This window comes from Shewanella septentrionalis, assembly GCF_025370265.1.
GTDB lineage: Bacteria > Pseudomonadota > Gammaproteobacteria > Enterobacterales > Shewanellaceae > Shewanella > Shewanella hafniensis.
Genome location: NZ_JAMTCC010000004.1, coordinates 115,343 through 173,013, shown reverse-complemented (window position 1 = coordinate 173,013; position 57,671 = coordinate 115,343). Strand labels below are relative to the sequence as shown.

Below are 57,671 nucleotides of genomic sequence, written 5' to 3'. Positions count from 1 at the left end.
GTACACTAAGGTCAAGTAACCACCAAAGGCATTTTTCGATACGATCCCGAGTCGACGTCCCTTAAGATCACTTAAGGTGTGATAGGGTGAATCGGCGCGCACCACCAGCGCCGAGCCCACTTGCATTGCCGCGCCATTATTTAACGGACTGCGCAGGGTCGCCAACCAAGTGAGGGAATATTGCCGCGCCAGCAACACGGATTGCCCTGGGTTGGTGATCACAAAATCGAGCCCTTGGGTTTCAACGCCCTTAGCTAGCTCATCGAGGGTAAGAGGGTGTAACCTAAAGTAACTATTGGGAATTTGGGTTTCGAGCCACCCCATCAAAGGTTGCCAGCGGTTGATGGTTGCCTTATAACCGCGGATGGCTAACACGCCAACATCGACTACTTGATAACTGGGCTCTTCGATAGCAACTTGAGCAACAACCTCAGGGTCAGTTAAGCCCGAATGCACACTTTGATTCTGCGGCTCTACGGCAAACACGTTTGCCGAAGCGAACAAGCACGCTAATAACGTGATGAACACCTTAGTCCTAAGTGCCATCCTGAAAATTATTCGAGGTGTCATCTTAGGCTCGATTGAACCTTGAATTGATAACGGCCACTTGAGTGACATCCCTGAGCTAAACACTGTTTTTATCATCCTAAATAACGTGAAGTGCAATCCTTTATCCCCAATCACTCAAGCTTAAATCCAGTTAAAAGCAGATCCAATTCAAATTGAAAGCAGGCCAAACTTAAGTTTAAAAGCCGTAAAAATAAAACCCTATCATTTTGAAGGCTATTCTAACGGATATTTGTTGCGCTAGATCAAATCCACACCCGATATGTGGAAAACCACTATAGTTATGCCGCCTCGCCTTTTACAGAATGCCTGTAAACCTCGCCATAAACCTTAACGCTAGGTCTATGAGCCAGTTTATTCGCCATCTGCAAGAGTGAAGGAAATCTGTATGGACAAGAGTAAACGTCAGTTTCTCGGTAAAATGGCTAGCGTCAGTGTTGGCGCCGCACTCATCCCTGTGGTGCAAGTGTATGCACAGGATGATAAGCACAGCACTCAAATGCACATTGCCTGCGAAGGCCAAGTGGGTAAACGTTACGGTATGGTAATTGACTTGCGCCGCTGCGTGGGCTGCCAAGCCTGTACCGTCGCTTGCACTATCGAGAATCAACCGCCCCTAGGGCAATTTCGCACCACAGTGCAGCAGTATGAAGTTTCGCAGCAGGAAGATACCACGCCGCCTACGTTTTTAATGCTGCCAAGACTTTGTAATCACTGCGAAAACCCGCCCTGCATTCCCGTTTGTCCTACGGGCGCGACCTTCCAGCGCAAAGACGGCATAGTGGTCGTCAATAATGAATGGTGCGTTGGCTGTGGCTACTGCGTGCAAGCCTGTCCCTACGATGCCCGCTTTATCAACCACGATACTAATACCGCCGACAAATGTACCTTCTGTGCCCACAGGTTAGATGCAGGATTACTGCCCGCCTGTGTCGAAACCTGCGTGGGAGAAGCCCGTGTGATTGGCGATCTTAACGATCCCAACAGTCAGATAAGCCAACTGCTCGCCGCCAACAAAACCGATATCAAGGTGCTCAAACCCACGGCCAATACTTCACCACGCGTGTTCTACATCGGCATGAGCAGCGCTTTTGAGCACAAGATTAGCGGCCAAGCCCCGGTTAGAACCTTACTTACCGATACTGGCGAGGAGATCCACCATGGTCATTAAAGAAATCTTTACCCCAGATATCGCCATTACTTGGCTACCTTGGGCAGTGCAATACTTTTTTATGATGGGGCTCGCCTACGCCAGCGTATGGGTCGCGACGATACATTTGTTTAGTCAAACCCAACCCGATGACAGATTGCTGAAGCTATGCGCCTGTTTAATGTTAACCGCAGGCATAGTCGCGCCTATCGCCTTACTCGCCGATTTACACCAACCGCTGCGGGCTTGGCATTTTTATGCGCAAGTTCGCCCTGACTCTTGGATGTGGTATGGCGCCTTTTTACTGCCGATATTTTCGGGCAGCAGCGCGCTATTTGCTTGGCTGCTATTGCGCCAATATTTGCCTAAGCGCACCACGAACCCTGACTCAGATTGGGTGAGTAAAATAGGTCAATTACTGAGATTCGGTGATTGGAACAGTGACAAATTCATCAAGCCGATCGCGATTATCACGGCCCTGAGTGCCTGCAGTATTGCCCTCTACACTGGCATGGAAACCATGGCCATTAAAGCGCGGCCACTGTGGCATACCTATTGGCTACCACCTTTGATGGCGATGAGCGCCCTGCTCGCTGTCTGCGGCACTTTGGCTGTGTTGAATCGACTACTAAAAGGCTACCAACAGCGCACCCAAGACAGCCTATTACTCTGGGTAAGAGCTAGCTTTGGTCTGTTCGCCCTGTGCCTTATCGGCTGGGCATTATTCGATAAGGGCTCGGCCCCTGAAGCCGCGTTATTGCTTGAAACCAGCCCAAGTTGGCAACTGGCTGCGATTTGGGTGCTGGTCACACTCGCCGTGCTGGCACTGATGCTCGCCATTCGCCACTTACCCAATGTGGCAATGCTAATCGTCAGCCTCACGGCTATTCATCTCGCGTGGGGATTTCGCTGGATAGTGCTAATTCAAGCGCAAACCGATCCTAAATACGGCGCAGGGACTTACCTCTATCAACTGCCTTGGGGACCCGAAGGACTATTAGGCATAGCCGGTACCTTCGGCCTTTGGTTAGCATTAATGGCGCTGGTCTCCGAACTTATTCGCCACACGCCTGCGGCAAAACTTGCTCGCTGAGCACCCAATTAGTTTACAGAATTAAGGAGTCCATCATGGATAAGAGTAAACGTCGTTTTATCAAAGGGGCCGCTGTAACGGGTGGTGTGGGATTATTTGCCGCGGGTTATAGCCATACATTAGCGCAAATAGGTAAAGGTGTCGTCAATGGTACCTCAGGAAAACCAACCCAAGATCCACTGCATGGCAATTCTTTAGCGCCTGAATACAAAGTCGATTTACAGTCAGGTCAGCTGATCAGCAATGACGACCAACGCATCGCCAATACTATGTGCTTAGGTTGCTGGACCAAATGCGGCGTGCGCGCTCGTATCGATCAAAAAACCGATAAAATCATCCGTATCAGCGGTAATCCTTATCACCCACTGTCATCGCGGGAACATATCGATTTCGATACACCGATCAAAACCGCCTTTGTTGGGCTTAGCGCCTTTCAAGAACAGGGTCTACAGGGGCGTTCCACCGCCTGCGCTCGTGGTAATGCCATGTTAGAACAATTGGATAGCCCGCATCGTGTTACCCAATGCCTTAAGCGCGTGGGTAAGCGCGGCAGTGGCCAATGGCAGAGCATTAGCTTTGAGCAGTTGCTGAATGAAGTCGTCGAAGGCGGTGATTTATTTGGCGAAGGCCAAGTTGAAGGCTTAAGAGCGATTCGAGATATCGCCACGCCGCTCGATGCCAATAATCCGGAATACGGCCCTAAGGCCAACCAGTTACTGGTCTCGAACGCCTCCGATGAAGGCCGCGATGCCATTATCAAACGTTTTACCTTCAACAGCTTTGGCACGCGAAACTTTGCCAACCATGGTGCCTATTGCGGGTTTACCTACCGCGCTGGTGCAGGCGCTTTATTGGATGATTTGAAAAAATACGCCCACTTGAAGCCCGATTGGGACCATAGCGAATTTTTACTCTTTATCGGCACCTCGCCGCAGCAATCGGGCAATCCCTTTAAACGCCAAGCGAGACAACTGGCAAACGCGCGGGTGAATAACAGCAATTTCAGTTATGTGGTGGTGTCGCCCATGCTGCCCAATACCTCGAATCAACCTTGTGCGGGCAACAACACTTGGCTGCCGATCCGCCCCGCCACCGACTCGGCCCTCGCCATGGGCATGTTGCGCTGGATTATCGATAACCAGCGCTATGCCGCTGAGTTTTTGAGTGCGCCCAATGTCGATGCTGCAAAAGCATCAGGTTACCGTGGCTTTAGTAATGCAGGCTTCTTGATAATCAGCGAGCCCACCCATCCAAGATATGGCCAGTATCTTTTTGCCAGCGATCTTGGCTTACCTTTCGACGGCAAAGCCTACGGCGAGGAGGACTCGCAGTTGGTTGTCGATGCAACGAGTGGCGAGGTAGTTTTTGCTAGCCAAAGTCAAAAAGCCAAGCTCGACGTTAATCAAAGCGTCGACACACCTAAGGGGGCGATTGCGGTTAAATCCAGCTTCAAACTGTTAAGCGAAGCGGCGCACAGCTTCGAAATGGCACACTATGCCAAGGAGTGCGATATCAGCGAAGCGCAGATTATTGCCCTCGCAGATAAATTCACCAGCCATGGCACTAAGGCTGCGGTGATCTCCCACGGCGGCACAATGAGCGCCAATGGTTTCTATAGCGCGTGGGCGATCATGATGCTCAACGCCATGATAGGTAACATCAATTTGAAGGGCGGCGCATTAGCCTCCGGCGGTTCCTTCCCCGCCTTTGGTAAAGGCCCAAAGTATAATCTGCAGGAGTTTGACGGCATGGTCGAACCTAAGGGCGTTTTCCTATCGCGCTCTAAATTCCCCTACGAGAAAACCTCAGAGTATCGCCGTAAAGTCGAAGCGGGCGAATCGCCTTATCCTGCTAAGGAGCCTTGGTTTCCGATTTCATCGCCCTTATTGGGCGAACATTTAACCGCGGCGGTGCACGGTTATCCCTATCGACTCAAAGCATGGATTAACCACATGGGCAATCCGATTTATGGTCAAGCGGGTTTAGGGGAAGCTATTGGTGAACAACTGAAAGATCCTAAGGTGCTGCCGCTGTTTATCAGCATCGACAGCTTTATCAACGAAACCTCGGCGCTGTCGGATTACATTGTGCCCGACACGTTAACGTACGAGTCTTGGGGTTGGACCTCAGCATGGCAAGGCACACTAACCAAAGTTGCCACAGGTCGTTGGCCGATTGTCGAGCCAAGAGTCGCGAAAATGGCCAGTGGTGACGTGGTGTGCATGGAGTCTTTCTTGAGCCAAGTGGCGATGAAGTTGCAATTACCCGGCTTTGGCGAAAATGCCATTAAGGCCGCCGATGGCAGCTTACATCCGTTAACGCGCGCAGCGGATTACTCACTTTACGGCGCCGCCAACGTGGCCTATTTAGGTAAAGCCGTCGCCGATATCAACGCCGAGGACATGTATCTTAGCGGTGTAAGCCGCATTCAAAGTGAGCTCAACGCTAGACTCAAGCCAGATGAAGTCAAAAAAGTCAGTTACTTATTTGCTCGCGGCGGCCGTTTTGAAGAAATGCGCGGTGCACGCGATGACATGGGGAATCCGAGTAAAGTCTGGCCTAAACCTATGATGCTGTGGAATCCCGACGTCGGCAGTCGCCGCAACAGCCTAACAGGGGAATTTATGAGTGGTTGTCCGCGCTTATATCAACCCGCCTTGGCCGATGGCACGCCGCTCGATAAGGCGTTTGATAAATCACAGTGGCCTTTACTGATCAGCAGCTACAAGTCCCATACCATGAGCTCTATGAGTATTGGCTCGGATCGTTTACGCCAAGTACACCCTAATAATCCGGTGCGACTGAACGAGAAAACCGCCGCTCGCCTTGGGATCAGCACGGGCGACACAGTAAAAATCAGCACGCCCAACGGCAGCGTGATTGCCTTAGTGGAATGTGTTGCCGGAGTGCACCCAGACTGCATCGCTATCGAACACGGTTATGGCCATAAAGAACTCGGCGCGCGGGACACTGTGATTGACGAGATTAAAATCGTCGCCAATCCGCTGATCCGAGTCGGGATCAACATGAACGACTTAAATCTATTCGATCCCAGTCGTCATGGCCGCTATCCGCTGGTAGACTGGGCAAGTGGCGCCTCGGCAAGACAAGGTCTACCCGCTAAAATTGAAAAACTAAGCTAACCGCCGAACATAGATAACACTTAAGAAGCTGCCATTGGCAGCTTTTTTATGGCATTCATTCAACCTAACTAACCCGAATCGCATGCTAAAATTCGTTATCCGCTCTGCCGCTACGTCTGGTCGGGCTAAAACCAAAGCCTAGTCGAGCTAAAACCAAAGAAAAGTGATCTTCTTTTGCTCAATTTAGGTATATAGATCCCGATAACGTGTTTCATAGAAATAAACCACACATTAAAATCACAGCTATATTTATCTGTGTATCCAGCTCGTTATATCGAGCTTTCAATAAAGACCAGCGGTTTCTGAGTCAGTTAAGCTCATCAGGAGTATCCCAGTGTTCAATTCTTCATTACGTAAAAGCCTAGAAGTGAGCGAAAACAAGCGCCAAGAAGCGGAGTCGGTCATCGACGCCATTAAGCAAAGTATTGCCACGGTAGAATTTACGCCTGAAGGAAAAGTGCTCGATGCGAATGCCTTGTTTTTAAAAGTAGTCGGTTATTCACTTACTGAAGTTGTTGGTCAACACCATAAGCTGTTTTGCTCAGCGACCTATGCTAATTCTCCTGCATACCAACAATTTTGGAGTAATTTAAAAGCCGGTCATCCACAGGAGGGACATTTCGCGCGAGTGAATAAAAATGGCCAAGAAATCTGGCTAAGAGCGACTTACTTTCCTGTAAAACAGGCGGGCAAAGTCGTGAAGATAATGAAAACGGCTTCTGAAATTACCCAATATAAGCAACAGCTTGACGATCAACCTGCCATCTTTGATGCCCTAAATCGCTCCCAAGCTATTATTGAATTTACCCCAGATGGCACTATCCTGAAGGCAAATGCCAACTTTTTAAAAACAATGGGATACAGCAAAGAACAGATCTTGGGTAAGCATCATAGAATTTTCTGTTTTGATGAATTTTATCGACAAAATCCACACTTTTGGGACGAGCTTAAGCAAGGTCGCTATAGCAAAGGGCTATTTGAGCGCAAAAATGCCTATGGGGACTCAATTTGGCTGGAGGCGGCTTACAATCCCATTATGGATGAGCATGGAAAGGTCGTTAAAGTTGTTAAGTTCGCCAGTGATATCAGCAAGCGGATCGAGCAAAGCCACGCTGTGCGTGAAGCCGCAAATATTGCACTCACCACATCGCAACGCACCGTTGAGCAAGCGGAACAAGGTGTTAAGTTGCTTAATGCGACCGTCAATACCTCCAATGCCATTGCTGAACAAACCCATAAAACGACTCAGGCGATTACTCAACTGAATGAGCAATCCCAAAGTATTCAAGCCATAGTCGCGACCATTAGCTCGATTGCCGATCAAACCAATTTGCTGGCATTAAATGCCGCGATTGAGGCCGCGCGTGCGGGTGAACAAGGCCGAGGTTTTGCGGTTGTCGCCGATGAAGTGAGGCAGCTCGCTTCCAGAACCAGTAAATCAACCAGTGAAATTGCCGCCGTCGTCACTAAAAATACCCAGCTCACCACAAGTGCAACGAGTATGATGAACGAAGTTGAAGGTATCGCACAGGAAGGGAAACAACAATTAGCCGAGGTCACTTTGGTGATGGGAGAAATACGCAACGGAGCAGAAAACGTTTCAAAAACAGTCTCTCAACTATCGATTGATTAACTGTAATATGTAAGCTAGTTCATCGCGCTATCAAGGATCACATGGCGCTTTATCTACCGATAAAACGCCATGTGATTGTTACGTCAATTAATAATCGGTTTTACGACCTTCATAGTTGGCGCACATTTGCTGCGCCAGCGCCTCGTCGTAAGGACGTAAACCACTCATGACTAAAGTTTTAATACCTGTACCGACAAGAGTATCGCCACTGTGTAATTCAAAGTGCAATGTCACATCGCCACGTTTACCGTCGATTTTTAAATCTTGGCCAACGAGTGATAAGGTCACTTGCACAAAATCGAGGGTGGTTAAGTCAAACGACATGCTTTCGTAAATCACTAAAGGTCGGTCTGGGTTGATCATCACTTGATGTTGTTTCATCAAAGGGATAAGGATATCGATAAAATTATGTCCAGAGAAGGCAACATATTGACGAATAAAGGATTCGGTCTGCGCATCGCAACAACTTACATCGCCTTGGCGACTCACATTAAGATAGTTTTTTTCGCGGCTATCGCGAATCGAAAAACTCTCGCTCACTTGTTCTGGGAATTGCAGTTCGACGCTATCGCCCACCATACCCGCAAAGCTAAATTTCATGCTCTGACTCAGGCCATATTGAGTCAATACTAAGGCAAACAGTAAATCTCCCGGCACACAAAAGCGTTTTGCGCCCACATCGTGTATGGGATTAAAGTCCTGCGCAATTTTCTTCGCGAAGTCGCTGGCTTGTTGTGCGGATACGGAAATAGCTTGATTTTGCTCGGAAAAATAAGGCGCTAGAAACATATAAACTCTATTTGTAATAACTCAATACAGGGATGGATAACAAAATTATCACGAGTCTACCTTAAATTAGGTATTTAACTCACCCGATGACTTGATCCCACGGAAGACGTACAAAGTAACACCATGACCACATTTGTAAAGCCAAACACATTACAAGGGTATTAACTTAGGTTAACAGGCTAACGTCTTCCATTGGATAAGGAACAAATAGTTAGACTTGTTTAAATTCTCGCTTCAATTGAAAACTATCGTCAGTAACAAGTTGTTCTAGCACTTCGACGCGTTGACGCAGTGTGGCTAACTCGGCCCGCATGGCTTGATTTTCAGCCTCTTGCGCTCGGCTGGACACCCCTTGCTTGTCGCGAATTTTCATAATCGCCACCACATATCCGCCAACAATGGCGAGGATCGGGATAAGTAAAGCGAGGGCTCCGGTATTCATAGTCATTTCCTTTATCGATTGGCGCTATTGTTATCAGGCTAAAAAATCAGGCTTATTTCGACTCTAGATATAGCTCAAAGTCAGAATATGGCAATGAGTATGCGCAAAATAACGCTTATCCACCAGTGACAAAAGTCATGAGGTTTAGCTAAGGCGCATCATTCCTTATCGAAGCTATCCACAACAATAGCGCCCATGGAGGCAGGCATAGTGATGACGATGATCCGTTTGATCGAGGTTAGTGGATCTTCAAAAAATGGCACTTTATCGAGACACAGCAAGACGAGGAAAACCACCAGCGCGGTGAGCAAATACGCCACCATGATGCGGAAAATAAACACAGGGACTCGGGCACGAATATTCTGTTGGAACACGCTGTGGTAAGTAAAAACCCCTAGAAATAACAAAGATAAACTAAAGAGCATGGCGATATTGAGCACAGGCAAGGTTTCGCCGAGGTGCCAGGCTTCCTCTGAAAACGCCACGGGCACCGCCAGCGCAAATGCTCCCACGCAAACTTGGCTCGCATCTTCGGTATTAAAACTAAAGGTCATGCCCATCGCTCCTTAATATTCCAATCCATTTAATTAGCCGAAAATGACGTGCGGCTATAAGACGCTACATTGCGACTTATTGCTGCGGTATTAAGTGCGATACAGCACTTTAACCACATGCCAGCCAAACTTAGTTTTAACTATGTGCGGCACTAATAACTCGCCCGAGAAAGCGACTTTATCAAACTGTGGCACCATTTGGCCTTTTTTAAACTCGCCCAAATCACCGCCTTTTTTGGCCGAAGGGCAAGAGGAAAAACGCTTGGCGAGTACCGCAAAATTAGCGCCATTATTCAGCTGCTTAACAATATCCTCAGCCTGCTCTTTGTGTTTCACTAAAATATGCACGGCGGCAGCGGTTTTAAACATGTTATTTCTCACTTTGGGTTAACGACCTAGGCTAAGGGAAGATGGCGTCACGCCTGTACTCTCGATAACGCCATTTCCATTCGCATAGGTTCTACTACTTAAGATTTTATATTCAACGCACAAATGCGTGAGTGATTGGTCGATTATCGAGCCTATTGGCCGAGTATTTTCTGCCACCATTGCAAAGGCTCACCGCAGTTATTCACCGGACGATAAGTCGCGGTTAATGCCGGAAGCGCATCAACATTACTGCAATCAGACTCCTTCGCCACGCCGGTATCTCGGTCAAAAAAGCCCTTCACGACGCCATTCACTTGGATAGAACGCAAACTAATAGGTGGACGTTCCTTTAAGAAGGCAAGATACACGGCCATGGCGCCACTGCTGCCATACAAGCTGGTTTTGCCGTTATCATCACGCCCCACCCAAATAGCAGCAACATTACGCTCATCAAAGCCCGCAAACCAAGAGTCGCGGCTGTCGTTACTTGTGCCTGTTTTACCCGCCAGTCCAACGCCAGGGAAGGCATTGCCTAAGCGCGTCGCTGTGCCTGTATTCACCACTTGCTGCATAGCGTACTGGATCAAAAAATCAGTATCGGGTGAAATAGCCTGCTCTTTAGGTAATCGTGTTACAGGTAATGGATTTTTATCTGCATCTAACACAGCCGTCACTGTGGTTAATTTACGATAAACCCCACTATCGGCTAAGGTTTGGTACACCTGCGCCACCATTAATGGCGAACCATTGACGGCACCGAGTAACATAGAAGGATACTCGTTTAACGGCTCCTGCCAACCCGACTTAGCTAAGGTTGTCGCAACCGCATCCACGCCCACCGCAATCCCAAGATTCACAGTCGGGACGTTCATCGACTTTTTCAGCGCCGTTAATAAAGGCACTTGGCCGCTGAACTTCTTATCGAAATTTTGCGGTGACCATGTCTTACCTTGTTCATTTTTTAAGGTAATAGGCTGATCTTTAAGGGGGGTAGCTAAGGTAAATTGGCTATTAGGTGCCAATGCAGTGGCGTACACAAAAGGCTTAATTAACGAGCCAATCGGGCGACGAATTTCAACTGCGCGGTTAAAGCCGTCAAATCCTGGGGTTTTATCACCGACCATAGCCGCGATACCACCCGTGTATTTGTCGGTCACTACCATGCCCACCTGTAATGACTTATTACTCTTATCTAAACTCTTAAGGGTTTGAGTGACCGCTTTTTCTGCCGCTTCTTGGGCCATAGGATCGAGCGTGGTATAAATTTTTACCCCAGATTGCTTCAGTAACGCATCACCATAACGATCGTTCACCTCCTGTTTTACTAGGGCGAAGAAAGAAGGCAGTTTTTGATGTGCGGGTTTATTCAGATTACGGATCGCCAGAGGTGACTCTACCGCCGCCTTATACTCGGCCGTGGTTAAATCGCCCGCATCCATGAGTAAACGCAATACCAGATCGCGACGCTCTTGAATGCGCTCCGGATATCGCCATGGATTGTAGTAAGACGGTCCCTTAATCGTCGCCACTAAAAATGCCTGCTGAGCGATAGTCAACTCACTGATAGGACGGCCGAAATAGAAACGTGAAGCCAAACCCATACCATGAACGGCGCGGGATTTATCCTGCCCCATATACACTTCGTTAAGATAGGCTTCGAGGATTTCATCCTTGCTGTAACGAAAATCGATAATCACTGCCATCAAGGCTTCGCGCACTTTACGGAGTAATGAACGCTCACTCGATAGGAAAAAGTTTTTCGCTAACTGCTGGGTTAACGTCGAGCCGCCTTGCACTGTGCGACCGGCGCTGATGTTTACAAAAGCCGCGCGCGCAATCGCGAAAGGATTCACTCCATGGTGTTCGTAAAAGCTACGGTCTTCCACCAGAAGTAACGCCTGCACAATCGACTTAGGCATTTCTTCGGTCGGCACAAACAACCTGTCTTCGCCGTCGCCAGTAATAATGCGATCGAGTAACACAGGCTCAAGATGGAACACAGCAAGCTGGCGTTTGTCCGACACTCGGGTGACTGAGCTAACGCCATTGCTGTCGAAGCTTATCATGACTCTTTGTTCGACTTGATCGCCTTCAGGATGCAAGAACGGTCGACGCCACAATTCGATACGAGTGCTTGATGCCGAAAACTCTCCCACTTGGCGTGGATTCGCGACTTTGCGATAGCCGAGCAACTTAAGCTCAGCCATCATTTGCGGATGGCTGACCGCCGCACCTGGATACAGCGCCATAGAACGGCTGAACACCTGCGCGGGCAAGTGCCATTTTTGACCTTCAAATTTTTGCGCAATAATTTGATCGAGATAAATACTGTAGAAAGTCACTACCGCTAATCCGGCTAAGGCTAATTTCCAAGTGATTGACCAAACTCGTCGAAAGAAACCGCGGCCATTGTTGGCCCTACGGGAAGCGGGTGTTTTTTTTGTCGTCTTAGTCGTCATATCTACTTCATCATTCATGCATTTAAAGACATCAGCCACGATAGCAAGCGTGGTGCAAATCAAGGCGTGTTTTCACGCGATTAAAAAACCAGTGTCACAGCTATGGCTGAGCTAAACCCAAGGTTTTCTTCTTGGTAAATTTTGTTGGTAGTGTATTCACAGGATCGTCCGGCCACAGATGTTTTGGATATCGGCCGCGCATTTCCTTTTTCACTTCCACATAAGGTCCCTGCCAGAAACTGGCTAAATCCGCCGTCAAAGCCAATGGACGTTGAGCGGGAGAAAGTAATTCCATCGTCACCTTTAGCTTGCCCTGCGCCAGCATAGGGCTTTGTGCCATGCCAAAGGTTTCTTGCAGACGCACTCGTAGCAGCGCACGCCCAGACTCATCGTATACGATTGGCGCAGAGGTGCCGGTGACTAACGGCCAAGAGGTTGGCAATAATTCGTCCAGTCGCTGTTTCTGCTGCCAGCTCAAACAGTTTGCCACAAAACCAAAGCAATCGAGCTTAACTAATTGCGGCAGATTATTCACATTTTCGAGGTAAGGCGCCAGCCAAGTTTCTAGGCTCGCTAATAACGCCCCATCATCGACCTTAGGCCAATCACTGCCCGCGTCAAACTCAGTCGCGAGTTTGAGTCTGTATTGAAACTGCTCTAAGTTAGCGTTCCAATTGAGAATTTGTAATCCTTGCTGGCGAATATAACCCAGTAAGGCCGCGACAATTTGCTTGCGTTCAGGCTTAGTAATCGTCTCGGTTTTCACTAAAATTTGTCCGACCTTGTATTGGCGCTCGGCAATGACTCGGCCTTTGCCCTCATCCCAACCACAAATCTCGTGGATTTCCAGCAAGTCTTTTAGCTCGCTATCGAACAAGCTCGGCTGAAACTGACTCGCCAAGTAAATCCGTCCGGCGTTTCGGCCTTCGGTTTCTTGGAAATCCGCCACCACCATCCAAGGCGTTTGCGACAAGGCATCTTCGGCTGCTAACACCACGCCAGTCCCATTGGCTAATTGATAACCCTCAACGCCTCGGGCTTTGGCGATGCGATCTGGATACGCCAGTGCCAACAATAATCCCACATCACTGTGGTGAGCATGGGTCGCGACTTTCACTAAGTCAGCAGTTAAACCGAGCTTTTTCTGCCACTGTTTTGCCTGCTGTCCCGCTTGCCCCTGACAGGCAAAGTGCAAGTAATTCATGATATCGGCGCCCTTTTTAGGCAAACCGCGCGCTTCTAAAATCCCCGACAGCAAACAGGCCAAACTGCCCAATTGCGCAGTTTGCTCATAATCAGCGCCTAAGCTTTTCGCGCCCAATAACATATGGGCAAGCCTTGGGTGACACCCCAGCTCATAGGCCGCTTTACCGTGGGAAGTGAGTTTATTGTCACCATCGACCATGCCTAAGCGCTGCAGTAATTGCCACGCCAGCGCCTCATTCACACTCGGTGGCGGCGTTAACAACATCAAGTCGCTGAAGGATTTTGCGCCCCAGTAAGCACAATCGTGGGCCATAGCCACCAGATCCGCTTGGCTGATCTCGGGTTCATCGGCCCTGAGCATGCGGCCATGTTCTTCTTGGCTCCACAAACGCACACACACACCCGCTGATAAACGTCCGGCGCGGCCACTGCGCTGAGTTGCCGAGGCTTGGCTAATACGTTTCAAACCTAAGCGGGTGACGCCAGTTTTAGGGTTAAAACTGGCCTGACGTTTATAGCCACTGTCGATGACAAACCCTATGCCTTCAATGGTTAAGCTCGACTCCGCCACGTTAGTCGCTAGCACGATTTTACGCCTGCCATCTGTAGTTGCCGCAATCGCGCTATCTTGGTCAGCACCTGAAAGCTCACCATAAAGGGGGCAAATCAGAAAGGCATCTTGGGCTAAGCGCTCACGCAGAAACTGCTGCAGTCGTGAGATTTCGCCTTTTCCAGGTAAGAAAACGAGCACGGCATTATTGCTAGCCGTTTTATCAACGTTGGCACTACTGGCCGAGACCAGATCGAGTACGCAGCGGCCAAGATGATCGATCCAATGCTGCTGCGTCGGCACAGGGTGATATTCAACTTCAACGGGAAAACTGCGGCCTTCACTGTGCAAGGTCACGGCCTCTGGCATCAATTCGCCCAAGGCAAGGCCAGATAAGGTGGCAGACATGGCCAATATTTTTAAATCGTCCCGCAGTGAAGCTTGCACTTCGAGCGCTAAGGCGAGGCCTAAATCGGTAGTGAGGTGGCGTTCATGAATTTCATCGAAGATGATCATCTCAATCCCAGTCAACTCGGGATCTTGCTGGATCATCCGCGTGAGTATGCCTTCGGTGACAATCTCTAAGCGGGTATTGGCGCTGATTTTAGCTTCACCGCGCACGCGATAGCCCACTTCTTGCCCCACCTTTTGCTGGCGGCAATGGGCAATATAGTGCGCCACACTGCGCGCCGCGACACGCCGCGGTTCGAGCATTAAAATGCGTCCGCTGATTTCTGGCCAATCCAACATAGCCAAAGGTAACGCGGTAGATTTACCCGCACCAGTCGGTGCCTCGAGGATCACTTGAGCGTGACGAGAAAAAGCCGCACGCAGCGGTGCTAATAAGCTATGAATAGGTAGAGAGTTCAAGAAAAAGACATCAGCGGCCAACACAGGCCGTCAGTGTACTAACAATCGACGGTGAGTACCATTTCACTGCAACATAATCCAGCTCAGTAGATAAGTGTACCAAATACTAGAGTTGGGGATAGGCCGCAAAGGTCTCACGTTTTTCGAGCCAAGGCTGACTGAGTCCAGACTGTAATTCAGCTAACCGTATCGGTTTATTGATGGCGTAACCTTGGGCATAGTCGACGCCAAGGGTTTGCAGTTTCCGGCCAATATCTTGGGATTCGACAAATTCGGCAACCACATCAAAGCCCATATCTTGGCCGAGTTGGCAAATCGATTTAACGATCGCTTGATCCGCACTGTCTTCGCAGATGTTCACCACAAACTGGCCATCCACCTTCACAAAGTCCACATTGAGGCGCTTAAGGTAGGCGAAGCTAGAAAAGCCCGCCCCAAAGTCATCGAGGGCTAACTTGCAATTGAGCGGGCGCAGTATATCGAGTAACTTTGTCGCTTGATCGAGCTGACTCACGGCCGCGGTTTCAGTGATCTCGATGCAAAGCTTGTCCACCAGCTCAGGTTCGGCCATCAAACGCATTTCTAGCCAGTTCATAAACTCAAAGTCGCCCAAAGAGGTCGCCGACAAATTCACCGACACGAGATCCAATTGCTGCCAGATATCTAAATGGCAACCGCCCCACTTGAGCAAGTTATCGATCACCCACAAGTCGACCTTAGAAGCTAAGTTATATCGCTCGGCGGCGGGCAAGAAGATGGCTGGAGACACAATCGTGCCGTTGGCCTGCACCATGCGCAGTAAGATCTCTAAATGCAGACCAGACTCCTCGCGGTTTAATGGCACTATGCTTTGAAAATAAAGCTCAAATTGGTTTAACGCGAGTGCGCCGACTATGTCCACCGACGCCATCATCTCGGTATAAAGACGGTTCATTTTAGGATCGCTCGCACTGTATAAATGCCAGCCATTACGGCCTTGATCCTTCGCCAAGCGACAAGCAGCATCGGCCTGACTCATCACGGTATAAATGTCGGCGGCTTTTTTATCGAGTTTAGCAATCCCCATGCTGACACTGACATTGTGGCTGCGACCTTCCCAAATAAATTCATGATTCGCCAATTGGGTACAGATACGTTTTGCGATTTGTTTTGCCGAGTCCACATTGCAGTAATGCATCAAGATACCAAACTCATCCCCCCCTAAACGGGCGACGATATCGCCCTTACGCACGAGCTGTTTTAAGCGTAAGGCCACTTGGCAAAGCAGCTTATCGCCCGCCTGATGGCCACTGATATTGTTGATGACTTGGAATTGGTCTAAATCGAGAAACGCCACGCAAATGGGCATATCGTCGTGGGCGTGCAGCAGGTTTTCTAATAGGGCTTCGAAATGCAACCGATTGGGCAATCCTGTGAGCGCATCATAATTGGCATGGAACGACAGCTCATCGGCTAGGCGATACTTTTCACTGACATCTTCGGCAATCATGACTAAGGTATCTTTATCGCCACTGATCTGGCTAAAACTGAGTTTCAACCAAGCCAATTGATGGATAGATTTCAACGGTAACTCACACCAAGCCTGACCAAGCACACCTTCACGTACCACATGCAAGGTATCAGTTAACATGGCATGTTCTTCCTCACGCACCATGTCGAATAAATCATAACCATGTTGGATTGGCAGCGTTTGCAGGGCGACTTTATTGAGCATAGTCAATTGATTATATTTATCTAATAAGGCGCAGGCTAAGGGTAACTGATTGAAGACTTCACAGTATTTATGCTCACTGGCGAGCATGCTCAGGGCGATACGTGTCAGTTCCATCGCCGAGCCAATCATCACAGCGGCGTGGTTAAACTCACTTATAAACTCTTCGCTCCATTCGCAACACTCGGAGCAATTGACTGCGCCCAGCGCAATACGCGTTTCGCCAAATACCACAGGTGGCAATACCAATAGACTCTTCACGTCCCAGTCCCTTAATAGGGCTCGCTCGGCCTGCGCATCGGCGGGCAAGGTATTCACATCGGGCAGATTTAATAGTCGCGGGGTGCGGACAAGGGAGCGAAAGAATGGCATGCGTGCCAAGGGCCAGACTCGGGTTTGTTGGCCTTTGGCAAATTGGGGTTTTAGATACAAATTACGCGTGCGTAAACGATCCAGAGACTGGCTGCCAGTTAATACAAATACCCCGTCACAATGCAGCTGCAATGTGATGGTCTCAAGTGCTCGGTCAACATTTTGCTCTAAGGTTTCTAGCGGAGACTCACTAAAAATACTTACCAAAGCCTGTTGGAGTGGATTTGCTAAACCTACTAACATGAAAAGTGACTTCCTTACCTAAAAATCCATTTAAGGTATTATCGACGTATATTGAGTATAGGCTCACAGTAAATTAAACGTCTGCTTGAGTCGCAAATTAGCCGATAAATTCAACAACTAGATTAACGCTCAAAGACGCTAAACGTCAAAGTGTTCCCAGAGATAATCCGTGTTGAACGCCACAAAGGACGATAATCAGATGCAACAAAGGCTATTTCTCGGCTTCGCGCCTACCGCAGCACAAATGACAAGGCTGAGTGATTTACAACAGCGACTGATTTGCCACCTTAATCCTGAGGCGAAAGCGGTTAGCGTCCGTAATATGCATTTAACGCTCTGCTTTTTAGGGCAAGTGGACGACGAGCAACGCATCGCCCTCCTTGATGCAATTGACCGCTTAGCTAAGCCTAGATTCAGCGTTCAGCTTAACCAGCTCTACTTATGGCCCAATGCCCAAGTCTGTTGCTTGAAAGGCGATGACGTTGAGCCGCCGTTAGCGCAATTAGCTAAGCAGACGCAAGCAATCGCAGGCCGCCTGCAATTACATAGCAGTGAACACCACTTTTGCCCGCACATCAGTTTATTCAGGAAGGCAAAACAATGGATGCTAGATGAGTCGGCGTTATTGCAACTCAAGGACATGAATACGCTAACGTTAACGCCCGAACATTTGCATTTATATCATTCGAACAGCACAAGCACGGGTGTGGAATATCACATCCTACATTCTTGGACGCTCGGTTAGCGTGAGTTAAAAACAAAAAAGCCCGAGTATTAACTCAGGCTTTCCAATTTATCATTATATGCATCAACTAAAGCGCGAATAAACCAATAGGGCTTACTTTAAGGGCTCCAATAACCAATGCCTTATTCGAGTAAGCGTAAGGTTTCGCGATACGCACGCTTTTGTTCGTAGGTTTGTAAGCGCTGCATAAACTCATCTGTCTTGGTCATTTCGGCACTCATCTTTAACGCTTCTATCGCTTTTTGCTGCGTCGAAATTGCCGCACCAAAATCGCCGACTTCGGCATAAGCCGCCGCCAGATTATCTAAATTTGTCGGATCGTTTTCATTCACTTTGAGTAACTTTAAGGATAACTCGACCGCTTTATTACCATCGCGATACTCAGCTTCTGGGCAAGTCGCTAAAATCCACGCCACATTACCTAAGGCAACATCATCACCCACTTGGGAAAATTGCTCGACCGCTTTACCACAGTTACGTTGCACGCCATCGCCGCCAGAAGCATAAATAAAGCCTAAACGGAATTGTGCCCAACGGCTGCCCTGCTCACTCAAGGCTCGATACCAATGCTCGGCAACGGATAAGTCACGCTTGATCAATTGGCCTTCAAAAGACAGGTCAGCTAAGGTTTGCTGGGCTTTTTCATGTTGCTGCTCGGCGGCAAGTGAAATCCAGTGCAAACCAGAGGGCACTTCTTGCGCCACAAAACGCCCAGAAAGATACATTAATCCCAGCAAAAATTGGGCATCGGCGTCACCTTGCTCTGCCGTCACCTGTATATGCACAAACTTACTGGCTGCGAGTTCGGCAGCAGGCTGCGGGATAGAAAATGCGTGCGCCGCAGAGCTCAGCCCAATGGTTAAGCTTAAACCTGCACCTAAAACCCATAATCTGTATTTCACTTGCTTACCTCTCTTGAAAGCGACTGCCCACAAAGTTAGCCAGAATTAACCCCATAAGTCGAGCCTAAATACACACAAACCTCAGGATAATGGGGGAAGTTGAAGCAAATGAGCAGCTAATTTCAACTGTGAAACATCTTATACTGTAATTTAGGGGCCTGTTTTATCCATAATCTATAATAAAACGGCTTAATTAGACTGGTAAGATGTGATTAACTCGACAGAGTTAAGTGAATCCAGCGAGTTTCACGCCGATTTAGTTGACTTAAATCACTAAAGTAGCAAAATAAGCTCTAATTTTAGATGGTTAATTGCATTTATTCACTTATTCTAAAGTAAGACTTCCATCAAGTTTTTGTTAGTTTAATTGACGTAAAATGCTTATTTAGAATACTCTTACTTTCGTTTTAATCAATCGAGGAACACCAACATGGCTCTGATTGGTAAGCCAAAACCTGATCCAACTTTGGAATGGTTTTTATCACACTGTCACATTCATAAGTACCCTGCAAAGAGCACTCTTATTCATGCTGGTGAAGATTCAGATACTCTTTATTACATAGTAAAAGGTTCTGTAGCGGTATTGATTAAAGATGAAGAAGGTAAGGAGATGATCCTTTCTTATCTGAATCAAGGTGACTTTATCGGTGAACTAGGTTTGTTTGAAGAACAAGCCGAACGTACTGCATGGGTTCGTGCTAAACAAGCTTGTGAAATCGCTGAGATTTCATATAAAAAGTTCAGACAGTTAATTCAAGTTAACCCTGAAATTCTGATGAAGCTGTCTGCACAAATGGCCTATCGCCTGCAAAGCACCAGCCAGAAAGTGGGTAACCTCGCATTCTTAGACGTGGCAGGCCGCATTGCCCAAACGCTGTTACATCTGGCGAAACAACCTGATGCGATGACGCATCCTGATGGCATGCAGATTAAGATCACTCGTCAAGAGATCGGCCAAATCGTTGGCTGTTCACGGGAAACTGTGGGTCGTATCTTGAAGATGTTAGAAGAACAGAATTTAATCCAAGCTCATGGTAAGACAATCGTGGTATACGGTACCCGTTAAGTTAGTCTTCAGCTTGATTTAAGCCTGCCTTATTAAAGTGGCCTAGAATAAATTCTAGGCCATTTTTTATTGGAGAGCTCAAATGAAACGGCTGTTTTTAATCTGTTTTTTCAGCCTGTTCACGCTGGCGCATCCAATGAAATTGAATGCCGAACCTATTGAATTAGAACACTATCAAGCCAAGGCACTCGTCAACTCTGGGCAAATACTATCCTTAAACGGTACACTCTCCATAGTTAATCAGTTTTGCCAAGGTGAACTAATTGATGCTCATCTCTATCAAGAAGATCATAAATGGCGCTATGATTTGCAAATCAAAGTTCAGCGTGGCCAAATCGTCAATCTCAGTATTGATGCAACTAATGGTCAAGCCGATCACTCAATAGCATTACCGAGCGAATGTCGAAAACATGAAACTGTTACTCGTTGAAGATAACCCTATGCTAGTCACCGAGCTGGAGAAACAACTCAAACTCGCTGGCTATGTGACCGATATTACTGACAAAGCGCTTGAAGCCGATTATCTGATCAAAGAAACCCAATACGATTGCGTGATCTTAGATATCGGCTTGCCCGACGGCAACGGCCTCGAACTACTCGAAGGCTGGCGTAATCAAGGGATCAGCACTCCTGTCATCATGCTGACCGCACGCAGCCAATGGCATGAAAAAGTCGAAGGCTTTAATGCTGGCGCCGACGATTACTTAGGCAAACCTTTCCACGCACAGGAATTATTGGCGCGTATTCAAGCCCTTATCCACCGTGCCCATGGCCGTTTAAATACTTCTAGCAAGCAATTGAGCTATGGCGGCGTGATCTTAGATGAAGCCGAGCAAACGGTAAAAGTAGCAGACCAATTGTTTGAGCTAACGGCGATGGAATTCAGACTGTTAAAAATCTTCCTGATGTCGCCTAAGAAGCTGTTATCTAAGACACAACTTACCGATAAGCTGTATCAGTTTGACGATGAAAAAGAGAGTAATGTGGTCGAGGTTTATGTAACCCACTTACGCAAGAAATTAGGCAAAACCGCTATCGAAACCCGCCGCGGCCAAGGTTATATCTTCCACGGCATTATTGAATGATCTCAATCCGCACTAAGCTCAGTTTATGGTTAACGGGCTTACTGGTAATAGGCACAGTCATTGGGCTCATCTTGTTTGAGTCCATGCTGCGTCAGGCGTTTCATGATTCTATTATCAATCGCTTAGAAGAAGATCTCGAACATATTATGTTGGCGACCCATATCCACGATGGGGACATCAGCATAGATCAAAGCCAACTTTCCAGTTTCTACAAGCCCGCCTATTCAGGCCGCTATTTCCAGCTTAACCTGCCCAATGAAGTCATTCGCTCCCGCTCCCTGTGGGATATGCAGTTAGATATCGAGCCACTCGCGCCAAATCAAACCCGTGTCTGGCAAGCTAAAGGCCCCAAAAATAACGATATGCAACTGTTATCACTGGGGCTAAATTCCAGTAGCGCCAATGTCAGCGCCACCTTAACTGTTGCCCAAGACTTGAGTATCGGCAGACGCGTGTTTAGCGAAGTCTATGGCACTAAGCTTGGGATTAATCTGGCGATGTTAGTTGCTATGATCGCGGGGATCTTCCTCATCCTTCGCCAATCCTTTAAGCCAGTTAAGCATATTCAGCATGCGCTTTCGCGGCTAAGAGAAGGCGAGATTAACGCGCTGGAGCTGAATAATATTCCCCCCGAAGTGCAGCCACTAGCGAAGACTTACAACGAGTTACTCGAGTACACCGCCAAGCAAATTGAGCGTAGCCGCAATAACTTAGGTAACTTAAGCCATGGGCTTAAAACCCCGCTGGCCGTGATGCAGCAACAGGTCGAAGCCCTTGGTCTTAAAGATCCTGAAACCGCCATTGCCTTGCAGCAACAGCTGGATTCTATCCACAAGATGGTCGAGCGCAAACTGGCGGCGGCAAGGATCACAGGCGATATGCTTCCTGCGGCGCAGTTAGTGATCCCAAGGGATTTACACAGCCTAGCCAACACCTTAAATAAGGTTCACCGCAATAAAACCATCGAATGTGCTTTCGAACTCGACCCTAATATTCTCAGGCTGCCGATCCACAGGGAAGATGGCATGGAGCTCCTAGGCAATCTACTGGACAACGCCTTTAAATGGGCCCAGAGCCGAGTCAGCATTCAGTTATCACGCCAACAGGAGCGTCTCTGCCTTTGTATCGATGATGATGGTCCAGGGGTTGCCGATGATGAACTCGATAAACTCACTCAAAGGGGCACTCGATTAGATGAGTCTGTCATGGGTCACGGCTTAGGCTTGTCGATAGTGAAGGAAATTGCCGAACAGTATGAGATTGAGCTTAAGTTTAGCCACAGCACTCGCTTAGGTGGACTGAGAATCGAACTGACCTTCAGTTAGTCTCGCTTAACATGCTCAGCGTTAAATGCTCTCTTTAAAATACTCATAAAAAAACGCCATCGAATTGATGGCGTTTTTTATGCTTAATGTCTGATGACGTTAGGCTTTATTCACGTTAAGCCTTATTCACGTTCGTACTTTCAAAAATCTTGTCGGCAGACGCAGCCACAAAGCCAGTATACAGCTCACCATTAGCCATAGGATAACGCAGCGCAAACTCATAGAAACAACTTGGGATTTCCACTGTTGCATCGGTGAATTCAAGGCCAATCTTATCTGCCATAGTCGACGATTGCTCTAATAACACTTCTGGCGAACCTTTGATCTCGCCACCTGAACCATTAAGCACAAAGCCCGCTTGCTTCAGGGCATCATTCACTGACTCTAAAGTTTCAAAACCGTCGAGGTGATTGATAGACACAGTGAAATGGTTAGCGCGATAGCCAAAAGCCGCTACCCAAGCCGCATATTCGCTCTCAGTTAATAAATCCTGATAGGTTTTAGAATCTAAAGACCAATGGCGACCCGAGTAAATAAAGTTGTCCGCCGTTGTCGCCGCAACATCTACTTGGGCGATTAAGCCTTGAATGGTCTCTTGTAGCGCTGGGCTAAATTCTTCAACTAATAGCTCAGAGATAAACACTTTAGGCTGAGTCGAATCTGGGTGTTCAAAATGCTTAGCGATCAGTTTTTTCTGTTCAAACTTATAATCACCGCAAGCGACATAACCTAACGAAGTGAAATGCTTAGCAAGCACATCCAAATTCACCTTAGCGATGTTGAAAGTACGCAGGGCGATATGATCGTTGATGATTGGCTTACCATGGCCCAGCAGCGCGTGCACTTTTGCCGCCGAAGGGGTCATTTGAATATAGTCTTGCCACAGGGCGGCAAATAACGCGTTGATGTCGGTATGCATAAAAACTCCTTTTATTGTGCTGCGGTTATTGCTGTTATTTTGCCGCGAACACTAAATGTAACGACCTAGATGCCACTGTTGCAGCGTCACACATACCCACAGTAGAAGCTCAAGTTACGTTACTGCTTGTTATTAAAAAGGAAGAACATTCGTCCTTCCTCCTCTTTACCACGTACTCTTTACCACATAAAAGACAAATCTTTACCCGCTTATAAGCTCAAACCTGGGCTTAATGTCGCAGGCAAGCTCACTGCATCGGCCTCGACCGAAGCGACGGGATAAGCACAGTAATCGGCGGCATAGAAAGCGCTCGCCCTGTGGTTACCCGATGCGCCTACGCCACCAAAAGGTGCCGCGCCCGATGCGCCAGTGATTTGTTTGTTCCAGTTAACAATCCCTGCACGAATGCGCGCGAGGAAATAGTCATAATCTTCACGGCTATCGGCCAGTAAACCCGCAGACAAACCGTAACGCGTTTGGTTAGCCAGTTTGATAGCTTGATCGAAATCGCTATAACGCACTAGCTGTAGCAGAGGTCCGAAGTATTCTTCATCCGGCAAGACTTCGATAGCCGTCACATCGATAAGGCCAGGAGAGACTAAGCCCGTACCCGCTTCTAAATGGGTTAACTCGACTAACGATACGCCGCCCAAGTTCTGCAGATTCGTCTGCGCCGCAACCATACCTTTGGCGGCAGCTTCAGAAATCATTGAGCCCATAAAAGGTTGTGGCTGTGCGTTCCAAGGACCAACTTTAATCTGCTTGACCGCATCAGCTAACATGGCAATCAAGGCATCGCCCTGCTCACCTTGCTCTACATATAGACGGCGCGCACAAGTACAACGTTGGCCAGATGAGATATAAGCCGACTGTAAAATATCGTGCACGGCAGCTTTAATATCCTGTACACCTTTAATGATCAGTGGGTTATTGCCCCCCATCTCAAGTGCTAAAATCTTGCCTGGATGACCGGCATATTGTTGATGTAAAAAATGACCCGTGCGTGAACTGCCGGTAAAGAACAGACCATCGAGCTGCGGGTGAGAAGCCAGTGCTTTACCCGTATCCACCTCACCTTGGACTAAGTTGAGCACGCCAGCAGGCAGACCCGCTTTATCCCATAGGCTAACCATCAGCTCGGCAACTTTAGGCGTCAATTCAGAAGGTTTAAAAATCACCGTATTCCCAGCCAGCAGCGCAGGCACTATGTGGCCGTTCGGCAAATGACCGGGGAAATTGTAAGGACCGAAAACCGCCACAACACCGTGGGGCTTATGGCGGATAACCGCGCGTCCCGCTGGCGTATCGTTGGCTTCTGTGCCCGTACGTTTATTGTAAGCCGCGGCTGATAGCGCAATCTTGCCTATCATGGCGCCGACTTCGGTCGCCGTTTCCCACTGAGGTTTACCCGTTTCTTGGGCAATCGTTTCAGCCAATTCCGCTTTGTTGGCTTCAAGTTGGCTGCGATACGCTTCGACTATGGCTAAGCGTGCATCGAAACCTAACATAAACCAATCAAACTGCGCGGCGCGCGCGGCATCAACGGCGGCGTTAACTTGTTCTGCGGTGGCCGTTTTACCTGTCCAAATAGTTTGAGCATTGGCTGGGTTAATTGAGGCCACGTCATGACCTTTGCCAGCATGCCACTGACCTTGAATATAATGTGTCATTTGTTATTCCTACATTGCCAAAATACGGATTTGATCGCCTTTTGCGAGCAACAAACCCGCTGCCAGCTCAGGGCTGATAATGATGTGTTCGGATTTGTCGTCCACAGCCAGTGCGGCAGACGTCGCTCGATAATTGGCTAATTGAGTATTTGAGATAATAAATTGAGTGTCGGCTTCGACCATGTCACCAATATCGACGGTTAATAAACGGCTTTCACGCACGCCGCGAATGTCCGATAAACGACACTCAACCGTTGGACCACCATCAAAAATATCCACGTAACCACGGCATCGAAAGCCTTCGGCCTGCAGCAGACTTAATGCGGGACGGGTATTGGTATGCACTTCGCCAATCACTTTCTGCGCTTCTTCCGGCAATAGACAAACATATACAGGGTTTCGTGGCATCATTTCGGCCATAAATGCCTTTTTACCCAAACCAGAAAGATAATCCGCCTGAATAAAATCAATGCCTAAAAAGTGTTTTTGCAGCCAGCCATAGAAAGGTGAATGACCATCGGCATCGCTCACACCGCGCATTTCGGCAATCACAGTTTCACCAAAACGCTTTGCATGTTGCGCTAAAAACAGAAAGCGACTGCGGGATAACATGCGGCCATTGTTGCCCTTGCGATACGCTTCACGCAAAAACAGGGTGCACATCTCGGCGGCGCCAGTGTAATCATGGCAAAGGGTGAGGGTTTCGACCTCGTTACGCACGTCAATTTGTTCGGAATGATAGACTTCAGTACCGAGTCGATAATGGTAGAAAGCATCTTCCATTCCCACGGCCGCTTCGATAGCGCACGTCCCCACCACTTCACGGGTGTCGGTATCTTCCAGCACCATCAGATAACCTTCATCGAAGGGCGCATCGACGGTTTTGACGAATGAGGCTTCTGCTCGCGCAATTTTATGTCTGAGCAAATCGGCATTCACGGGTAATGACGTAAAACCATGACCAGACTCTTCGGCAATTTGATATAAGGCTTCAAAATCGCCAGCCTGAATAGGACGTATGATTAACATCTTAGTGTCTCCTCACTTTGGCTTGCCGTGCATCAAGGCGCCTCTCTTCAAAAAGACAGGTAATGATGCACGTAAGTATTCCCTGACAAAAAAGGAGTGCGAATAAATTCAGCACTCCTTTGGTCATTTAGGCGGCAGCAATGCTCGCCACAGCACGTTCAAAACGAGCTAGACCTTCAGCAATATCTGCCTCAGGGATCACCAGAGAAGGAGCAAAACGTACCACGTTAGCACCCGCCATCAGGCTCATTAAGCCTTCAGCGACAGAGGCTACCAAGAAGTCGCGTGAACGGCCTTGGTATTGTTCATTAAGAACGGCCCCTAACAGCAAACCTTTACCGCGTACTTCTGAAAATACATGATATTTTTCATTAATTTTGTTCAAACCATCGCGCAATAACTGCTCGCGATGTTTTACGCCGTCTAACACTTCAGGGGTGTTCACTACGTCTAACACAGCATTACCGATAGCGCAGGCTAATGGGTTACCGCCATAGGTAGAACCGTGAGTGCCCACTTTTAGATGTTCAGCAATCTCAGCCGTTGTCAGCATAGCTGCGATAGGGAAACCACCGCCGAGTGCTTTAGCTGTGGTTAAAATGTCAGGCACGATTTCAGTACCCATGTAAGCGTACAGTTCGCCAGTACGACCCACACCCGTTTGCACTTCATCAAAAATCACTAGCGCATTGTGCTTGTTAGCCAGTTCACGCACAGCTTTTAGGAATGCAGGATCGGCATCAATAATACCGCCCTCGCCCTGCAGCGGCTCAAGCATGATGGCACAGGTTCTGTCCGTTACTGCAGCTTCTAATGCGGCAACATCGTTAAATGGCAGGTGAGTAATGCTCTGCGGCTTAGGACCAAAACCATCGGAATAGGCAGCTTGTCCACCAACGCTCACGGTGAAGAATGTACGGCCGTGGAAGGCTTTATCAAACGCTATGATTTCGTCTTTTTCAACGCCGTGTTTTTCTAAGGCGTAACGACGGGCAAGTTTCAATGCGGCTTCGTTGGCTTCGGCGCCAGAGTTGGCAAAATACACTTTGTCGGCAAACGTGCTGTTAACTAATTTAGTCGCTAATTCTAAGGCAGGCTCATTCGTCATTACGTTTGACAGATGCCATAATTTTTCGCCTTGTGTTTTAAGGGCATTCACAAGAGCAGGATGACAGTGACCTAAGCAATTTACCGCAATACCGCCAGCAAAATCGATAAACTCATTACCCTCTTGGTCCCAGACTCGGCTTCCTTCGCCACGAACAGGGATCACAGCAGCAGGCGCATAATTAGGCACCATCACTGCGTCAAACTGGGCACGGTCTAACTTCATATCAACGCTCATTCTTCTTCGTCCTTTGTGTTTGTTTAACGGCGCCTTGCACCGTCAGAGTCCCATAGGTATCTTTATCTAGAGTTAGTGATACTGGGATTGCTTGTGTCTATTAATAACCATTATTAGCGAAAATGTGATCAAAATACCAGTTTTTCACAAACATCAATCCTCGCACTTCCACCCAAAGTGCATAAAGATTGCAGTTTAAGAACTATACAAGCGGTTATTCCAGTGGCTTTCAGCATAATTAGTCATAAAAAAAGTTATTTACCCCTCATTTTGCTAGCTATTCACTGAATGTGAATAACTACACCATTTTAACGAATCAAGTGTGAAAGCACAAAATGGCTAATTTTCGACCTCACTTCAAGGGCTTCGGGCAATAAATTGAACAAGGGAAACACATGGGGCATGTTAGGGTAAAAACAGCCCGTTATCTCGCCACCGCTGGCTTTGACTTGGGCAACTAAGCGCTCAGAATCCTGCAATAACAGCTCCCGCGTACCCGCAATCACTAAGATGGGCGGCAGAGCTGCCAAGTCCCCCTGCAAGGGTGAAACTTTTGCAGACATGGGGTCGGCACCCGCAAGATAGGCGCCACGTAAACGCAGCAAAGCTTCGATGGTGAAGAAGGGATCGTCGGCTGCGAGTATCAGCTCAGTATCCCCGGTTAGTGCTAAATCCAACGCGGGCGATAACAAGATGCAGGCCGTCGGTAATGGCAGGGCTAAACGCTTTAATTCCAGCAACAAGCTCAGGGCTAAATTGCCGCCAGCAGAGTCGCCCATGAGGATCATATTCTCAACGCCCTTAAGCGCGATTAATCGCTTATAGGCTTCAAGCACATCATCAAATGGTGCAGGAAAAGGATGCTCAGGTGCGAGACGATAATCAGGAATATAGGCATCCAATTTACAACGTTGGCTGATATCCGCGATCAATCTTGCGTGGGCATGGGGCGTTTTAAAACAAAAACCTCCGCCACGGATATAAAACAGATTGCCAAGGCGAGTTTGCTCATTGAGAAGCACATAGTGCAGCAAGCTAGAGTGTTGCAAAGGGATGGTGGCACTGACTAACTTATCCGGCCAAGGAAGCCAACGTTTATCGAGATCAAGCAACTTTTTACGCACTTGCGCTAGGGGGACTTTGGCCTTGCCGCGACTGATGGATGGCCTAGCGACATAAGATAAAATAGTATTCAGTACAGATGCTTGCCAGCTTGGCATATCCCTTCCTCTACTTAAACGCCGCCATCCCGACGCTCAAGTCGCAGGTCGTGGACTACAGCAGATCTAACTTCCTATAATTCTGTGCTTTTAAGCGCAGCACTTCTTGCTCAGTTAACTCGTAATAATCGAACATTAAACGCTTTTCTTGGGGATCGATTTGACGCATTTCTTCGAGCAACACCACCTTAGCATAACAGTTTGCCCGCGCGACTAATGCGGCCTGCGGTGACAATTCTCGATAGCTTAAGGTTAGGTCTAACTCCTTCAATAACCCAGTCAAAGGGCTCGCTTCAAACTTAAGTAACTCTAATAGCTGCCAGTTAAGTTTATGACCATGGCTTAACACTTGTTCAAACACAGCTTTGGCAGGAAACTCAGTGGCAATCACCGCATCATACACTTCCTTGTCACGGCTGCTGCTGGCTTCCCTTATCCACGCTCCCCAGGTTTGATCAAATAAGCGGGCACTCAAACTCAGCACAACCGAGGTGCCTAATTGATTGAGCAAGGCACAACTATAAACTAAGGCTGAGTCAGTATTATGAAGCTGAGCCAACGCATTGGCCGCGATACCACTGACTATGCTGTAGCGCCACAATTTACGGGTAGTCCACAGCAACTTAGCATTGGCGCTCGGCAGCCAATTACGCAGGCAAAAATAAGGGATAATCGTTCGCAGGTTTTCGATGCCAATGTAATTCATCACCAATTTAATATCGGTAACTCGCACATCTGAGCTCTGAGGCCGGCGAGCACGAAAAGACGGGCTGTTGACCATGTTGGTTAAGTCGCGGCACAACCAACTTAAGTTACTGATCAGCGGTCTTAATCTCGTCGCATCAAGATTTTTTGCCAGCAGTAATTCCAGCAACAGAATTTGCGATTCATTGATCTCTGACTTAGCCAGAACCAGTTCGGGGGACGCGAGTTGATGCTCGATGGCGTTATTGACCGTTTCATGCAACTGGCTCGACACGGCTTCAAACACTTCTTTGGCTTTAATTTGTTTCATCAAACGTGCCAAAATCGCTTCGCGCTCAACATCTAACTTATTCGCATCGGCCTCTAATTCAAGGTCGAGGTCATCCAAAAGAGTCGGGCTCGCTTTATGCTTTCCGAGGATCAACTGTTGGTAGAGTCTGTGCTCTATCTCTATAATTTTGCCGGGTCTTACACCGCCCGCAACCGAAATCGCCACTATAAATCTTTCCTATATCGCTAATGCCTGAGTGACGTCAAAACAATCAAACTCTCAAAATCATTACAATTTCAGCACATACACTTAATCTTAGCAATAACGCAAAGTCGCAGAACACAAACATAGTGTGATATCGGATATTTCCTACTCAGTTACCCAATAAAAAGGCCTCACATAGAGGCCTTTACAGGAAATCGAGCTGAGTTATTTGAGTTCTTGTTCGAATAACTTATAGATACGGCGGTATTCGTCTAACCAGCTAGAAGGCTGACGGAAGCCATGGGGCTCGACAGGATAAATCGCCGTTTCAAAGGTCGGTTTTTCCAGTTCAATCAAATGCTGCACCATGCGCACGCTGTCTTGGAAGAAGACGTTGTCGTCCATAACTCCACTCATAATAAGCAGTGGTTTCGTTAATCCTTGAGCATGCTCAATCGGAGAGCTGCGCTCATAGGCGATAGGATCGACATCAGGCGTATTTAAGATGTTGGAGGTATAAGGCGCATTATAATGTGCCCAGTCCGCCACAGGACGCAGTGCGGCTCCTGCTTGGAACAGATCTGGTGCAGTGAACAATGACATAAAGGTTAAGAATCCGCCGTAGGAACCACCATAAGTCCCGACACGTTGAGTATCAACATTCGTATTGGTTCCCATCCAGCTAACGCCATCCTTTAAGTCTTCCACTTCTGGATGACCCATATTGCGATAAATCGCGGTGCGCCAATCTCGGCCATAACCTTTAGAGCCACGGTAATCCATATCCATCACCACATAACCTTGCTGAGTCAGCAGGTTGTGGAACATAAATTCGCGAAAGTATCCGCTAAAGCCATAGTCAGCATTTTGCAGATAACCTGCACCGTGGTTGAAAATCACCGCAGGGTATTTCTCGGCGCGGGATTTATCATAGCCTTGTGGCAAATAAACACGGGCGTACACCTTGCCGGCACCATAGCTTGAAGGTACAGCGACCACTTCTGGTGCTTGCCATGGGTAATTTTTAAAGGCATCGCTGGTGTAAGACGTCAGCTGCTTTAACTCACCGCCAATGGGTTGAACATACAGCTCATTGGGCTGAGTGCGGCGTGAGGCATTAAGTAATAGCTGAGTGCCATCGGGACTTAGGCTGTAATCTAAGTTGCCATCCCACTGCGTTAATTGCTCATTTTTGCCTGTGGCTAAGTTCACCCTGTGAACGTTATACATACCAGGGTGAGTTTGGTTAGCTTTGTAGTAGATATAATTCGCGTCCGGTGACAGCTGGATGTCGCTCACAACAAACTTGCCTTGGGTTAAGGCGCGCGGCTTTGCACCGAGTCCTTTCACATAGAGCTGCGAATAACCTGATTCTTCCGACAAATAGTACAGAGAATCCGTCCCCGGCAACCAACCGAATTGGTTGTAGTCATAATTCACCCATGCATCATCATGCAAACGATGTTCTGTGGTGAATTTACCTTTAGCGAGATCGACACTGGCGATCCAGCGATCTTTGTTATCGGTAGCTTCTAGCATCAGAGCCAATTTATCTTCCGATTCATGCCATTGAATCGCACTCTGAGTCCAGCCCCAATCCTGAATTAGCTGAATTTTGCGTGGCGCTTTAGTGCTTTGGTAAGTTTCGCCTTTCGCTTTAGCATTCTCAGCTTTCACTTTGGCGAGTACATCTTCATCAAAACCCGTCAGGCCCTCGATAGTGATATCGACTTGTTTATGCTGGTTTAAATCAAGCACTACAAAGCGTTGTCCTGGCGGCGTATCTTCAGCCACACGTGCACGTACTGGCACAGGGTCGATATAACCGTCGCTACCTAAGTAGTTAGGCATGATGTCGTGTTCGCTGCTACCGGTGTAATTCTTATCGGTCAGAGCAAGTAAAATATAGCGGCCATCCGGTGACAGACTAAGCTCAGACACCACTTCGCTATCGCCTAAATACCAAGTGCTGGCGGCGAGTGTTGGGTCGCTTTTTTGCAATTCATCTTTGTACTGTGCTTTGGCTTTAGCATTCTCTTGCTGCAGCGCCACATACTTAATCAATCTGTGCTGTTGCTTGGCAAGGTAAGACGTTGGCTCTTTTACACCTTCTGGGGCTTTCGCCATTTTAATTTCGGCAAGTTGCTCGACTAAGCCTGAGTCTTGATGAATTTGGAAAACATTGTCGCCCTGCCAATAGGCGATATCGCCATTATTGAGATAACGCACGCCATCGATGGCACTGCGCTGGCGAGTCAGTTGGCTGATTTTACCTGTGCTTAATTGCTTAACAAAAATGTTGCCCAGATACAGATAAGCCTTGTGTGACTTAGTGCGATCAAACACACCAAACTGCTGATCTGCCGCGTGTAATTTATCAAGCGCTAGCTCGACGGCGCGGCTGTCATTGATGCCTTGCTGATAATAACTGCGCAGAGGTGAAGCACTCGCTTGGCGGGCAAACAGCACGCTTTGGCTATCGTCGCTCCAGTAAGCCTCTTTGGCGAAAACCCCCATCCAATCGGGATTTGCCATAATTTGATTAAGCGTAAGCGCCTGTGAAACCTGTGGCGGTTGGGCTAAGGGAACTTGGAATGCTTGCGGGGATGATGCAGGAGCTGCTGTTTCAGTCGATGTCGCTGCGCAACCAGCCAACACGGCAACCGCTAACGCACTTAAACCCAAATTTCGCATTACGCTTCTCATTTGTCCTTCCTTTTATTGTTATCGCAACGGCTAAATGACCCAGTCTAGTTTATCTGCTGGTTTTGCCTATTCGCGTAGTTTTGCCGCAGTTATAGCATAGTTAATCGCTAAACTTGCTTAAAAAAAGGATAAATCTTGTAACAGAAATTGATAGTGTGGAGAGTTTTTAAGGCGAGGAAATTATACGGACACAGCCGGTTGCGCTAAAAAATTGGCTAACAGTTCGAGACCTTGCTCGGTGAGAATTGATTCGGGATGAAATTGCACCCCATAAAGCGGTAAGTCTTGATGGCTCATGGCCATGATTTCTCGGCCGTGAATTGCATCGTCAAACCAAGCATCGAGTACAAAACCTTCAGGCACAGCATCAACCAGTAACGAGTGATAACGTGTCACGGTTAAAGGCTGATTTAATCCCTTAAATAACCGCTGTCCTGTATGCGCAATAACGCTGACCTTGCCGTGCATCACCCGTTCGGCACGCACTACATTGGCACCGAAAACCTGCGCCATCGCTTGATGTCCCAAACAGACACCTAAGATTGGCATTCGCGCAGCAAAATATTCAATCGCCGCAAGGGAGATCCCCGCCTCATTGGGAGTACAAGGTCCTGGAGAAATCACCAAATGAGTAGGCGCAAGCGCCTCGATGTCGGCGATGCTAATTTCGTCATTACGTTTAACCACTATCTCTTGCCCTAGCTGCTGAAAATACTGCACTAAGTTAAAGGTAAAAGAGTCGTAATTATCGATCATTAGCAACATACAAGATCCATTGGCCTAAATGGGTAAGAGTAGAACGCATATCCGACGGATGAATGCGGGCGCAAATGCTACCACACCTTATCCTCAAGGTTTAGCCAATTACGGCGATAAAATACAGCGACAAAAAAGCCAGTCATTGGACTGGCTCAGTTTTAAAACAACTTGGGCATTTCACCACAGCGATTTAGCGGTCGTTATTTTACGACGGTTAAATGGCTGCGACGCTTAGGTGGTTCATCCGTCGGTTCAGGCGCTTTATCGTTTGTTTCAACAACCGATAAAGACGAATCGACTTCATCGTCAAGCAAATAAGCATCTTCGATATCGAAGACAGTGCCAGCCCCATTTTCACGGGCATAAATAGCGACAATTGACGCCATTGGCAACATCACCTGCTGAGGAACACCACCAAAACGCGCATTGAACTCCACACACTCATTGCTAATTTGCAAATTGCCCACTGCGCCAGCAGCGATATTCAACACTATCTGGCCATCCTTCACGTATTGCTGCGGTACTTGAGTACCTTCGATAAAGGCATCAACCACAACGTGAGGAGTCAATTGGTTATCCATCAACCAATCATAGTAAGCCCTTAGTAAATAAGGACGATTTGGAGTCAAAGGCTTCATTACATACCCATGCGCATTTCGCGTTCAGCTTCAGTCAAAGAAGCTTTAAACGATTCACGCTCAAAAATACGTGTCATGTACGCTTTGATATCTTTAGCTACACGGCTATCTAGCTCAATACCTAATACAGGTAAGCGCCACAACAATGGGCCAAGGTAGCAATCCGCTAGACCAAATTCTTCGCTCATGAAGTAAGGCACTTCACCGAAGATAGGCGCAATAGCGATCAGGCTTTCAGTCAGCTCTTTACGAGCGGCTTCAACACGATCACCCTTACGGATACGGTCAACTAGCGAATACCAGTCTGTATCTATGCGGTGCATCATCAAACGGCTTTGGCCGCGAGATACTGGATAAACTTGCATCAAAGGCGGATGAGGAAAACGCTCATCCAAATATTCCATGATAATGCGTGACTCGTATAAAACGAGTTCACGATCTACCAAAGTTGGCACTGAGTTATATGGATTTACTTCGAGCAAATCCTCAGGCATTTCGTTAGGGTCGACCTGTAAAACATCAACAGTAACCCCTTTCTCAGCTAACACGATACGTACTTGATGGCTATACAGATCATCAGCACCTGAAAACAGTGTCATGATAGAGCGTTTGTTGGCAGCAACAGCCATTGATACCCTCCAGAATCGAAATAAAACAAAAGTAAACGAGGGGCTAAGCCCCCCGTTTACACTATGCGGATATTACATTTTACCCGTTATTGGTGCCTAGTGTACATCTTTCCAATACTCTTTCTTCAAGAGGTAGGCCACAATAAAGAATATAAACAGGAATCCGAGTACCCACCAACCCATAGCTTGACGCTCTAGCTTAACAGGTTCAGCCGAATAGACTAAGAAACCCGTGATATCACGAACCGCTTGATCATATTCTTCCGCATTTAATTTACCGCCAGTCACCACAATAGTGCCATCTTCTTGTTTAACTGGTGTGCCTTGCAACTCTTCGAGTACATGTGGCATACCAACAGATGGGAACACTGTGTTATTCACACCAAATGGGCGACTAGGATCTTTATAGAAGCCTTTTAGATAGGAATAAACCCAATCTTCGCCACGAACGCGTGCAACTAATGTTAAATCAGGCGGTGTAGCACCAAACCATTTAGCAGCATCTTTATGCGGAATCGCGTTTTGCATAAGCTCACCAATTTTGGCATCGGTGAACATATACTTGTTACGCATGTCATCAATAGAGATACCGAGATCAGTAGCGACACGTTCATAACGCTGATACTGAGTGCTATGGCAACCAGAACAATAATGTTGGAACAGGTCCACACCACGCTCTAAAGAAGCTTTATCATGCAGGTCAACATTAGCGTCTTCTAAATGTATTTTATGCCCGCTTGCGGCCATAGCCAGCGTCGGCAACAAGGTGACTAATGCAATCAGTAATTTTTTCATTAGTGTGTCAACCTCGCTGGAACAGGTTTAGTTTTTTCATTCTTGCTGTATACCCACAGCGCCACAAAGAAACCAAAGTAAGTAAAAGTAAACACCTGTGCAACTATCGTCAGCGTCGGCGTAGCAGGAACTACACCTAAGTAACCTAACACTATGAAAGAAATTGCGAATTGAGCAATGTTCAACTTGTGCAGTGTGCTACGGTAGCGAACTGATTTAACTTTACAACGATCTAACCAAGGCAATACGAACAGTACAGCAATCGATAGCCCCATCATTATTACGCCTGCTAATTTATCAGGAATGGCACGTAAAATGGCGTAGAAAGGTGTGAAGTACCATACAGGTGCAATGTGTTCAGGTGTCTTCATCGGGTTAGCCGCTTCAAAGTTTGGCTTCTCAAGGAAGTAACCGCCGCCTTCAGGAATGAAGAACAACACATAACAAAACACAATCAGGAAGCCTGCAACGCCCATGATGTCTTTAACTGTGTAGTATGGGTGGAATGGAATACCATCAACTGGCCAGCCATTCTCGTCTTTGTTCTTCTTAATCTCGATACCGTCAGGGTTGTTTGAACCCACTTCGTGTAGCGCAATTAAGTGTAAGAACACGAGTACCACTAATACTAACGGCAGTGCGATCACGTGCAGTGCGAAGAATCGGTTCAATGTTGCACCAGAGATCACGTAATCGCCACGGATCCACAGGGTTAAATCGTCACCAATAACAGGAATAGCACCAAACAGAGAAATAATTACCTGCGCGCCCCAGTACGACATTTGTCCCCATGGCAGCAAGTAACCCATAAAGGCTTCAGCCATCAGCACGAGGAAAATCAGCATACCGAACAACCACAGTAGTTCTCTAGGCTTCTGATATGAACCGTAAATCAGACCACGGAACATATGCAGATAGATCACTACGAAGAACGCTGAAGCACCGGTAGAGTGCATATAACGCAGCAACCAACCGTATTCAACGTCACGCATTATGTACTCAACAGAAGCGAATGCGCCTTCTGCTGTTGGTACATAGTTCATCGTCAACCAGATACCCGTCAGTAATTGGTTAACCAATACCAACATCGCTAGCGAACCGAAAAAGTACCAAAAGTTAAAGTTAGTTGGCGTTGCATACTGACCCACGTGACGGTTATAAGTCGCCGTCATAGGGATACGCGCATCAATCCAATTAATTAAATTCTTAACCATTACGCCACTCCTTTATCTACACCGATAATCACGGTGCCATCATCAACGTATTGATGTGGAGGGATAACTAGGTTCAATGGAGCAGGTACGCCTTGGAAGACGCGGCCAGCCATATCGAACTTAGAGCCATGACATGGACAGAAGAAACCAGAAGTGACACCTTCAACTTGCTCACCAAATGAATCTGGTAAATAAGTAGGTGAACATCCGAGGTGGGTACAAATACCGACAGCAATAAAATACTCTGGCTTAATTGAGCGCAAAGGATTTGTTGCATATTCAGGCTGCTGCATTTCAGCAGAAGCAGGATCTCTTAACTTATCATCATGTGTTGGCAGTTCATTGATCACAGCATCTGTGCGACGGACAACCCATACAGGTTTTCCACGCCACTCAACACGGATCAGCTGACCTGGCTCTACTTTACTGATATTTACTTCGACCGGTGCACCTGCAGCTTTCGCTTTGGCACTCGGATTCCATGACTTGATGAAAGGAACCGCTACAGCGACGGCACCAGCACCACCTACTACGGCGGTTGCGGCTGTCAGGAATCTGCGACGTCCGGTATCGACTGGCGCATTGCTCATCCACTTATCTCCCAGAGGGTGTTGGAATTTTTATATTTCAAAGACTTTCGGCCCTTAGTCATCACTAGGGTCAAAAATCGAAGTTTGAAGCGGGGCTCATTATAGCTAAAAATTAGAAGCAGATCATAGTGAAAACACGCAAGTAAGTTAGGGAGATTGCGTGTTTTTTGAAAAAAGTCGAAAAAATCCCCAACTATTAAGCCGTTTTAATCCATTTGGAAGGTTTTTTGAGCATCTTGTCTGTGACATCGGCATAAAGCATGCATCGCTAATATAAATTAGCCTTAACTTTTATATCTAATTTAACAATCGCCAGATAAAAAAATAGACCCTGGGTAACAGGGCCTATTAGATCAACACTTTTAACGTATTACTTCTTAGGTGAAGTGCTCTTCATATACTTGAAGAACTCGCTATCAGGCTCTAATACCATGATATCTGACTTGCCTGAGAAACTAGCACGATAGGCATCTAAGCTACGAACAAAGCTAAAAAATTCAGCATCTTTGCTATAAGCATCAGAATATATCTTAGCAGCTAATGCATCACCTTCACCACGAATGGTTAAGGCTTTACGCTCAGCTTCAGCAATCTTCACTGTTACATTAGCATCGATCGTTGCACGGATAATTTCAGATTGCTCTTTACCTTGTGCTCTATGCTCTTTTGCCACAGCTTGACGCTCAGCACGCATACGTTGGTAAATACTGTTACTGACGTTAGCGGGTAAATTGATTTGCTTTACACGCACATCGACAACTTCAATACCTAAGTCTTTAGCGCTTTCTGAAGCATTTTCCAATGCATCATTCTGTAACTCATCACGCTTACCAGAGACAATCTCTTTGATTGTGCGGCGACCAAACTCAGTTCGTAAATCGTTGTTGATCTTACGTTGTAAAAGCGATTCAGCATTCGATTTAATACCACCATTTGTAGACAGGTAATATTTTTCGAAATCCAAAATACGCCACTTCACATAGGAATCGACCATAAGGTCTTTCTTCTCTGAAGTTACAAAACGATCCGCAGCACCATCGAGTGTTTGAATACGGGCATCGAGTAATTTTACTTTATCGATCACAGGTACTTTAACGTGTAAACCTGGACCATAGACGCGAGTGACTTGCTTGCCATCCACATTGTCTTTTAAAATTTCACCGAAACGCGCCACAATTGCGCGCTCGCCTTCATTCACCACCATTAAAGATGACAAACCAATACCTAAAAGTACGGCGATAAGAATAACGCTTAATCTACCCATGGATTACTCCCTCCCTTGGCGAGTACGATCATCGCGGGATGGACGTCCACTCAAAGGCTCATTCGCGCGAGTCGTTGATACAGATGAAGAATTGACATTTTGCTGTGGCTTAGCTTCCAGCTCAATTGTCGCAGGCTTCTGCTGAATTAACTTATCTAGCGGTAGGTACATTAAGTTGCCGTTGTTTTTGGCATCAATCAGCACTTTATTCGTATCAGTCATCACTTGCTGCATTGTATCGAGATACAAACGCTTGCGAGTCACTTCAGGCGCAGCTTGATACTCAGGTAATAACAGCTCAAATCGAGCCACTTTACCGCGAGCCTCTAAGACTTCACGCTCTTTATAAGCATTCGCTTGTTGTGCCATACGTTCAACTTCACCACGAGCTTTAGGTTCAATCTCACGGGCATAGGCTTCAGCTTCACGAATAAAACGTTGTTCATCTTCTTGGGCAGAAATCGCATCATCGAAGGCATCTTTCACTTCTTCAGGCGGACGTGCCGGCAAGAAGTTAACATCGACAATCGCCAGACCCAATTTATAGGGCTCAAGAATGCGCTCTAACTCTTTCCACGTATCGCGACGGATAGCATCACGGCCAGTAGTCAGAATATCATCCATCTTGTTATGTCCGATGACATAACGCAATGCACTGTCGGTCGCTTCACGCAAACTGGCGTTCGCATCGACGGCACTGAACAGATATGAGTAAGCATCTAAAATACGATACTGCACATCAAGCTCAACTTTCACGACGTTTTCATCGGATGTCAGCATGCTACCAGACGCAGGAATAGAGCGAACCGATTGAATGTCAACGGGATAAATTTGGTCAATGAAAGTCGCTTTCCAATGAAGACCTGGTCCTATTTCGCCATTATGTTGACCAAATCGCAGTGCCACACCACGCTCCGCTTCTTTAATTGTATAAAAACCCGAAAGTCCCCAAACAACCAAAGCAACAGCAAGAATGATGATTAGGCTAAACGAACTAAAAGATTGGCCTGAGCCATTTCCTTTGCCGCCAAAGCGCTTTGAAAGATTACGAAAAACCTCGTCAAGGTCCGGTGGTCCTTTGTCGTTACCACCTTTATTTCCCCAAGGATCATTACCCTTGTTACCGGGCTCGTTCCAAGCCATTTAGCACTCCATAAGTGGATGAAATAAATTAGATTATTAACAAACAGCCTCATCTATCGAATCTTCGTAGATGAAGGTTTCTAACTCACCCTGACTCTGTTTAGCTAATCGGCGCCAATCGGCGTCCGATAAACGAACAGACAAAATACAGTTCCCCAGATCGTCGTACTCTTTCTGCTGTATCGCATCCAGTCGATAAAACTGGCCAAGATAATGTCCAGCAGTTGCCGGAATTCTTAGTGTTAGCTCTTTAATCACCTCACCGATAAGCTCAGTGATGGCTTTCAATAGCAAATCAAATCCCAAACGCTTCTGTGCTGAAACCCAAACTCGAACGGGTTTGCCTATGTCGTTATATTCAATTCTTGGGGTTACATCCTCGAGTAAATCGATTTTGTTACATACCACGAGTTGCATGACTTCATCGGCTTCGATGTCTTTCAGTACAGATTGAACCTGATCAAAATTATCCGCCATGTTTTCATCTGCACAATCAACAATGTGCAGTAGTAACTCAGCTTGCCTTGTCTCTTGTAAAGTCGCCTTAAATGCAGCAACGAGATCATGGGGCAAATGACGAATAAACCCTACTGTATCCGCGAGTATCACGGCACCATCGGGTAAATCTAACTTTCTTAACGTGGGATCGAGTGTGGCAAACAGCTGATCTGCTGCATAAACATCGGAAGATGTTAAGGCATTAAACAGCGTTGATTTACCGGCGTTGGTGTAGCCGACTAATGATACTGTCGACAAATCACTGCGCTTACGTGCACGTCTACTCTGTTCACGTTGTTTATCAACTCGCTCTAAGCGTTTGTTGATATTTTTAATCCGTCCTCTGAGCAAACGTCTATCGGTTTCGAGCTGGGTTTCCCCTGGACCACGTAAACCAATACCACCTTTTTGCCTTTCAAGATGCGTCCAACCACGGATCAGGCGAGTCGACATATGGCGCAATTGCGCTAGCTCCACCTGCAACTTACCTTCGTGAGTTCGCGCTCTTTGAGCAAAAATATCGAGAATAAGCGTCGTACGGTCGAGTACTCGACATTGACACACTTGCTCAAGATTACGCTCTTGGGCTGGACTCAATGCATGATTAAAAATCACCACATTGGCTTCGGTCGCCGCCACTAATGCGGCTAACTCTTCAGCTTTACCAGAACCCACAAAAAATTTGCGATCCGGCGAACGTCGACTTCCAGTAATCACCCCGACTGATCGGGCTCCAGCTGATTCTACTAATAGCTGCAGCTCGACTAAATCTTCTCGGCGTTCCTCATCGGAAAAGTCGATATGGACAAGAACCGCAGTTTCTCCCGCCTCATAACGATCAAACAAGAAGTAAACTCCTTAGATAAAACTTATTCGCCACTAGGCGCATCATCTTGAGCACCATATCCGCCTTGGGCATTTTGGTGACCAGTAACGTTGAATGGGCGTGCTGGCACGACAGTAGAAATAGCGTGTTTATAAACCATTTGGCTCACTGTGTTTTTCAACAGAATGACAAATTGATCAAACGACTCTACCTGTCCTTGGAGTTTAATGCCGTTAACCAAGTAAATTGATACAGGAACGCGCTCGCGACGCAATGCGTTCAAAAATGGGTCTTGTAAAGATTGCCCCTTAGCCATTTTATTATTTCCTTTTTAATTTATATAAAATAAATCGATATCAGTGATAGTTTTTTGTTTAGTTTTAGTATTATACAGCAAGGGCTAATAAGCTAGCGGCATTGACGCATAAGTGTAACTAAATTCCCCTCAGCACCACTTTCGAGCCAATTCAACTCTGGCCAACTGCGCAACCATGTTAATTGACGCTTAGCCAATTGCCTAGTAGCAGCAACCGCTTTTTCGACCATAGTATCATAGTCAAACTCACCATCGAGATATTGCCAGCACTGTCGATAACCCACACAACGCATTGAAGGCAAGTCTAAATGCAGGTCTCCACGGGCTTTCAGCTCTGTGACTTCCTCAAGAAAGCCCTGCTTGAGCATAATCGCAAAACGTTGCGCAATTAAGTCATGTAACACTTTGCGCTCACGCGGTGCAATAGCAAACTGCACTACGTCATAGGGCAAGGGAGCAGATTTGGTCTGAGTAAGCTCAGTCATACTCTTACCGCTTATTCTATAGACTTCCAGCGCTCTTGAAAGTCTTTGTGGATCATTAGGATGAATTCTTTCTGCCGACACGGGATCTATTTCCCTTAATTGATCATGCAGTGCTTCCCATCCCTTTTCATCCGCCTGCGCTTGGATCTCGGCTCTAATGGCCTCGTCCGCACTCGGCAAAGGTGACAAACCTTCGAGTAATGCTTTGAAATACATCATGGTTCCGCCAACTAATACTGGCGTTTTGCCCATGCTGACAATCTTTTCTATCTCGGTTATCGCATCGGCTCTAAAGTCGGCTGCCGAATAACTTTCACTAGGATCGCGAATGTCGATCAATCTATGTGGCCCACGGGCCAATTCGTCGGCTGAAGGCTTGGCGCTGCCAATGTCCATACCGCGATAAATTAATGCTGAATCGACCGAAATGATTTCGCAGTTATGCTTTTCGGCTAATTCTAATGCTAAAGCAGTTTTGCCTGAGGCAGTTGGCCCCATCAAAAATATCACTTTAGGCTGTAATTCTTTATTCACTTGCTTGCTCTTCTAGCCACGATTGCCAAGGTAATGATATTGCTTTGTTGGCAATACGCTGTTTTTTCTCTTCAGCTAACTGCGAAAATGCTGCCCAGATTTCTGGTGCCGAAACGAATCCCGTTAAACTGTGTTTTGCCAACCAAAATGCCAATGCGCTTGGCGCAGGTGTTTCAAAACGTAGCGATTGTAGCCAATCAGGGATCACTTTGGCTAACTGGCTCTCTCTGATATATGGGGGCACTTTTTTAATAATCAACTGCTGGTAACGAATTGTTAGTTCTAAACCTAATTGGCGGATCAGCGTGTCATGTTCATCGAGCACAGCCTGCCAATCTGCATCGGCCGCGACAGACACTGGCATCAGTAGAGGCTGCCCAATTAATCCGGTCGCTAGCTTAGCTTCAATCTCTTGGCAACGCGTCGCCAATGCTACTGATTTTATTGGCAATAGACTGAGCTTATCTTCCGTAACCATTACCCAATATTGGCCATCTAAAATCGCAGGCATAGGCAGAGATGGCTGATAATCATGATTTTTTACACTGTAAGCAGGTGTTTGCAGTAAAGCCCCATAACTTGCAATTGCCGTTTTTGACGGTAATTCAGTACGTTGCCGAGATTCACTTGCAGAATAACTGCCGCGACTACTGTCCCTTGGCGTGGCCATGCTGCCAAAGGCATTGGTTTGAGTGCTAAAACTGGCGCCTTCTCGTCCTGCGCTGGCAGATTTTACTTGAACGGCAGGGGCAACTGCATCTTGAGCAGACTCAAATGTATCAGCACCAAGTGCAAAAGGGGCAGCTATTCCAACTGCGCTTGTTGGAGCATCCACAAACACATCTTCAACTTCATCCAAGGAACTAGAGTGAACGACGTTGAGTTCCCCTGCTTCTTCCAGCGCCGATTGCAATGCTTGCAAAATATAATCATGCACATAGCGACTCTGATGGAATCGTACCTCATGTTTAGCAGGATGCACGTTTACATCCACTTGATGGGGATCGATATCCAACATCAACACATAGCCGGGTTGCTCCAGTTCTGCTTTTTGGGCAAAGGCTTGGCGCACAGCATGATTGACTAAGCGGTCACGGATAAGCCGTCCGTTGACATAAAAATAATGGGTATCAGTAATCACCGGCGACCAAGGTGACTGTAAATAACCACTGAGGCGCAAATCATCATGTTGACATTCAATCTTAAGCGCTTGCTCAGCAAATGGGCGACCACTTACTTGCGTCAAACGTTGTAAATACTGGGCTTCATTCATGGCGGGACGATAATTGCGTACCGTCTTGCCGTTATGCGTCAGTGTGAAATGGATATCGCCGCGCACTAAGGCGATGCGCTTTAACCATTCATCGATATGGGTAAATTCGGTTTTATCGCTCTTTAAAAAGCGTCTGCGAGCCGGCGTATTAAAGAATAAATCCACCACTTCAATCGTCGAACCAACAGGATGCGCGGCGGGCATGACTTTAACCGCCATGTCGGCACCTTCGGCATGGGCTTGCCATGCTTCGGTTTGATCTGCAGTTCGCGACGTCAACGTTAAGCGTGAGACTGAGCTGATACTGGCTAACGCTTCACCACGGAAACCAAAACTGAGGATAGCTTCAAGATCGTCTAAGGTGTGCAACTTTGAAGTCGCATGGCGCGATAAGGCCAATGCGAGTTCATCTTTGGGTATGCCAGAGCCGTTATCGCGAATTTTAATCAGCTTGCTGCCGCCTTTATCGATTTCAATATCGACTCGGCTCGCTCCTGCGTCGAGGCTATTCTCGACCAATTCTTTGACTACGGAAGCGGGTCTCTCAACCACTTCCCCCGCCGCAATTTGGTTGGCTAATTGCGGTGGCAGGATCTGAATGCCCATCATGCTTTCCTATTTAACTCTGGGGTATGACTAACGTTTGTCCTAACTGCACCACATCGGACTTCATCCCATTCGCTTGTTTGATGCTAGACATAGGCACACGGTAACGCTGCGCAATGGCTGATAAAGACTCACCACGACTGACTTTATGTTTGACATTCGATGCCGTTGAACTTCCCACATAAGCGGTTGGCGTTCTCTCTTTTGTCGATTTAGTACTGCTAGAACTTGCGCCGCCACGCTGGGCAAGCAAAGTATCCGCGGGCGGATTATTGTGATAGTAACGACTCACACCTTTGTAAATAGCATCGGCAATGCTTTCTTGATGACGACTGCTCGACAACAAACGCTCTTCTTTAGGATTCGAGATAAAGCCCGTTTCTACTAAAATTGAAGGAATATCCGGCGACTTCAGCACGGCTAGACTCGCCGATTCTGGGCGACTCTTATGCAATTCAGTCACGCTGCCTAAATCCTTAAGAATATCTCCCGCAACTGAATGACCAATGGCCATCGAACTGTTCATCGACATATCCAGCAGCGTCATAGCTAAATACTGTTCATTATCCGTATTTTGGATAATCTCACCCGCGCCGCCCAGCAACTCAGAATGTTTTTCTTTTTGCTCTAACCAACGGCCAATTTCACTGTTAGCACGACGCATAGATAATACCCACACAGAGGCCCCGCGCGGATTGGGTGATGTAAAAGCATCGGCATGGATAGAAATGAGCAGATCGGCCTTACTGTTGCGGGCCAACTCAGAGCGCTTATTCAGATTCACAAAATAATCGCCGGTACGGATCATCACAGCGCGCATGCCGGGCGTGTCATTGATTTTACTCGAAACACGTCTGGCGATTTCCAGGGCCACCTTTTTTTCATAAACGCCCGAAGGGCCAATGGAGCCGGGGTCGTCGCCACCATGGCCCGCATCGATAGCAATCACAATGTCACGGGATGACTTTGCCGCTTGAGTAACCGTTTTAACAGGGGTAGATGACACAACTGCGGTGGCGGTTGTTAAGGTTTTATCTTCTAAATCAACCACGAGACGATTGCCATAGGGCGCAGTTACGGGCAACGAAAACAAGCTCGCATTCAGTGGCTTCACCAAATCTATGACTAAGCGCAAATCGCCCTTAGTCGGCGACTTACTGACTCGCACGCCCTTGACTAACTTACTGTTGTTTTCAAGATTTTTAAGCGCAACTTTAGTGGCGGACTTTTTTAAATCCACCACTAAGCGATTAGGACCATCTAAAGAGAAATAGGTGTAATCCGGCGCTTCGCTTAGGTCAAACACGATTCGAGTTGACTCAGGCGCAGCCCAAATACGTACGCTTTCTAACTGATTAGCCGCATGGGCCGTCACAGATAAAAAAGAACATAAAGAAAGAATAATAATTTGAAAAAAGGGGGTATTTTTTATCATTTTAGTTTTTATTTTATCGCTTTTAATAACTTTTCACCTAGCTCTGACAAGGCCTCTATGCGTATTTCACGCCCATTATTTTGATAACTTAAATGCATATGGACATCGGCATCGGGCAATAAACCCTCTCCCTTATCTGGCCATTCAACAATGCACAGACTCTTATCCGTGAAATAATCGCGGATCCCCATAAACTCCAGTTCTTCTGGATCGTTTAAACGATACAAATCAAAATGATAAACTTCGACACCATCCAGCTCATATGGTTCAACTAAAGTGTAAGTCGGGCTTTTAACGGCTCCTTTATGACCTAAACCTTGAATTAAGCCGCGACTCAGCGTCGTTTTACCGGCACCTAAATCACCCGTAAGATACAGAGTCAAAGGCGCTTGGACATGGCGGGCTAATTTTTGCCCAACCGCAATAGTGTCGTCTTCGTTGTCTAAGAAAAAAGTTAACTCTGTCATATCCGCTTATATCACTGCTGTTATTGATGGAGAAGCGACTCAAGCCTAAAAAGGTACAGGTATAGAACAAAGCCCAGCCCCGCTTGAGTCTCACATACCGCCTAGAGTAAATCACTATTCACTAATTGGCGAATAAAAGGCATTAAATCACTCGCTAACATGCCGCGTTCTCCCTGTATTGCCGCAAGATCGGCGGCGCAACCATGTACAACAACACCCAGCACAGTCGCTTGCATGTTATCCATTCCTTGAGCCATGAGCGCGCCTATAATACCAGATAACACATCACCACACCCACCACTGGCAAGCCCAGGATTACCAACAGGCGCAACAACCATTTGTTTGCCATCAAAAATGACGGTTCCAGCACCTTTTAGCAACACAACACCGCCGTACTTTTGCTGTATAACCCGCACTGCCGCAAACCTATCCTGCTCAATTTCTGCCACAGAGCAACCGAGTAAACGCGCCGCCTCACCCGGATGCGGTGTCAGCACCCAATTGGTTTGCCGACGCGGCTCATTGCTCAATAGATTTAAAGCATCAGCATCCAAAACACAGGGTTTATCGCTTAAGCCCACGGCTTTAAACAAGTTATAGCCCCAGTCATGTTTACCTAAACCGGGGCCAAGTACGATAACCTGCGCCCAACCTAAGCGCAGATACACTTCCATATCGACTAGATCGCAACCCCAAAACATCAATTCAGGACGGGAGACATTTACCGTCAACTGATGCTCTGGTCGACTGATCACTGTGACTAACCCAGCACCGGCACGCAGACATGCCTCACTTGCCAGTCGCACGGCGCCAGCCATGCCCATATCACCGCCGATAACAGTGACCTTACCCGACTGGCCTTTATGGCTATCGCGCGCTCTGGCGGCAAAGTAATCTTTAAGCGTCTCTTTTCCGACTCTTTGTGCACTCGCTTCAGCGAAGAAAGGTGTTAATCCTAAAGCGGCAAATTCAAGTTCGCCGCTGTAATGCCGCGCCTTACCCGTTAACAAACCTTGCTTCCAGCCACCAAAACACAAGGTGACATCCGCCATCACAGCAACACCCGCCACAGCGCCGGTATCGGCAATCACTCCAGACGGTAAATCAAGGCTCAATACCCAAGCGGAATTATCATTGATAGCACGAATATACTCAGCCATATCGTCGCGCACCGCATCTCGCACACCTGTACCGAGTAAACCATCAACGATGATCTTGGCCGCAAGAATGGGCGCAACGGCTTTTGGCAGTAACTCTCCGCCGTCTTTAAGATAATGGGCCAATGCTTGCTGACACTCAGGCGTGCCTGCCGCTGACGTCATCATCACAGAAACGGCCATACTATAGGCACGGGCTAAACGGGCGCACACTAAGGCATCGGCACCATTGTTACCGCTGCCAGCGAGGATAAACACAGAAGAGGCGTTGGGGTTATGCTTCACTAAACACTCAAAAGCCGCCGCGCCAGCACGCTCGACCAATTCATAAAGGCTAGAAGCTCCCTTCGACACGGCGCTCAGTTCAGCTTCACGAACCTGTGCTTGGGTAAATAAGGCCTTGGGGAATTGCGATAGATCTTGTGCCATAAAGGATCTCCTTGGACGCCAACGACTTCATTCCACCATGAGTTACCTCACCATAGGAGTCTTAGCAGCATTGAGCAAGACCGATAAAGAATCAGCCAATTAAAGTAAGAAAATAGCAAGAATCAGAGCGGATAATTATGACGTAAATCAGTTCAGACGCAGTTACCCGTCCAAATGACGCAAAGTAGAGCAAAAGTCATCAATACATAGATAATACAAAGACAAAAGCCAGCACTCGGCTGGCTTTAGGAATCGAGAAGAAATAACGGTTTAGATATCGTCCATCCGAATCGTACTATGGACTAAACGTTGCTGCTGAGTTTTTTCCACGCGGATCAAATTAGCTAACGCATTACGCGCATCTTCGGCAGTGGTGGAGTTAACCGTTTTTTCTAACAAACCAATCAGACGATTTTCTAAGTCTAAGTGCAAGTTGAGCACATCGTCTTCATTCATGTTTGCGGGCAACATAATATCTTGGCAACGCTTGGTAAAGTCTTCAAAAGTGAAGTCTTTATACCAAGTATCAAGAATACGATGTGGCGCTTCTTCCATATAATCACGCAGTTTCTCCGCCATGGTTTTTTGATGTGACTCAAAATAATCCAGCATCATTTTCACACGGGCCGAGTCAGCTTGATTATTGAGTCGGCCATAGAGTTGCGCCATATCTAAGCGGCAATTTGCCACATACTCAAGTAGATCACGTAATTGTTGAATACGCATATAATGCACTCCACTGTCAGGCCAACTACTTGGCGCTATTAATTTTGTCTAGCTTCATTATGTGAGCAAAAGCGTTACGAATATTTGAACAAGGTCATAATTTAACTTTCGCGAAGCTATCTAATTTAGGAAAACTTGAAGAAACACGCTTCAGATCACGCATCTAAATCCAATCACACCGTTTTGTGTAAGAGAGAAAAGCCAAAAGAGATCTCAAAACACTTAACCCAATAGGTTAACGTAAGCCTTTGGTTGTACATGATGAATCAGATATAGAGGGTTTGCAGTGGAAAGTCGTTAATCAAGAAAGGGTATAGATGAGCTAATTGAGAGAATGACGTGAAAAAGTCGCTGTTGGAGAGTTTAACGGAATTACAGCGAAATGATTTTATCGGGAGTAGTTCGAGCAATGACCTATACCTTAGCAAACGGTTTAAGCATAAAAAAGGTATCGCCATATCAAAAATCACAACTGAGCTAATGTCAATTGAGCAATGCGATAGTGGAATATTTAGGAAATTGGAGCGACATGATTTTGATCAAGAGCGGTTCGAACCGATGACCTATACCTTGACTAATTTAACAATCACAAAGGTATCGCCATATCAAGTTCGCAACTGTTCTAATGTCAATTGAGTAATCTGATAGTGGAATATTTAGGAAATTGGAGCGACATATCGGGTTCGAACCGATGACCTATACCTTGGCAAGGTATCGCTCTACCAACTGAGCTAATGTCGCATTTACATTTTAAGACTGTAACCGTCTGAAATTGGAGCGACATATCGGGTTCGAACCGATGACCTATACCTTGGCAAGGTATCGCTCTACCAACTGAGCTAATGTCGCATAATCTGTATTAATGATTTGGCAAATCACTAAATTTTAATTTGGAGCGACATATCGGGTTCGAACCGATGACCTATACCTTGGCAAGGTATCGCTCTACCAACTGAGCTAATGTCGCATAATTATCGCTGTCACATTAGCCTTCAACATTCAAAAAGGTATCGTCTATCAACCTTTATCAACTGAGCTAATGTCGCATAATCTGTATTAATGATTTGGCAAATCACTAAATTTTAATTTGGAGCGACATATCGGGTTCGAACCGATGACCTATACCTTGGCAAGGTATCGCTCTACCAACTGAGCTAATGTCGCTTTTTGTATCGCTGCTACATTTGCCTTCAACATTGACAAAGGTATCGCCTATCAACCTTTATCAACTGAGCTAATGTCGCATTCAATCTAAATGACCGTACATCTCTGTTCGCATCAAAAAGTTGAGGCCGCATTATATGAAAAATTCATGCGGCTGCAACCCCTTCTTGCATATTTATCTACTGATCGGTCAAATTTTAAATACTTTGCTGCGATAATACTGTAATTCAGCGATCGACTCTTGGATATCCTGCAGGGCTTGGTGAGTGTTTTGCTTCTTAAAGCCCGCCATAGTTTCTGGGCTCCAACGCTTCACTAGCTCTTTAATCGTACTGACATCCACATTGCGGTAGTGGAAATAATCTTCCAGCTCGCGCATATAACGATTTAAGAAGCGTCTATCTTGGCCAATACTGTTACCACACATTGGAGAAGCACCCTTAGGAACATACTGTTCTAAGAAGGCAATCGTCTTAGCCACGGCTTGCGCTTCGGTTTCTTGGCTAGCACGAACGCGGTCAATCAACCCTGACTCACCATGGTGCTTTTGATTCCAATCATCCATAGCAGCCAGCACGTCATCCGATTGATGAATCGCGATAACCGGACCTTGACCGATAATATTGAGTTCTTGATCTGTCACTAACGTGGCAATTTCAATGATCCTGTCGACGTCGGGCTCTAACCCTGTCATTTCCAAATCGATCCAAATGAGATTATTTACATCTGCCGTCATAAATCAGCCTTATCAAGTCAGTTAGCCTAAATTCAGGCTTTTTTATTCAAGAGCGTGTATCATACTGCTTTTTTCCGACACAAAAAATCACCTAATTGACGAAGACGAATCAGTGAGTAAAAAGAAACCCCTAAGCCAAGGTCAATTACGCCGTATGCGTGCTAATCACGAGAAGCGACTCAATCGTGACAGTGGCGAAAAAAATACGCCAGAGTTACAGGATAGTTCACTGGGGCAAGAACAGCCCGGTACTGTGATTTCTCGTTTTGGCCAACATGCCGACATAGAAACCGAAAGCGGCCAAATTGTGCGCTGTAATATTCGCCGTGCCGTCACCAGTTTAGTCACTGGCGATAAAGTGATCGTACGCTTAGCCATTGAGAGCCAAGCCAATAGCGGCATCGCAGGCATTGTTGAAGCCGTTCATCCACGTCGCTCATCACTCACACGCCCAGATTTATACGATGGCGTGAAAATCATCGCCTCGAATATCGACCAAATTTTGATTGTGTCCTCGGTATTACCCAGCTTTACCACCCAGATCATCGACCGTTATTTAGTGGCCGCTGAAGATACTGATATTCCGCCTATCATCATTTTGAATAAAATTGACTTGCTCAACCCCGATGAAGCGCAGGCTATCGATGAAGCGCTACAGCGCTACAAAGACATTGGCTATCCGGTTTATAAGGTCAGCAGCAAGTTAGGTGATGGTATCGATACCATCAAAGACATACTCAAAGATAAAGTCAGCGTATTTGCCGGCCAATCTGGTGTGGGTAAATCATCGATCATCAATGCCCTATTACCCGATGCCGAACTGGTGATTGGTGATGTTTCCGATAACTCAGGCTTAGGCCAACACACGACTACTACAGCTAAACTGTTGCATTTGCCTAGTGGCGGCGATTTAATCGACTCCCCAGGCGTGCGCGAATTCGCCCTATGGCATCTTCCCGCACAGCGTGTCGGCTGGTGCTTTGTTGAATTTCGTGAGTATCTTGGCGCGTGTAAATTCCGCGATTGTAAACACGGTGACGATCCCGGCTGTGCACTGCAAGAAGCTCTGAGCCAAGGTAAAATCAGCGCAGATCGCTTTAATAACTACCATAAAATTATCGCCAGCTTAGATGAACAACGCCATGCCCGCCATTTCCGCGCGGCAACTGACGAATAACGACTTATTGATAAATAACAACAGTCTCAGCAAAGATTGAGCAGTAAGAAAAGGAATTGAAATTGGATAAAGTCAAAATAGCGCTGCAGTACATGCTGCCAAAACACTTATTATCTCGTTTAGTGGGTAAACTCGCCGCCGCCGAAGCGGGCGCCTTGACCACTGCCGCTATCAAGTGGTTTATCAAACAATATAAAATCGACATGAGCGAAGCGGCGCAGAGCGAGCCTGAAGCTTATAAAAGCTTTAATGCCTTTTTTACCCGCGCCCTTAAACCCGGTATTCGTCCGTTAGATATGGACGCCGATATCATGGTGCATCCCGTCGATGGCGCCGTAAGCCAGTTAGGCCCAATCAAAAACGGTCGCATCTTCCAAGCTAAGGGTCACCACTATTCATCCTTAACCCTGCTTGGCGATCAAGCTGAAGATGCTAAACGCTTCGAAGGCGGTGATTTTGCGACTATCTATCTGGCGCCTAAAGACTATCACCGTATCCATATGCCGATTAAAGGCACGTTATCAAAAATGACCTATGTACCTGGCGAACTGTTTTCGGTAAATCCGTTAACGGCGAGACATGTACCCGGTCTCTTTGCCCGTAACGAACGTGTGGTGGCGATTTTCGAAACCGAATTAGGTCCATTAGCCATGGTATTAGTTGGCGCAACGATTGTTGCCAGTATAGAAACGGTCTGGGCAGGCACAGTCACGCCGCCGACAGGTAAGCAAGTCTTCACTTGGGAATATCCAACTCAAGGCCCAGATGCCATCACCTTAGACAAAGGTGAGGAAATGGGTCGCTTCAAGTTAGGCAGTACTGTAGTGATGTTGTTTGCTAAAGATGCTATCGCGACCTTTGCTGAAGGTGTCGAAGCCGAAGCAGTAACGCGTATGGGACAAGCCTTCGCTAACCTGAAAGACGTTAAGCAAGCGGATTAAGCTTTCTTGAGTTCTGCTAAATCTTCGGGATTAATTGAATTACATTTGGCTGTGCTGCTATTTGGCGGCACGGCTTTGTTTTCTAAATTAATCCCACTCAGCGCGCTGGACATCACCTTCCTACGCTGTATCGTCGCCGCCACTGTGTTAGGTTTGCTGGTCAAACTCAGCCGCAAACGGCTAACGCTGGCCAGCAAACAAGATTATCTGGTCGCCATCGGGCTTGGGGTGATCGTCAGTCTGCATTGGGTAACCTATTTTGCCGCCATGCAGCTCTCGTCGGTCGCCATTGGCATGATTGCATTTTTCACCTATCCGGTGATGACAGTGATTGCCGAGCCGTTGCTGACAGGCAGTAAAATAAAATTACTCGATATGATCAGCGGCGTGTTAGTGCTGATTGGGGTGATATTACTCATCCCTGAGGCCAATTTAGGTAACGACACTACGCTGGGCATTGCCATCGGCATAGTGTCCGCCATCTTGTTCACCGCCCGTAACTTATTGCACAAACGCTACTTTTCCCAGTACAGCGGCCCCCATGCCATGTTCTACCAAACCTTGGTCGCCGTGGTGTTCCTGTTGCCGTGGCACCAAACGGAATTGAACAGCATCTCACTCGAAGTGTGGGGATTGATTATTTTACTCGGTGTCGTCTTTACCGCCGCGCCCCATGCGCTATTCACTTCCGCACTGAGGCAACTCAGCGCCAAAACGGTTGGACTAGTCTCTTGCTTACAGCCCTTCTATGGCGCCATGTTAGCGCTGATTATTTTGGGTGAAGAGCTCAATCTCAACACCCTAATCGGCGGCACTATCATAGTCGCGACCGCCATCTTCGAAACCCATCAATCGCACCAGTCACAGCGGCGAAAAAAGAACGCCTGAAACATACCAATCTCAACGCAATTTGGCTAATATGGAGCGTCTTTCGCCCCTAAATGTCTTTAGCCCATATGCCACGTATTTTATTGTTCGTTATTGCTTTTTTCTCATTTTCCGTCCTAGCCAATTCGCCTTTGCAGTTGGACAAACGTCTTGGCATGAACAAGCAAGATCAGCAACAAAATCTCAGCATTGATGAACAAATTAACGACCTAAAAATTAACATAGAGAAGCTCGCCGCCAGTGCGACCAGTTTCCAACAAGCGCAGATCGATTTTGAACAACACAAGAAGCGCACCAATCAAGCACTGAAAGATGCCTATAAACCTCTATCACTGGAAAAAGGCACAGACCTCAGCCAGCAGGCTTCGATGGCCTATATTCGCTTGTCTGAACTTAAAGAAAGTGAATCGACCCTTGGCCGACAAGTTAACGATTTATTACAGCGCCACAATGACTTACCGACAGTGATTGCCAACGCGAGGCAAACAGTCGCCCAGAACAAAAAAACAGAACTCGCCCCGCTTGATACCCCTACGGGTGAGTTACAACAAACTCAACGACTCTTCTTTGAACAAAGCCTTGCGACCAATGAGGCCGAGCTTGCCAGCAGCCAAAAACGCATTGAACTGACGCAATTACAATTACAGCTAGTACGCCAACAACTGGTGCAGCAAGAAGCCTTGATTGAAACCATCAACAAGGCGATCAATAAACAACGTCAGCAACAAACCGATGCCACCCTAGCCAAAAACTTAGTCAACACGGACAAAGTCCTCGATCCCATTACCCGCAATATTGCCGACACTAACCAGATTTATGGCCAAAAACTGCAAACCTTAACCTTGCAGATCAATAATGTGGTCGAGCAGCAGGAACAGGCAGAAACCCAATATCAATCCCAAGCCAAACAGTTGGCGAACATCCAAGAACAGATCACTTGGGTCAAAATGAACTCCGCCTTTGGTGAGCGCTTTTTGCAGATGTTGCAATCATTGCCTAAGCCGCCGAACCACGAAAAACTGCAAACCCTGATCGCCGATGCGCGCTTAGACAGATACCATTTAGAGCAGCAACAAGCCCTCAATGAGCAAGAGTTAGAACAGCCCGGCTTATACAATGAGCAACAGATTAAACTACTGCACTCGCAGCAAAGTTTGATCTCGCAGTTGATGCAAAGCTATGACCAATACTTGAGTGAATTAGGCAAGTTGAAGGTCAACTATCAACAACTGAGCCAGCAACATCTCACCCTTAAAAATACCCTTAACGAGCATTTATTCTGGGTACCGAATGCTGCCAGTATCAGTAAATTATGGCTGACCGACCTTGAGCGCAGCGCGGTTTGGCTTGTGCAACAAGCACAGTGGGATGAACTGGGAAAAGCCTGGGAAGAGCAAAACGATTATTGGTCTTGGTGGATCATATTGCTAGTACTGTGTTTAGTCGTACAGGACTTAATCACGCCTAAATTCAATCGCTTGCTAAATCATTACACCACTTATGTGGGCAATGTGACCCAAGATAAATTTATTTACACCCTCAAAGCGCTCGTTTGCAGTATCTGCTATGCCTTGATAAAACCTTTCCCTGTGATCATGGCGGGATTAATTTTTTATCAATCCGATCGTAACTTTGTGCAAGCTGTGGGCATGGGCATACTGGCGATTGGTTTAGTCTACCTCTTGTATCGCTTCATCTTTATTCTCACGCTCGACAAAGGCGTGCTCGTGGGCCATTTCAAACGCCCCTCGAAACTCATCCAAGCGGGACAATCACGGCTCAGGCACTTTGTGCTGGTCGCTAGTCCATTATTGGGCTTAATGGGCTTTACCGAAGTGCTCGACACGTCACTGGTGCGCAACAGCATAGGCCGCGGTGCCTTTATTGTTTTCTGTATCGTTTTATTCTTGTTATACAAAGACATCTTAATTCTCAGCCGTAAAAACTCGGATGCGAAGAAAGACGGTAAAAACAAAAAACTCATTCAGAAGATCCTCTGGACCTTGTTGATATCTGTGCCACTGTTAAGTGCCGGATTAGCCTTTAGGGGTTACTACTTCACCGCCTTCCAAATGTTGTTACAACTGCAATTATCGATCGTGCTTGGTCTGGGTTTCTTACTCTTATACCAGTTGATCAAACGCTGGATGTTAATTGAACGCCGGCGTATCGCCTTCGATCGCGCCAAGGCAAAACGTGCAGAGCGCTTAGCACAAAGGGAAAAAGGTGAAACCCATCATCTTTCTACCGATGGGCTCGACACCTACGAAGAACCCGTGGTCGATCTCGAAACTATTTCGAGCCAATCCCTCGGTCTAGTGCGTTCGTTGTTGTTATTGGCCTTCTTAGCCAGCTTGATTGGTCTGTGGACTCAAACCCACACGGCGCTATTTTCCTTCCTCGACGGCATCACCCTGTGGACGACCAATACCAGCGTCAATGGCCTAGAACAACAACTGCCAATTACCATGAAGTCCTTGATGTTTGGGCTGATAGTGGTGGGTTTCTCGTTGATGATTGCCACCAATTTACCCGGCCTACTTGAGCTAATGATCCTGCAAAGGCTTGATCTCTCGCCCGGAACGGGGTTTGCGATCACCACCGTCAGTCGTTATCTGGTGGTTTTCCTCGGACTATTAATCGGCTTTTCTAATCTCGGGATGGAATGGTCTAAGCTTCAATGGCTGATTGCCGCACTGTCGCTCGGTTTAGGTTTTGGTTTACAAGAGATTTTCGCCAACTTTATTTCGGGTCTGATCATTTTATTTGAAAAGCCAGTGCGGATTGGCGACACAGTGACAATTCGCGATTTAACAGGAACCGTGAGTAAAATTCAAATTCGGGCGACAACGATTATCGATTGGGATAGAAAGGAAATCATCATACCGAACAAGGCCTTTATCACAGAGCAGCTGATCAACTGGTCGTTGTCAGATCCTATTACGCGGGTCATTGTTTATGTGTCGGTGGCGCGGGATTCAGACCCTGCCAAAGTCGAAGCGACGCTGTATCAAGCGGTGCAAGAATGTGAAGATGCACTTGCCAGCCCAGAACCTGAAGTCTGGTTTGCCGGCTTTGGTAAACATACCCAAGATTATGAAGTGCGCGCCTATGCGAAAGATATGTCGGCACGTTGGCCACTGCGCCATGATTTACATAAACGAGTGACTAAAAAACTCAAAGAAAACAATCTCGAACTCGCCTATCCGCAGATGGAAATCCATATTAAGAATAGTCAAAGTCGAGAGCAACAAGGCATTATTAGAAGCTAATAGGATCGCAGAACATGCTTATTTTTGCTCACCGTGGCGCCAGCGGTTATCAGGCCGAAAATACCTTAGCCGCCATGGCTAAAGCGTTAGAATTGGGTGCACAAGCCGTCGAACTCGATGTGCATAATGTCGAAGGTGAGTTAGTCGTGTTTCATGACCGAAGGCTTGATAATAAAAGCTCGGGCACGGGCGTCATTCACTTAGCGACCAAGGACTATCTGGCGAGTATCAATGTGAAAGGCGAACCCATACCAACGCTATGGCAAGTACTTGAGCTGATTGCGGGGCGCTGCATAGTCAATATTGAATTAAAAGGCATTAATACCGTCACGACGTTAATCGATTTATATCCAAAGGCTATGAGTCAGCTTGGGTTTACCAAGGAGCAGTTACTGATTTCCTCCTTTAACCACCCGTATCTGCGCGAACTTAAACAAGCTTTGCCCGAAGCTTTCGTCGCGCCGCTGCTTGCCAGTATTCCACTCGATGGGGCTGGCGTGGTAAGCGACCTTAATGCCTATTCATTACATTTAGATGTGAGTTTTATCAGCCAAGCACTAGTAGATGACGCCCATAACCGAGGTGCCAAGGTTTATGTTTATACTGTCGACCATTGCGATGATATTCATGCACTTAAGCAAATGGGCGTCGATGGCGTGTTTAGCAATTATCCCGACCGCGCCATGCAAGCCTTAACTCAAATGACAACGGCCGATTACTCTGGTTACTTCGAATAACGACAAGCTTGATATCGATATTAGACTTGGTTATTTCGCTGAGCCCAATAGCCGATAAAAATGAACACGGCCACTATCAGTAAAAACATCCAATGGGATGGCATAGCCACTATATGCCTTGCCACCCAAGGCGTGGTTTTTACAATCAATAAGCCATAACCGAAGGCATTCACAATAATAAAAACAAATGTCCGTAGCACAAAAGATTGCCCCAACAAATGACGCCTTAAGAGACGATTGACATCCGCTGAAAAAACCAAAATAAGACACACCACCATAGCGGTAGCAATATCAAAAGCCCAAGGGCGAAGCATGTTCCCCAATTGGGCAATAAGGGCGATTAACTGATCCATAATGACTCAACCTAAAAAGATGCGACGCAATCCCTCGAAGTGACGCGACAGCACATTGAAAAATAACAATAACTAAGCATAAAGGGAGACGCTATGGGGCACAAGTTACTCTTGCTAACGAAGGCAAATCAGCAGTACCGCGACTTGATTGAGGCGCAGAAGCTCCCTGATTTAGAGATACTCGATGATAATCCAGCGAGCATAATTGAAGCGGATATTTGGTTAGCCGAACCTAAACTTGCCGCGCCCCTATTACCCCATGCTAAAAATCTGCAA

General features: G+C 47.0%; 49 protein-coding genes and 4 tRNA genes (2 of these 53 running past the window's edge). 15 read left to right on the top strand and 38 right to left on the bottom strand.

Features of this window, described 5'->3' with window-relative positions:
• A protein-coding gene (locus tag NE536_RS03750; RefSeq protein WP_261271834.1) for a sensor histidine kinase crosses the window boundary here: on the bottom strand, positions 1–570 show its start. It extends 1,383 nt beyond the left edge of the window; 570 of the gene's 1,953 nt are visible here — the first part of the coding sequence; it begins with the start codon at positions 568–570; its stop codon lies off the left edge, out of view.
• A gap of 385 nt (positions 571–955) precedes the next feature.
• Between NE536_RS03750 and dsrO the strand changes: the two genes are divergently transcribed.
• The 4 genes from dsrO to NE536_RS22890 all read left to right on the top strand — a co-directional run bounded on the left by dsrO (position 956) and on the right by NE536_RS22890 (position 7,586).
• Positions 956–1,738, top strand: coding sequence for a sulfate reduction electron transfer complex DsrMKJOP subunit DsrO (dsrO, locus tag NE536_RS03745; protein ID WP_261271833.1), 783 nt, complete (start codon positions 956–958; stop codon positions 1,736–1,738).
• The gene (nrfD, locus tag NE536_RS03740; RefSeq protein WP_261271832.1) at positions 1,728–2,810 is read left to right on the top strand and encodes an NrfD/PsrC family molybdoenzyme membrane anchor subunit; all 1,083 of its coding nucleotides are present in this window, start codon (positions 1,728–1,730) and stop codon (positions 2,808–2,810) included. The genes dsrO and nrfD overlap by 11 nt, the downstream gene beginning before the upstream one ends.
• A gap of 35 nt (positions 2,811–2,845) precedes the next feature.
• Complete coding sequence (locus NE536_RS03735) at positions 2,846–5,953, top strand: tetrathionate reductase subunit A (RefSeq protein WP_261271831.1); 3,108 nt, start codon at positions 2,846–2,848, stop codon at positions 5,951–5,953.
• Between the two features lie 334 nt (positions 5,954–6,287).
• Positions 6,288–7,586, top strand: a complete 1,299-nt coding sequence (locus NE536_RS22890) for a methyl-accepting chemotaxis protein (protein WP_311999470.1) — start codon at positions 6,288–6,290, stop codon at positions 7,584–7,586.
• A gap of 87 nt (positions 7,587–7,673) precedes the next feature.
• Here the strand turns inward: NE536_RS22890 and NE536_RS03720 are convergent, their stop codons facing one another.
• The 7 genes from NE536_RS03720 to NE536_RS03690 all read right to left on the bottom strand — a co-directional run bounded on the left by NE536_RS03720 (position 7,674) and on the right by NE536_RS03690 (position 17,151).
• Positions 7,674–8,375, bottom strand: coding sequence for a DUF3581 domain-containing protein (locus NE536_RS03720; protein ID WP_261271830.1), 702 nt, complete (start codon positions 8,373–8,375; stop codon positions 7,674–7,676).
• Between the two features lie 211 nt (positions 8,376–8,586).
• Positions 8,587–8,817, bottom strand: a complete 231-nt coding sequence (locus tag NE536_RS03715; protein WP_106651667.1) for a hypothetical protein — start codon at positions 8,815–8,817, stop codon at positions 8,587–8,589.
• A gap of 158 nt (positions 8,818–8,975) precedes the next feature.
• Positions 8,976–9,371 carry a DUF2391 family protein gene (locus NE536_RS03710; RefSeq protein ID WP_106651668.1) on the bottom strand — a complete coding sequence of 132 codons (396 nt, stop codon included), beginning with the start codon at positions 9,369–9,371 and terminating at the stop codon, positions 8,976–8,978.
• Between the two features lie 90 nt (positions 9,372–9,461).
• Positions 9,462–9,740, bottom strand: coding sequence for a peptidylprolyl isomerase (locus tag NE536_RS03705; protein WP_006084190.1), 279 nt, complete (start codon positions 9,738–9,740; stop codon positions 9,462–9,464).
• Positions 9,741–9,892: 152 nt separating this feature from the next.
• Positions 9,893–12,217 carry a penicillin-binding protein 1B gene (gene mrcB / locus NE536_RS03700; RefSeq protein ID WP_261271829.1) on the bottom strand — a complete coding sequence of 775 codons (2,325 nt, stop codon included), beginning with the start codon at positions 12,215–12,217 and terminating at the stop codon, positions 9,893–9,895.
• 82 nt (positions 12,218–12,299) lie between these two features.
• Positions 12,300–14,849 (bottom strand): ATP-dependent helicase HrpB, encoded by a 2,550-nt coding sequence (gene hrpB / locus NE536_RS03695; protein ID WP_261271828.1) that lies wholly within the window; start codon positions 14,847–14,849, stop codon positions 12,300–12,302.
• A gap of 82 nt (positions 14,850–14,931) precedes the next feature.
• Complete coding sequence (locus tag NE536_RS03690) at positions 14,932–17,151, bottom strand: putative bifunctional diguanylate cyclase/phosphodiesterase (RefSeq protein WP_012588607.1); 2,220 nt, start codon at positions 17,149–17,151, stop codon at positions 14,932–14,934.
• Positions 17,152–17,350: 199 nt separating this feature from the next.
• Between NE536_RS03690 and thpR the strand changes: the two genes are divergently transcribed.
• Complete coding sequence (gene thpR / locus NE536_RS03685; protein WP_261271827.1) at positions 17,351–17,896, top strand: RNA 2',3'-cyclic phosphodiesterase; 546 nt, start codon at positions 17,351–17,353, stop codon at positions 17,894–17,896.
• 122 nt (positions 17,897–18,018) lie between these two features.
• On the opposite strand, the gene NE536_RS03680 is transcribed toward thpR, so the two are convergent.
• The gene (locus tag NE536_RS03680; RefSeq protein ID WP_011845736.1) at positions 18,019–18,798 is read right to left on the bottom strand and encodes a tetratricopeptide repeat protein; all 780 of its coding nucleotides are present in this window, start codon (positions 18,796–18,798) and stop codon (positions 18,019–18,021) included.
• Positions 18,799–19,228: 430 nt separating this feature from the next.
• Between NE536_RS03680 and crp the strand changes: the two genes are divergently transcribed.
• The 4 genes from crp to NE536_RS03660 all read left to right on the top strand — a co-directional run bounded on the left by crp (position 19,229) and on the right by NE536_RS03660 (position 22,274).
• Positions 19,229–19,864 carry a cAMP-activated global transcriptional regulator CRP gene (gene crp, locus NE536_RS03675; RefSeq protein ID WP_006080082.1) on the top strand — a complete coding sequence of 212 codons (636 nt, stop codon included), beginning with the start codon at positions 19,229–19,231 and terminating at the stop codon, positions 19,862–19,864.
• Positions 19,865–19,946: 82 nt separating this feature from the next.
• Positions 19,947–20,294, top strand: coding sequence for a PepSY domain-containing protein (locus NE536_RS03670; RefSeq protein WP_106651672.1), 348 nt, complete (start codon positions 19,947–19,949; stop codon positions 20,292–20,294).
• The gene (locus tag NE536_RS03665; protein WP_006080080.1) at positions 20,275–20,949 is read left to right on the top strand and encodes a response regulator transcription factor; all 675 of its coding nucleotides are present in this window, start codon (positions 20,275–20,277) and stop codon (positions 20,947–20,949) included. The genes NE536_RS03670 and NE536_RS03665 overlap by 20 nt, the downstream gene beginning before the upstream one ends.
• Positions 20,946–22,274, top strand: coding sequence for an ATP-binding protein (locus NE536_RS03660; RefSeq protein ID WP_259511089.1), 1,329 nt, complete (start codon positions 20,946–20,948; stop codon positions 22,272–22,274). The genes NE536_RS03665 and NE536_RS03660 overlap by 4 nt, the downstream gene beginning before the upstream one ends.
• 115 nt (positions 22,275–22,389) lie before the next feature.
• Here NE536_RS03660 and NE536_RS03655 read toward each other — a convergent pair whose 3' ends face one another.
• From NE536_RS03655 to orn, 28 genes are all read right to left on the bottom strand, one after another.
• The gene (locus NE536_RS03655) at positions 22,390–23,193 is read right to left on the bottom strand and encodes a DUF1338 domain-containing protein (protein ID WP_115333847.1); all 804 of its coding nucleotides are present in this window, start codon (positions 23,191–23,193) and stop codon (positions 22,390–22,392) included.
• 209 nt (positions 23,194–23,402) lie between these two features.
• Positions 23,403–24,863 carry a succinylglutamate-semialdehyde dehydrogenase gene (gene astD, locus NE536_RS03650; protein WP_261271826.1) on the bottom strand — a complete coding sequence of 487 codons (1,461 nt, stop codon included), beginning with the start codon at positions 24,861–24,863 and terminating at the stop codon, positions 23,403–23,405.
• A gap of 9 nt (positions 24,864–24,872) precedes the next feature.
• The gene (astA, locus tag NE536_RS03645; protein WP_012197665.1) at positions 24,873–25,892 is read right to left on the bottom strand and encodes an arginine N-succinyltransferase; all 1,020 of its coding nucleotides are present in this window, start codon (positions 25,890–25,892) and stop codon (positions 24,873–24,875) included.
• A 127-nt stretch (positions 25,893–26,019) separates the two neighbouring features.
• Positions 26,020–27,237: an aspartate aminotransferase family protein gene (locus NE536_RS03640; protein WP_006080073.1), complete on the bottom strand. Its 1,218-nt coding sequence runs from the start codon at positions 27,235–27,237 to the stop codon at positions 26,020–26,022.
• 308 nt (positions 27,238–27,545) lie between these two features.
• Complete coding sequence (locus NE536_RS03635; RefSeq protein WP_261271825.1) at positions 27,546–28,457, bottom strand: alpha/beta hydrolase; 912 nt, start codon at positions 28,455–28,457, stop codon at positions 27,546–27,548.
• Between the two features lie 55 nt (positions 28,458–28,512).
• Entirely contained in the window at positions 28,513–29,658 is a 1,146-nt protein-coding gene (locus NE536_RS03630) for an HDOD domain-containing protein (RefSeq protein WP_259516280.1), read from the bottom strand.
• 204 nt (positions 29,659–29,862) lie between these two features.
• Positions 29,863–32,343 carry a S9 family peptidase gene (locus NE536_RS03625; protein ID WP_261271824.1) on the bottom strand — a complete coding sequence of 827 codons (2,481 nt, stop codon included), beginning with the start codon at positions 32,341–32,343 and terminating at the stop codon, positions 29,863–29,865.
• A gap of 180 nt (positions 32,344–32,523) precedes the next feature.
• Entirely contained in the window at positions 32,524–33,108 is a 585-nt protein-coding gene (locus NE536_RS03620; RefSeq protein WP_261271823.1) for an anthranilate synthase component II, read from the bottom strand.
• A gap of 194 nt (positions 33,109–33,302) precedes the next feature.
• The gene (locus NE536_RS03615) at positions 33,303–33,740 is read right to left on the bottom strand and encodes a ClpXP protease specificity-enhancing factor (protein ID WP_106651680.1); all 438 of its coding nucleotides are present in this window, start codon (positions 33,738–33,740) and stop codon (positions 33,303–33,305) included.
• Positions 33,740–34,369 carry a stringent starvation protein SspA gene (gene sspA, locus NE536_RS03610; RefSeq protein ID WP_261271822.1) on the bottom strand — a complete coding sequence of 210 codons (630 nt, stop codon included), beginning with the start codon at positions 34,367–34,369 and terminating at the stop codon, positions 33,740–33,742. The genes NE536_RS03615 and sspA overlap by 1 nt, the downstream gene beginning before the upstream one ends.
• 96 nt (positions 34,370–34,465) lie before the next feature.
• Positions 34,466–35,164 carry a cytochrome c1 gene (locus NE536_RS03605; RefSeq protein ID WP_063881808.1) on the bottom strand — a complete coding sequence of 233 codons (699 nt, stop codon included), beginning with the start codon at positions 35,162–35,164 and terminating at the stop codon, positions 34,466–34,468.
• Positions 35,164–36,378, bottom strand: coding sequence for a cytochrome b (locus NE536_RS03600; protein ID WP_006080061.1), 1,215 nt, complete (start codon positions 36,376–36,378; stop codon positions 35,164–35,166). The genes NE536_RS03605 and NE536_RS03600 overlap by 1 nt, the downstream gene beginning before the upstream one ends.
• Positions 36,378–36,968: a ubiquinol-cytochrome c reductase iron-sulfur subunit gene (gene petA / locus NE536_RS03595; protein WP_106651681.1), complete on the bottom strand. Its 591-nt coding sequence runs from the start codon at positions 36,966–36,968 to the stop codon at positions 36,378–36,380. Before petA ends, NE536_RS03600 begins: the two co-directional genes overlap by 1 nt.
• Positions 36,969–37,338: 370 nt before the next feature.
• Positions 37,339–38,232: a protease modulator HflC gene (gene hflC, locus NE536_RS03590; RefSeq protein ID WP_106651682.1), complete on the bottom strand. Its 894-nt coding sequence runs from the start codon at positions 38,230–38,232 to the stop codon at positions 37,339–37,341.
• Between the two features lie 3 nt (positions 38,233–38,235).
• On the bottom strand, positions 38,236–39,375 hold the full coding sequence (gene hflK, locus NE536_RS03585) for an FtsH protease activity modulator HflK (protein ID WP_106651683.1): 1,140 nt from the start codon (positions 39,373–39,375) through the stop codon (positions 38,236–38,238).
• Positions 39,376–39,411: 36 nt separating this feature from the next.
• Positions 39,412–40,719 (bottom strand): ribosome rescue GTPase HflX, encoded by a 1,308-nt coding sequence (gene hflX / locus NE536_RS03580; RefSeq protein WP_106651684.1) that lies wholly within the window; start codon positions 40,717–40,719, stop codon positions 39,412–39,414.
• Between the two features lie 23 nt (positions 40,720–40,742).
• Entirely contained in the window at positions 40,743–41,015 is a 273-nt protein-coding gene (gene hfq / locus NE536_RS03575) for an RNA chaperone Hfq (RefSeq protein WP_006084207.1), read from the bottom strand.
• 92 nt (positions 41,016–41,107) lie between these two features.
• On the bottom strand, positions 41,108–42,034 hold the full coding sequence (miaA, locus tag NE536_RS03570) for a tRNA (adenosine(37)-N6)-dimethylallyltransferase MiaA (protein ID WP_261271821.1): 927 nt from the start codon (positions 42,032–42,034) through the stop codon (positions 41,108–41,110).
• Positions 42,027–43,913, bottom strand: a complete 1,887-nt coding sequence (mutL, locus tag NE536_RS03565) for a DNA mismatch repair endonuclease MutL (protein WP_425347525.1) — start codon at positions 43,911–43,913, stop codon at positions 42,027–42,029. Before mutL ends, miaA begins: the two co-directional genes overlap by 8 nt.
• Before the next feature lie 13 nt (positions 43,914–43,926).
• Complete coding sequence (locus NE536_RS03560; protein WP_261271819.1) at positions 43,927–45,348, bottom strand: N-acetylmuramoyl-L-alanine amidase; 1,422 nt, start codon at positions 45,346–45,348, stop codon at positions 43,927–43,929.
• A gap of 8 nt (positions 45,349–45,356) precedes the next feature.
• Positions 45,357–45,815, bottom strand: coding sequence for a tRNA (adenosine(37)-N6)-threonylcarbamoyltransferase complex ATPase subunit type 1 TsaE (gene tsaE / locus NE536_RS03555; RefSeq protein WP_261271818.1), 459 nt, complete (start codon positions 45,813–45,815; stop codon positions 45,357–45,359).
• 101 nt (positions 45,816–45,916) lie between these two features.
• Positions 45,917–47,401 (bottom strand): NAD(P)H-hydrate dehydratase, encoded by a 1,485-nt coding sequence (locus tag NE536_RS03550; protein ID WP_261271817.1) that lies wholly within the window; start codon positions 47,399–47,401, stop codon positions 45,917–45,919.
• 270 nt (positions 47,402–47,671) lie between these two features.
• Positions 47,672–48,127 carry a hypothetical protein gene (locus NE536_RS03545; RefSeq protein ID WP_106651690.1) on the bottom strand — a complete coding sequence of 152 codons (456 nt, stop codon included), beginning with the start codon at positions 48,125–48,127 and terminating at the stop codon, positions 47,672–47,674.
• A gap of 665 nt (positions 48,128–48,792) precedes the next feature.
• Positions 48,793–48,868 (bottom strand) — tRNA-Gly (locus NE536_RS03540).
• Positions 48,869–48,900: 32 nt separating this feature from the next.
• Positions 48,901–48,976 (bottom strand) — tRNA-Gly (locus tag NE536_RS03535).
• Between the two features lie 42 nt (positions 48,977–49,018).
• A tRNA-Gly gene (locus NE536_RS03530) sits at positions 49,019–49,094 on the bottom strand.
• A 121-nt stretch (positions 49,095–49,215) separates the two neighbouring features.
• A tRNA-Gly gene (locus NE536_RS03525) sits at positions 49,216–49,291 on the bottom strand.
• Positions 49,292–49,481: 190 nt separating this feature from the next.
• On the bottom strand, positions 49,482–50,027 hold the full coding sequence (gene orn, locus NE536_RS03520) for an oligoribonuclease (RefSeq protein ID WP_006080044.1): 546 nt from the start codon (positions 50,025–50,027) through the stop codon (positions 49,482–49,484).
• A 112-nt stretch (positions 50,028–50,139) separates the two neighbouring features.
• Here orn and rsgA point away from each other — a divergent pair, with 112 nt between their 5' ends.
• The 5 genes from rsgA to NE536_RS03495 all read left to right on the top strand — a co-directional run bounded on the left by rsgA (position 50,140) and on the right by NE536_RS03495 (position 57,042).
• Positions 50,140–51,204 carry a small ribosomal subunit biogenesis GTPase RsgA gene (rsgA, locus tag NE536_RS03515; RefSeq protein WP_220591183.1) on the top strand — a complete coding sequence of 355 codons (1,065 nt, stop codon included), beginning with the start codon at positions 50,140–50,142 and terminating at the stop codon, positions 51,202–51,204.
• A 62-nt stretch (positions 51,205–51,266) separates the two neighbouring features.
• Entirely contained in the window at positions 51,267–52,145 is an 879-nt protein-coding gene (asd, locus tag NE536_RS03510) for an archaetidylserine decarboxylase (RefSeq protein WP_028761759.1), read from the top strand.
• A 6-nt stretch (positions 52,146–52,151) separates the two neighbouring features.
• Complete coding sequence (locus tag NE536_RS03505) at positions 52,152–53,033, top strand: DMT family transporter (RefSeq protein WP_261271816.1); 882 nt, start codon at positions 52,152–52,154, stop codon at positions 53,031–53,033.
• 68 nt (positions 53,034–53,101) lie between these two features.
• The gene (locus NE536_RS03500) at positions 53,102–56,305 is read left to right on the top strand and encodes a mechanosensitive ion channel domain-containing protein (protein WP_261271844.1); all 3,204 of its coding nucleotides are present in this window, start codon (positions 53,102–53,104) and stop codon (positions 56,303–56,305) included.
• A 14-nt stretch (positions 56,306–56,319) separates the two neighbouring features.
• Positions 56,320–57,042: a glycerophosphodiester phosphodiesterase gene (locus tag NE536_RS03495; protein ID WP_261271815.1), complete on the top strand. Its 723-nt coding sequence runs from the start codon at positions 56,320–56,322 to the stop codon at positions 57,040–57,042.
• A gap of 20 nt (positions 57,043–57,062) precedes the next feature.
• On the opposite strand, the gene NE536_RS03490 is transcribed toward NE536_RS03495, so the two are convergent.
• Entirely contained in the window at positions 57,063–57,395 is a 333-nt protein-coding gene (locus NE536_RS03490; RefSeq protein WP_198555555.1) for a DUF3392 domain-containing protein, read from the bottom strand.
• 93 nt (positions 57,396–57,488) lie between these two features.
• On the opposite strand from NE536_RS03490, the gene NE536_RS03485 reads away from it, so the two are divergent.
• A protein-coding gene (locus NE536_RS03485; protein ID WP_261271814.1) for a D-2-hydroxyacid dehydrogenase crosses the window boundary here: on the top strand, positions 57,489–57,671 show its start. 753 nt of this gene lie beyond the right edge of the window; only the first 183 of its 936 coding nucleotides appear in the window; the start codon lies at positions 57,489–57,491; its stop codon lies off the right edge, out of view.

Bases quoted from the DNA above. Each gene is read 5' to 3' on its own strand.
- hflC (WP_106651682.1), bottom strand. From the start codon at position 38,232: ATGGGTAGATTAAGCGTTATTCTTATCGCCGTACTTTTAGGTATTGGT.
- NE536_RS03635 (WP_261271825.1), bottom strand. From the start codon at position 28,457: ATGCCAAGCTGGCAAGCATCTGTACTGAATACTATTTTATCTTATGTC.
- NE536_RS03490 (WP_198555555.1), bottom strand. From the start codon at position 57,395: ATGGATCAGTTAATCGCCCTTATTGCCCAATTGGGGAACATGCTTCGC.
- dsrO (WP_261271833.1), top strand. From the start codon at position 956: ATGGACAAGAGTAAACGTCAGTTTCTCGGTAAAATGGCTAGCGTCAGT.
- NE536_RS03705 (WP_006084190.1), bottom strand. From the start codon at position 9,740: ATGTTTAAAACCGCTGCCGCCGTGCATATTTTAGTGAAACACAAAGAG.
- hfq (WP_006084207.1), bottom strand. From the start codon at position 41,015: ATGGCTAAGGGGCAATCTTTACAAGACCCATTTTTGAACGCATTGCGT.
- NE536_RS03735 (WP_261271831.1), top strand. From the start codon at position 2,846: ATGGATAAGAGTAAACGTCGTTTTATCAAAGGGGCCGCTGTAACGGGT.
- sspA (WP_261271822.1), bottom strand. From the start codon at position 34,369: ATGGCTGTTGCTGCCAACAAACGCTCTATCATGACACTGTTTTCAGGT.
- astD (WP_261271826.1), bottom strand. From the start codon at position 24,863: ATGACACATTATATTCAAGGTCAGTGGCATGCTGGCAAAGGTCATGAC.
- NE536_RS03620 (WP_261271823.1), bottom strand. From the start codon at position 33,108: ATGTTGCTAATGATCGATAATTACGACTCTTTTACCTTTAACTTAGTG.
- NE536_RS03715 (WP_106651667.1), bottom strand. From the start codon at position 8,817: ATGAATACCGGAGCCCTCGCTTTACTTATCCCGATCCTCGCCATTGTT.
- thpR (WP_261271827.1), top strand. From the start codon at position 17,351: ATGCAACAAAGGCTATTTCTCGGCTTCGCGCCTACCGCAGCACAAATG.
- NE536_RS03640 (WP_006080073.1), bottom strand. From the start codon at position 27,237: ATGAGCGTTGATATGAAGTTAGACCGTGCCCAGTTTGACGCAGTGATG.
- NE536_RS03660 (WP_259511089.1), top strand. From the start codon at position 20,946: ATGATCTCAATCCGCACTAAGCTCAGTTTATGGTTAACGGGCTTACTG.
- NE536_RS03500 (WP_261271844.1), top strand. From the start codon at position 53,102: ATGCCACGTATTTTATTGTTCGTTATTGCTTTTTTCTCATTTTCCGTC.
- NE536_RS03495 (WP_261271815.1), top strand. From the start codon at position 56,320: ATGCTTATTTTTGCTCACCGTGGCGCCAGCGGTTATCAGGCCGAAAAT.
- NE536_RS03690 (WP_012588607.1), bottom strand. From the start codon at position 17,151: ATGTTAGTAGGTTTAGCAAATCCACTCCAACAGGCTTTGGTAAGTATT.
- NE536_RS03670 (WP_106651672.1), top strand. From the start codon at position 19,947: ATGAAACGGCTGTTTTTAATCTGTTTTTTCAGCCTGTTCACGCTGGCG.
- NE536_RS03655 (WP_115333847.1), bottom strand. From the start codon at position 23,193: ATGCATACCGACATCAACGCGTTATTTGCCGCCCTGTGGCAAGACTAT.
- astA (WP_012197665.1), bottom strand. From the start codon at position 25,892: ATGTTAATCATACGTCCTATTCAGGCTGGCGATTTTGAAGCCTTATAT.
- crp (WP_006080082.1), top strand. From the start codon at position 19,229: ATGGCTCTGATTGGTAAGCCAAAACCTGATCCAACTTTGGAATGGTTT.
- NE536_RS03665 (WP_006080080.1), top strand. From the start codon at position 20,275: ATGAAACTGTTACTCGTTGAAGATAACCCTATGCTAGTCACCGAGCTG.
- mutL (WP_425347525.1), bottom strand. From the start codon at position 43,913: ATGGGCATTCAGATCCTGCCACCGCAATTAGCCAACCAAATTGCGGCG.
- NE536_RS03545 (WP_106651690.1), bottom strand. From the start codon at position 48,127: ATGCGTATTCAACAATTACGTGATCTACTTGAGTATGTGGCAAATTGC.
- NE536_RS03615 (WP_106651680.1), bottom strand. From the start codon at position 33,740: ATGAAGCCTTTGACTCCAAATCGTCCTTATTTACTAAGGGCTTACTAT.
- NE536_RS03625 (WP_261271824.1), bottom strand. From the start codon at position 32,343: ATGAGAAGCGTAATGCGAAATTTGGGTTTAAGTGCGTTAGCGGTTGCC.
- NE536_RS03550 (WP_261271817.1), bottom strand. From the start codon at position 47,401: ATGGCACAAGATCTATCGCAATTCCCCAAGGCCTTATTTACCCAAGCA.
- mrcB (WP_261271829.1), bottom strand. From the start codon at position 12,217: ATGAATGATGAAGTAGATATGACGACTAAGACGACAAAAAAAACACCC.
- tsaE (WP_261271818.1), bottom strand. From the start codon at position 45,815: ATGACAGAGTTAACTTTTTTCTTAGACAACGAAGACGACACTATTGCG.
- nrfD (WP_261271832.1), top strand. From the start codon at position 1,728: ATGGTCATTAAAGAAATCTTTACCCCAGATATCGCCATTACTTGGCTA.
- hflK (WP_106651683.1), bottom strand. From the start codon at position 39,375: ATGGCTTGGAACGAGCCCGGTAACAAGGGTAATGATCCTTGGGGAAAT.
- petA (WP_106651681.1), bottom strand. From the start codon at position 36,968: ATGAGCAATGCGCCAGTCGATACCGGACGTCGCAGATTCCTGACAGCC.
- NE536_RS03710 (WP_106651668.1), bottom strand. From the start codon at position 9,371: ATGACCTTTAGTTTTAATACCGAAGATGCGAGCCAAGTTTGCGTGGGA.
- NE536_RS03600 (WP_006080061.1), bottom strand. From the start codon at position 36,378: ATGGTTAAGAATTTAATTAATTGGATTGATGCGCGTATCCCTATGACG.
- orn (WP_006080044.1), bottom strand. From the start codon at position 50,027: ATGACGGCAGATGTAAATAATCTCATTTGGATCGATTTGGAAATGACA.
- NE536_RS03605 (WP_063881808.1), bottom strand. From the start codon at position 35,164: ATGAAAAAATTACTGATTGCATTAGTCACCTTGTTGCCGACGCTGGCT.
- NE536_RS03720 (WP_261271830.1), bottom strand. From the start codon at position 8,375: ATGTTTCTAGCGCCTTATTTTTCCGAGCAAAATCAAGCTATTTCCGTA.
- NE536_RS03560 (WP_261271819.1), bottom strand. From the start codon at position 45,348: ATGATAAAAAATACCCCCTTTTTTCAAATTATTATTCTTTCTTTATGT.